Origin of the sequence: Halomonas sp. ALS9, assembly GCF_001651035.1 — a bacterium.
Lineage (GTDB): Bacteria > Pseudomonadota > Gammaproteobacteria > Pseudomonadales > Halomonadaceae > Vreelandella.
The window spans coordinates 57672-115342 of record NZ_LXRG01000098.1 but is presented as its reverse complement, the minus strand read 5'-3'; the positions used below and the strand labels follow the sequence as shown (position 1 = coordinate 115342).

Sequence of the window (57671 nt, the reverse complement as noted above, 5' to 3'; positions counted from 1 at the left end):
CTCAAACTGGTTGAAGTTGAACTCTTGCGGCACCACGCCCAACTGGTATTTGGCCTTGGCGAAGTCTTTATCCACATCAATGCCAAATATGGTGACCTTGCCCGCCGTCTTTTGCACCAGTGAGCACACCACCCCCAAGGTGGTGGATTTACCGGCACCATTGGGGCCTAACAAAGCAAAAAAATCGCCCTGTTGGACGTCGAGATCAATACCTTTGAGCGCCTGAAAGCCGTTGCCATACACTTTGGTAAGGCCACGGATCGACAATGCCGGTTCGGCCATGAAAATGTCCTGTCAGCAAAATAAGAAGAGAAGTTGAAACATTAGGGCGCAAACGACTTTTTTCAAGGTGAGCAAGGCCACCGTGTGTCAGACACGCAGATAGTGATGCTCAGCAATCAGCCGGCACGTCTTTGAAATAAAGGGGAGACTAAACTTTTAGGAGCTTGGAGCAGGGAAATTGCAGAACTAACTGATCTTGTTTACATGGAGCGGGAAAGGAGATTCGACCGGGCTGGCGTTCCAGCTCCCGACCATTGCATAGCCATCTAATCTTGCTTACTTGGAGCGGGAAAGGAGATTCGAACTCCCGACCCTCGCCTTGGCAAGGCGATGCTCTACCACTGAGCTATTCCCGCAACGTAAACAACCTACTAGCGCTACTAAATGGCGTCCCATAGGGGGTTCGAACCCCTGTTACCGCCGTGAAAGGGCGGTGTCCTAGGCCACTAGACGAATGGGACTGGTTGGAGCAGGATAATAACTTAATCCGACACCTAAAACTGGAGCGGGAAAGGAGATTCGAACTCCCGACCCTCGCCTTGGCAAGGCGATGCTCTACCACTGAGCTATTCCCGCTTGTAGAACTCTTGCTTTGATCTTACCTAAACTATCGGAAGTGGCGTCCCATAGGGGGTTCGAACCCCTGTTACCGCCGTGAAAGGGCGGTGTCCTAGACCACTAGACGAATGGGACACTGTAAGTACTTCAAGCACTTGGAGCGGGAAAGGAGATTCGAACTCCCGACCCTCGCCTTGGCAAGGCGATGCTCTACCACTGAGCTATTCCCGCATTCCGATACCCCTGACGACCTCTTACTCTAGCTCTATAAAGAATAAGTGGCGTCCCATAGGGGGTTCGAACCCCTGTTACCGCCGTGAAAGGGCGGTGTCCTAGACCACTAGACGAATGGGACGTTGCATTGCCTCGTCGAGGTGGCGCGTATGTTACTCAGACCTTATTGAGCTGTCAAGCACCCTGCCATCGCCAAGCTAACTGACCCGCTTTCAATCACCTACCTCACAGTCCAACTTCTACGATGTCAGCATGCACACTGAGAGTGCCTAGCGCACTCATTAGGCGCCATAACGGTGCAAACAGTTATTTTTCTTATACTTAGCCCTTACCTTAAAGACCGACAAAACCCTTAAAAATCTTTTATTTAAAATAAAATCGATTTTTATGGCACACCCCTTGCTACCTCATTGTGTTCCCTTGCTGACCAATTCCCCATGAATGAGGTGTGTTATGTCCTTATCCCGCCGCAAGTTTCTCACTACAGCTGCTGTTTCCTCCACCGCGGGCCTTGTATTGGGAGCCCCCTCTATTGCCCGTGCGCAGTCCGCCGAGAGCTTTAACTGGCGTATGACCAATGCTTATCCACCTGGATCACCGTTTTATGTGGAAGGCCCTGGCAGCCCTACTGATGTGATCGCCAAAATTAACGCCATGTCAGGCGGACGGCTCAATATCCAGCACTTCTCATCCGGCGAACTGATTCCGGCTTTTGAAGGCTTCGAAGCCGTTCAAAGCGGCACAATCGAAATGAACGCCGCCAATAGCTACTTCTGGTCAGGCACTACCTTTGCTGCCCAATACTTCACTACCGTGCCGTTTGGCATGAGCTTTATGGGCCATATGGCGTGGCTTTATCACGGCGGCGGCTTGGAGCTTTGGCAAGAAGTGTATGAACCCTACGGCATGGTGGCCTTCCCGCTAAATAATACCGGCGTGCAAATGACTGGCTGGTTCCGCGAACCGATTGAAGATATTAGCCAACTCAACGGCCTGCGTATGCGCGTTCCTGGCTTGGCCGGTCAGGTTTACTCTTCGCTTGGCGTAGATGCCCGGGTATTGCCCGGTGGCGAAATCTTCCCCGCGCTGGAGCGAGGTGTTATTGATGCCGCCGAATTTGTGGGCCCCTTCCAAGATCGCCGAATGGGGCTACACAACGCCGCCAAGTTCTACCACACCACCGGTTGGCATGAGCCTGCCACCACTGGCGAACTACTGATCTCTAAATCCCACTGGGACAGCCTGCCCGAAGACCTGCAGATGATTGTGAAAAGTGCCTGCATGGCCGCCTGTTTAGAAAGCGTGACCTGGTCTGAAGCGGTTAACGGTGAAGCCATGACCGACCTGGTCGAGAACGAAGGCGTAACCGCCAGCATGCTGCCACAACCTGTGATTGATGCGCTGCGCGAAGCCACCATGGACACGCTTTCCAGCGAAGCCAACGCCGACCCGCTGGTGCGCAAAGTGCACGATAGCTATATGGCGTTTAAAGCCAATCATGACCGCTGGGCAGGTGCCAGTGAACGCGCTTGGTTAAACGACATTATCGGAGTCTGATATGCGCACCGTGGCATGTTTTGTCCACGGCGTTGAGGCGGTGGTTCGGCTATTTGGCTGGATCGCCGCCTGGACTTGCGTGGTATTAGTCGGATTAGTCGCTAGCGACGTATTGATGCGCTATGCGTTTAGCATTGGCGCGGTATGGCTGCAGGAGTTGCAATGGCACTTAATCTCGCCTATCGCGTTGTTTGGTATGTCGTATCTGTTATTGGCGGGCGAGCAGGTACGTGTGGACGTTTTCTATGAGCGATTCCCCGCGGGCCTGCAGCGAGTGATTGAGGTAATCGGCGGGCTCTTACTGCTGGTCATGGGGCTATATATCGCCTGGCTGACGCTGCCCTGGATCGCCCAGTCGTTCGCTCGTGGTGAGGCGTCACCCAACCCCGGCGGCCTGCCGCTGCGCTGGCTGCTCAAATCGCTGATTCCGTTTGGTTTCGTCCTTCTTGCGCTGCAAGGGTTGGCCCACGCGCTGCGTCAGGCGTTCGCCCTACCCTCACGAGGTGAATAACGCATGTCTCCCAATGAATGGCTAGCGATCGGTATGATCGTGGCTTTTTTCGTGTTTCTGCTGATTGGTATCCCTGTGGGTATCAGCATCGCGGCTACCGCTTTTTTCTTTGGCTATATTGGCTTCGGCCCGATGCTGTTTAACCTGCTGCCATCGCGTATTTACGGCGTAGTGACCAACTACACCTTTATGGCCATACCGCTGTTTGTTTTTATGGGGGTAATGCTGGAGAAGTCGAAGCTGGCCGAAGAGCTGATTGATGTGATCGGCCACTTGTTTGGCGGCATTTCAGGCGGCATGGGTGTGGCGATTATTTTAGTTGGCGTGCTGTTAGGCGCCGCTACGGGCATTGTTGGCGCTACGATCGTCACCCTGGGCCTGCTCACCCTACCCACGCTACTCCGCCGCGGCTACCCCAAAACCTTGGCCACCGGCATGATCTGCGCCTCCGGCACCTTGGGACAAATTATCCCACCCAGCCTGGTGCTAATCCTACTCGCTGAAATTCTGGGTGAATCGGTCGGCACGATGTTCGCTGCGGCCATGGTGCCGGGGCTGACGCTAGCGGCGGTGTATATTATTGCCATTCTGATTATCGCCAAACTCTACCCCCACCTGATGCCACCCATTCCAGCTGAAGAGCGCGCGGATATGGGACGGCGCCAGCTGGTTCACAAAGTCATTACTGTAGTGGGCCCACCAGTGGGCTTGGTGTTTGCGGTGTTGGGCTCGATTATTGGTGGTATTGCGGCGCCTACCGAGGCGGCCTCCATGGGCGCACTGGGGGCGTTAGTCATTGTGGCTTGCTCCGGGCGATTAACCTTTGCACTACTCAAAGAGGTTGCCAAAGCCACGCTGGTGATCTCGGCGATGGTGTTTTTTATTTTGATCAGCGCCCAAGTGTTTGGCCTGGCATTTCGTGGCTTGGGTGGAGAGCACTTGGTGGCCCGCATGTTCGACTGGGTGCCCGGTGGTGAGCTAGGCGCGCTGTTGTTTATGCTGCTACTAATGTTTGTCTTGGGCTTCTTTTTGGAGTGGATCGAGATCAGCTATATTGCCCTACCACTGTTTCTGCCGTTCTTCGTGCAGATGGGCGTTGATATGGTGTGGCTGGGGATTTTAGTCGGGCTGGTGCTGCAAACCTCGTTTCTCACCCCTCCCTTTGGCTGGTCGCTGTTTTTCCTCAAGGGCGTGGCACCGAAAGAAGTCTCGACGCTGGATATTTACAAAGGCGCACTGCCGTTTATCGGCTTACAGTTTCTGGCCGTGGCGCTGGTGTTTATCTTTCCCAGTATTGCCACTTGGCTGCCGAACGCCATTGGCTGGTAATCACAATTAAAAAAGGTTTCTGGATATGCTTCACACTCAACGTAGTTACGGTGGCAGCTGTGTCGCCCCTCATCACCTGGCCGCCAGCGCCGGTCGCGATGTGCTTAAACAGGGCGGTAACGCGGTGGAAGCCATGGTTGCCGCTGCCGCGGCCATTGCGGTGGTTTATCCGCATATGAACGCCCTGGGTGGCGACGGTTTCTGGTTAATTCATGAGCCGGGTAAAACGCCGGTCGCTATCGATGCATGCGGCCCAGCGGCGGGCTTAGCCAGCGCGGATTTCTACGCCGGTGAAACGCAGATCCCCGAGCGCGGCCCTAAAGCTGCTCTGACCATGGCCGGTACCATTGGCGGCTGGCATGAAGCGCTGAACGTGGCATCAGCATGGGGTAAGCAGTTGCCTCTCACCACGCTGCTGGCCGACGCGATTCATCATGCCGAAGCGGGTATTTCAGTCACGCAAAGCCAGGAAGCACTCACCGCCAAACACGTTGAGCGCCTGTCTCAAAGCCCTGGTTTTAGTGATTCCCTGCTGCTTAACGGCCAGGTGCCTCGAGAAGGTGAGCGGCTGCGCCAGCCACGTTTAGCGGCTACCCTCAAGCGCTTGGCGGAAGCCGGATTAGACGATTTCTATCGCGGCGAACTGGCCGCTAGCATGGCGAAAGACTTGGAAGCAGTCGGCAGCCCACTGCGTTTAGTTGACTTTCATGATTACCGCGCCCAGCGAGTTACGCCGCTGGAAGTAACGCTACAAGATGCCACGCTGTATAACCTGCCCGCTCCAACCCAAGGCATGGCCTCATTAATGATTCTGGGCATCTATGAGCGTTTAAAAGCCGCCGAGCCGAACGGTTTTGATCACCTTCATGGGCTAATCGAAGCCACCAAGCGCGCCTTTATCCTGCGCGATCAAAACGTCACTGACCCCAGACGCGTGCCTACCCCGCTTCAAGAATTGCTCAGCGAAGAAAGTATCAGTGCTGAGGCGGCAAAAGTTGACCCGCAGCACGCCCTGCCCTGGCCTCACGAACCCGCCCCTGGCGACACGATTTGGATGGGCACCGTGGACAGCGAAGGCCGTTCGGTGAGCTTTATACAGAGCATCTACTGGGAATTCGGCAGCGGCGTGGTGCTATCGGAAAGCGGCGTGCTGTGGCAAAACCGCGGCATCAGCTTCTCGCTTAATCCCAATGACCTGCGCGGCTTAGCCCCAGGCCGTAAACCCTTCCACACTTTGAATCCGGCGCTGGCCAAATTTAATGATGGTCGCACCATGGTCTACGGCACCATGGGTGGTGAAGGCCAGCCGCAAACCCAGGCGGCGATTTTTTCGCGCTACGCACTGCACGGCATGCCGTTGCAACAAGCAATCACTGCGCCGCGTTGGCTGCTGGGACGCACCTGGGGAGAAACCAGCACCAACTTGAAACTCGAAGCACGCTTTGACGACGCGCTGGTCGCCGCATTGGCGTCAGCGGGCCACGACGTGGAAGTACTTCCTGAGGCGTTCAGCGACACTATGGGCCATGCGGGCGGCATCGTGCACCACCCGGATGGCTTAATAGAGAGCGCCCACGACCCGCGCAGCAACGGTGGAGCGGCAAGCATTTAATAAGACCGCAACTGTTTGCACTGCGTGAAAATTGGGCTTTCCCATATGCTGAACTTGGACAGATAGCTAGCTGTCTCTTAAACAAGTGATAAGCTAGTCTGTCCAATAAGCCTCTGAATGATTGAAACCAGAGGGAAAGGAGAACCCCATGGCGAAAATAGAAAAATCCCCCGACGAATGGCAACAGCAGCTAACCCCAGAGCAGTACCGCGTGGCGCGCGAGAAAGGGACAGAGCGGCCTTTCACCGGCGACTATCAGGTGCGCGATGCGCAGGGTATCTACCACTGTGTCTGCTGCCATGCGCCGCTGTTTGAAAACGAGCATAAGTTTGACGCTGGCTGCGGTTGGCCAAGCTTCGACCGGCCGCTGGGCACCCGCTGTGTGGAGGAGCATACTGATACCACGCACGGTATGCAGCGCACCGAAGTCGTTTGCTCTCACTGCGATGCCCACTTGGGCCATGTCTTCCCCGATGGGCCACCGGAGACCACCGGCTTACGCTACTGCATTAACTCTGTGTCACTGGAATTTCATCCTGACGAGTAATCGCCGCTAAATCCTCGCAAGGAAACCCGGCAAGGCGGGCGTCATCTGCTAGAATGATCGCCCGCTTTTTTTGTGCCGTTATTTTTGTACTTGCAGGAGAGACCCATGCTCGGCTGGTTTCCAGGACATATGAACAAGGCCCGCCGCCAGATTCAGGAGGTGCTGCCTGAAATTGACGTCGTGATCGAGGTGCTCGATGCCCGTCTGCCCTACTCCAGCGCTAATCCGATGCTGGCCGTGCTAACGCGTCACAAGCCGGTACTGAAAATTCTCTCCCGCGCCGATCTTGCCGACCCCGAGCGGACAGCCGAATGGGTTGCTTACTTTGATGCCCAAGAGAATATGCGCGCCCTGGCGATCACGACCACCAACACCCGCGAGCTCAAGCAGATTCCCAAGCTGTGCCATGAGCTGGCCGGTGCCGTGCGCGCCGACCGCGATGTGCGCGTGATGGTGATGGGCATTCCCAACGTAGGAAAATCCACGCTAATTAATGGTTTGGCTGGGCGAAAAATTGCCAAAACCGGTAACGAGCCAGCGGTGACCAAGCGCCAGCAAAAGGTGCGCATTGATGGGCGTGTCGCGCTTACCGACACCCCTGGTGTACTGTGGCCCAAAATTGAAGACCAGGCCAGCGCCTACCGCCTCGCCGCCACCGGAGCCATTCGCGATACCGCCATCGAATATACCGATGTGGCGATTGTGACCAGCGCGGAGCTAGCCAAACGCTACCCCGAAGCGCTCACCGAGCGTTATAAGCTCAAAGAGCTGCCGCCTTACGCGGCGCCGGACATCCCCCACGACATTGATGCCGATGGCCCCAAAAAGCCCGATTTTCTTGCCATTGCTGGCTTTGATGGCAATGCCATTTTAAAAGATATTGCCGCACGCCGTGGCGGCCTGCGCCCCGGCGGCGCGGTGGATATGCATCGCGGCGCGGAAGTACTGCTTCACGAACTACGCGATGGCAAACTGGGCAGGCTAACATTGGAAACCCCCGCTGACATTCCCCCGCCGCCCGTGCAAAACGACGAAGACAATCAGGTACTTCCCGACGCATAATGGCCTAATAGCCCTATCGCCGATGATGGCCTGTGGGCACTGGTTTTTAAACTCTGGTTTTTAAACGCATGCTTTTGGACACTTTTGGGCCCCTCGCCACTTTTGGATAGACACCTCATGGATACCCCGCAGTCGCACGAATCACAACCGCTGAAGAAATCTCATAAGCTGCACAATGTCTGCTACGACATTCGCGGCCCGGTACTCGACCATGCCAAGCGCCTGGAAGAGGAAGGTCAGCGCATTCTCAAGCTGAACATCGGCAACCCCGCGCCGTTTGGCTTTGAGGCACCGGAAGAGATTCTCCAGGATGTGATGCGCAACCTGCCCACGGCTCAAGGCTACTGCGACTCCAAGGGCCTCTACTCTGCCCGCAAGGCGATTATGCAGGAGTGCCAGCGCAAGCAGATTCCAGGGGTGGGGGTTGAGGATATCTTCATCGGCAACGGCGTTTCTGAGCTGATTGTGATGGCCATGCAGGCGCTGCTCAACGACGGCGATGAAGTACTGATCCCCGCGCCGGACTACCCGCTCTGGACCGCCGCCGCTCACCTCTCCGGCGGTCACGCAGTGCACTACCTCTGCGACGAGCAGGCCGACTGGACGCCCGACATGGCGGACATCCGTGCCAAGATCACCAGCCATACCCGCGCCATTGTGCTGATCAACCCCAATAATCCCACCGGCGCGGTGTATCCGCCTGCCGTGGTGAAAGAGGTGTTGGCGATCGCCAAGCAGCACAACCTGGTGGTGTTCTCAGACGAGATCTACGACAAGATTCTATATGACGGCGTTGAGCACACCGCCACCGGCGCGCTGGCGGACGATGACCAGTTAGTGATTACCATGAATGGCCTCTCCAAGAGCTACCGCTGCGCCGGCTTCCGCTCGGGCTGGATGATCATTTCCGGCACGCTGGCCAAGCTAAACGCTCAGGACTATATCCAGGGGCTGAATATGCTGGCCTCTATGCGGCTGTGCGCCAACGTACCCGCCCAGCACGCGATTCAAACAGCGCTGGGGGGCTATCAATCGATCAATGATTTGATCCTGCCCGGTGGGCGGCTGCTGGCCCAGCGCGATATCACGGTGGAGAAACTGAACGCGATCCCCGGGGTTTCCTGCGTGAAGCCCAAAGGCGCCCTCTACGCGTTTCCGCGCCTCGACCCTAAAGTGTTCAATATCAAAGATGATCAGCAAATGGTGCTGGATCTGCTGCTGCAGGAAAAAATACTGCTGGTGCAGGGTACGGCCTTTAACTGGCCAGAGCCGGATCATGTGCGCATTGTGACGCTGCCCTGGGCCGACCAGCTTGGCGATGCACTTGACCGCTTTGCCAATTTCCTGTCTCGCTATCGGCAGTAGCACTTACATTAAACCAGCTCATTGACACCGCCATGCCTTGAAACTGCCATGAACAGCACGTATCTAAGCCATTAATCTAGCAATGCTTCGATGAACCTTAGGGGAGAACCTGCACCATGATGCGAATTCTGCTGTTTTTAGGCACCAATATAGCGGTTTTGTTGGTCGCCAGTATTACTCTGCGCCTGCTGGGCGTAGAGGGCTATCTGCGCGGCCATGGCATCAACTTCACCAGCCTGCTGATTTTCTGCTTTATCTTCGGCATGGCGGGCTCGATTATCTCGCTGTTCATTTCCAAATGGATGGCCAAGCGCAGCACCGGCACGGTGATTATTGAGACGCCCTCCAACTCAACAGAACAGTGGTTGCTGGACACGGTCGCCGAGCTCTCTCGGGAGGCGGGTATCAAAACGCCGGAAGTGGGTATCTTCCCGGCCCAGCAGTCCAATGCTTTTGCCACCGGTTGGAACAAGGATGATGCACTGGTGGCCGTTTCGGCGGGCCTACTCAACCGTATGCGCCCGGAAGAAGTCCGTGCGGTGCTGGCCCACGAGATTGGCCACGTAGCTAACGGCGATATGGTCACCCTGGCGCTGATTCAAGGCGTGGTGAACACTTTCGTGATGTTCTTTGCTCGCGTGGTGGCGCACTTAGTCGATAATTTCCTGAAAAGCCGCAGCGGTGGCGAAGGTGGTTTAGGCTTTATGGGCTACTTCGCCGTCGTGATTGTGGCCGAGGTTGTGTTCGGCATTCTGGCATCAGCGATCGTTGCCTGGTTCTCGCGCTACCGCGAATACCGAGCCGATGAGGCGGGTGCGCGGTTAGCAGGCACCAATGCGATGGTTAGTGCGTTGGCTCGCTTGAAAACTGAAACAGAAATGCCCGACCAAATGCCCGATACGCTACGCGCCATGGCCATCACCAAAGGCCAAACGCGCTCGCTGGTAGAGAAAATGTTTGCCAGCCACCCGCCACTGGATGAGCGCATTCGCGCGCTGAAAGAAGCCGCTTACCGGCAGTAAGTGCCACCTCATAAGCCGCCCCCTCTATCACGGGGCGGCTTGCTTGGTAGAAAGAACCTGGAACGCAGAAAAACGTTGCCGTGCTTGGCTTTATGAGAGCACACACTTTATAATCGTACGAAAATGCCGTACATAAAGGTGGCGTCATGGACACCATTAGTGTCAATAAGTTTAGAGATAATCTAAAGAGCGTTGTTGAAGAAGTCGTTAGCCGACACGAGACACTCAAGGTCACTCGCAGGGCCGGGGAAGCATTTGTGGTGATGAGTGCTGAAGACTGGGAAAGAGAGCAAGAAACGCTACATGTTCTTCAGAGCCAGGATCTGATGCAACAAATTGCCGCTTCCCTCAATACTCACAACCAAGGTCAAGGGTACACCCCTACTGATGAGCAGATGAATGAGATCACTGGTATTTGAAGGGCGTACTTGGAAAGCGTATGAAAAGATGCGCGAGACGGATAAGAAGCTGCACAAGGCGCTTTGCAGACTGCTGAAAGAGATGCTCCGATCAGAAGATCCCTCAGTTGGCATCGGCAAACCTGAGCCCCTTAATCATAACCTGACAGGCTTATGGTCAAGGCGCATATCGCAGAAAGACCGCTTGATATATCGGTTCGACGACAAGTCTATTTACATCTTCGCCATTGGAGGCCATTACGACCAATCCTAACGCTGCTCAGCACATGCTGCTCTGGAATGGAGACGAAGCCGCAATGGATCACTGATTACCCTCCCTTCACATTAAATCCTGCCCCACGCAATAAAGCCTCCAGCTCTAGCGCTTCCCCTGACAGGTGCACGGTGAGCGTGGCAAATTCACGCCGCAGCGGGTAGTTGGCGCGGCAGTCATCAAAGCCTTTGCGCATGCCGTGATGCAGTGTTTGGCGTTGTAGCGCATCGTGGTCGCGGCGTACGTCATACACCGCTCTCATGCAGAGCCGCAGGGCGTCTTCCGGGGGGAGTGCGTGCTGCAAATGTAGCGACGCTAACGCGGGCGGTGGGCAAATATCGGCAAAGGTTAGCTCGCTAGGCTGGTCGCAGTGGCGGGCCAGCGCCTGCTGAATCATCCAGGTGCCGCGCAGCTTGCCGTCCAGGCTATGCCCGGCAATATGCGGCGTTGCCAACGAGACCAGATCGCGCAGGCCTGCGTCGATATCGGGCTCCTCTTCCCACACATCCAATATGGCACTGATATCACCTTTACTCGCCAGGCGACTGCGCAGCGCCATGCCATCCACGCAGTCGCCCCGTCCGGCATTCAGTAACACGCTGCCCGGCGCCAGCTCTTCAATACGCTGGGCATTGAGTAGCTGATAAGTCACGTGCGGGCCTTCGCGGGTCAGCGGTGTATGCAGACAGAGTACGTCACAGCGCTCGATCAGGACGTCTAGAGGGTGAAACCCTCCCTGCCCCTCCTCTTCAGCCCGAGGCAGGTCACAGGCAAGCGTAGCTACGCCCATGGCGGTTAGCCGTGACTGCAGTCGACCGCCCACATTGCCTGCTCCTACAATCCCCACAGTGCGCTCGCCAAGCTTCCAGCCATCGCGCTCTGCCAGCGTTAGCAGGCTGCTTAATACATAATCGACTACCGCTTCGGCATTGCACCCGGGGGCGCTAGCGAAGGTGATATCGCGTTTAGCGAGCGCTGCCTGATCGACATGATCCGTACCGATGGTGCAACTGCCAATAAAGCGTACGGGGCTATTGATGAGCAGTTGCTCATTGACTTGGGTAATAGAGCGCACAATCAGCGCATCCGTATCCTCTAGGTGGGCAGCGTTTATCTCCCGCCCCGCCACACGGGTAAGCGTACCGAAATGACCAAAGCAGCGTTCGGCAGCGGGGATATTGGCGTCGATGACAAGTTTCATAGGCGTTTGGGTATCCGGGCTTTACAATACGCCCGCGACGGCTGATGGGCAGGCGTGTTTAAAGGCTATTTTTTAAGGACTATCTTTTAAAGGCTATCTAAGGAGAATGTTGTGATCGTACGCTGGGAAACCAACCATGACTATGTGTTGGTTCATATTCACCAGGATATGTTTGGTGACTGGATTTTCAGTCGCGCCTGGGGCCAAATCGGCACCCAGTTTGGCGGCCTAAAGCATCAGCTAGCCGATACGCTGGATCAAGCCCATATGTGGCTGGAGGACGAGGCCACCATCCAGTCTTCGCGGGGTTTTCGCAAAGTGCTGGAAGTGGCCGACCACACCCCTGAAGGCCAAGAAGCGATGCGTCAATTATCGCTACTGGACGTGATGTAAGCCGTTCGCGTTCACTCAGGCACTGTTTTCAACTAGCCCAAGAAACGCCGACCGTCACGCTCATGGGCGCCTTTGGGCGCTGCGCTGTCTGGCAGTTCGGTGAACGCTGCCAGCGCCGCCTCATCCAGCCAGCCACGCTCGCGCAACCAGTCGCTTAAGCGCTCCAGCTCAAAGCCACAGTCCAGCTCATTGCCTTCACTATCCACTATCACTGGTATCCGCACGCCGTAGCGCTCAACCAGGGCGGTGTCGTCACTAATCTCGATGTGGTGCAGCCACACTTTTTGATTAGCGAGTGCGGCCACCAGAGCTTCTAGCTGGCTGCACAGGTGGCAGCCCATCGTTGTATAGAGCGATAGCTGAATCATGTTTGAACTCTCTTAAAACGCCCTTGCTGCGCTGATATATGGCGTAAGTTATAGCCCATTATGACGCAGTAGAAACACATGGTGCAGGTTTGTGCGCCGCTGGAAATCGGGGTCGAAACTGCGCCCGGTGATATCTTCTACCGCGTAGCGCTCACTGAGTGCTTCATCTAGTTTAAAACGGCGCTGGTTATTAGAAAACACCAAGGTACCTCCGGGCGCTAAACGCGCCATGGCGAGCTCCACAAGCCGCGGGTGATCACGCTGCACGTCGAGCGTATCGCGCATTTTCTTCGAGTTAGAGAACGTCGGTGGATCCATAAAGATCAGGTCGAACTCGGCGTTGGCGGTTTCCAGCCAACGGAAGCAGTCGTCGCGCACTACCCGGTGTAGTCGTGTATCGAGCTTATTGAGCGCAAAGTTGTCTTTGGCCCACTCCAGGTAGGTGTTGGACATGTCTACGCTGACGCTGTCGCTGGCACCACCTAATGCCGCCTGTACCGTCGCCGTGGCGGTGTAACAGAATAGGTTTAAAAAGCGCTTGCCGCTGGCCATTTCGCCCAGCATGCGTCGTACCGGGCGGTGGTCAAGAAACAGCCCGGTATCGAGATAGTCACGCAGGTTGACCCATAGCCGTGCTTCGCCCTCCTGCACCTCAAAACGCTCACCGCTGGCCGCGCGTTTCTGGTACTGGGCGCTGCCGGCTTGACGCTCGCGGCGCTTGATATAGATTTTGCTGGCGTCAACGTTAAGCGCTTCAGGCATGACTTCCAAGGCATCGTACAAGCGCTTCTGCGCCTGAGACGGGTTGATTGAGCTGGGTGCCGCATACTCTTGGACGTGTACACGATCTCCGTAGCGGTCTACCGCCAGAGCGTACTCGGGCATATCGGCGTCATAGACGCGGTAGCTGGTTTCGCCGCTCTGTTTGAGCCATTTTTTCAGCCGCTTCTGATTTTTAATCAGTCTGTTGGCAAACATCTGGGCGTTGTCTGAGCCTTTCGGGGCTGAAGCTTGAGGCGTTTCTTGGCGCTCTTCCGTTGTCGGCTCAGCGCCATTTTCAGCGCTAACCTGGTGCACGTCGCTAGCCGCAGGCGAACGCTCGGCACCACCAATCTCCATCAGCAGCAGCTTGGCCTCCAAGGCACCGTTTTTAAGCGCATACTGTTTGTGTGCCCGCATGGCCAGCCGGTGGCCGAGATCCGGGTTGCCGGTAAATACCGCCAGTGTCCAGCCGGGGAACAGCGCTTTGGCTTTCTCACCCAACTGTGCGTAGAGGCGTACCAGCTCAGGCAGCTCGCCCAGGCGCTCACCGTAAGGTGGGTTGGTAATCAGTAGACCGCTTTCTGCGTTGAGCGTTTCTGGTCGGGTAAGCTGAGCAAGGCTCTGCCCATGCAGGGAAATCAGCGCTGGAATACCTGCTCGCATGGCATTGGCTTTGGCCGCATTGAGCGCCGCTGGGCTCTGGTCGAAGCCTAAGAGCTGCGCTTTGCAGCGCTTGCGGCCAATCGAAGCGCGCGCTTCTGCTTCGCGCTTCTGCTCCCGCCACGCTTCGTCAATGTGCCCTGCCCAGCCGTGAAAGCCGAAGCGCTCACGGTTAAGGTTGGGCGCCTGGTCGGCGGCCATCATCGCGGCTTCAATGAGTAGCGTGCCTGCGCCGCACAGCGGATCAATCAACGGCTCTCCCGCTTTTAAACGCTCGGGCCAGCCCGCGCGTACCAATAGCGCTGCGGCCAAGTTCTCTTTTAGCGGCGCATGGCCCACATCCCGGCGATAACCGCGGCGGTGCAGACTCTCACCAGAGAGATCCAGGCCAATGGTTAAATTCATCCGGTGCAGGTGGGCGTAGATGCGCAAATGCGGGGTTTTGGTATCAACGTTAGGGCGTTCCTGACCCGCCAGCTGTAGTGCGTCCACAACGCCATCTTTAACGGTTTGTGCACCAAAGCGGGTGTGGCGAATATGCTCGCTGCGGCCGTGGAAATCCACCGCCAGCGTGTTACCCGCTGCCAGGTGTTGCGTCCAGGCGATGCGGGCGACCACATCGCGCACCTGCTCCGCGGTGTCGATCATCGACTCGCGCACCAGGATTAAAATAACCCGGTTGGCCAATCGCGACCACAGGCATACGCGGTAGGCGATGGCTTGGCTGGCGGTGAAATAGACACCGGCCACCGTGGTTTTGCCCGGCGTGGCGCCCAGTGACACTAGTTCATCGTGGAGCAAGCCTTCAATACCTTTCGGACAAGTGGCTAGCAGACTCAAGGGGGCGTGTTGATTCGACTCGGTCATGATAATAGCGGCGCGTAAAGGCGCGGAATTCCTATATATAGCAAATGAGTTTACGTTTTATGACAAATTGGTAGTCGACAGATGACACCATCATGGTCTAACAATAAGAGAGTAGCTACTGAAAAACGCATGCGTTGCCTGTCAGGGTCGATTCAAAACTCGGCCTATGATTTGGATGAAATGATTTGAATGAGATCGCCGCTCGGCCCGTTCAGCTCGTGAGTGCTAGACAGATGAGTTGATGTGGCGTCTCGCTCTTGAAGCAAGCTCTCGGAATAGCAGTGTTTTCGGGCATACTTTGTGCTATCGCTTAGACAACATTCTATTTCTTATCAAAGGCTTTCGTGAAACAAAGACTTTCGAGAAAAGAGGTTAGCCAATGAAACGGCAAAAACGTGATCGCTTCCAGCGGGCTTATGTCCACGGTTATAAAGCAGGTGTATCAGGTCGTTCTCGTGATGACTGTCCCAGTCAAGATATCAATTTACGCGAATATTGGATGAGCGGTTGGCGTGAAGGTCGCGGCGACCAGTGGGATGGGATGACCGGCATCTCAGGCATCCATAAAAACCCCCTAGTCATGGCCTAACGTTTTATTTTTCAATGTTTAAAGAAATATTTTAAACGCGAGGTTTTCAGTGAGCCCACTTTTTCAAGTGGGCTTTTTAGTTGCCTTCAATGCCCTCGCACATTCTCCGACTAGTTTAGGCCCTTGGTAGATCAACCCTGAGTAGAGCTGGACTAAATCCGCGCCAGCGGCGATCTTGGCCTGGGCGGCAGCGGCGCTATCAATACCGCCTACGCCAATAATCGGAAGCCGGGGGAGATGCTCACGCAGCTGGCGAATAATGCGATTGGATGCCTCAAAAACCGGTTTCCCAGAGAGCCCTCCGGCCTCATCCGCATATCGATCGCCCTGCACGGCTTCACGGGAAACCGTTGTATTGGTGGCAATCACACCATCAAGGGCATTGCGCTCAATACTTCCTGCCATCAGCGCTACCTCTTCAGCGCTCATATCCGGGGCGATTTTAATCAGCAGCGGCACGTTGCGGCCCGCCAGGGCATTGAGCTCCATGGCTCGCGCTCGAATCGGCCCCAATAGCGCATCCAGTTGCTCACCAAACTGTAGGCTGCGCAGCCCAGGGGTATTCGGAGACGAGACATTAACGGCAATGTAGTCCGCGCAAGGGTGCACCGCGTCTAAACACACCAGGTAATCATCCAGTGCATGCTCTACCGAAGTCGTCAGATTCTTACCGATATTGATGCCCACTATGCCACTGTAGTGGCGCTGTTTAACCTGCTGAATCAGATGCTCTACCCCTTTGTTGTTAAACCCAAAGCGGTTGATGATCGCCTCGTGCTGCGCCAAGCGAAACAGCCGGGGCTTAGGGTTGCCCGGCTGGGGTTTAGGCGTGACGGTACCCACTTCGACAAAACCAAAGCCCAGCGCGCCCAGAGCATCCAGATGATCGGCGTTCTTATCCAAACCGGCAGCTAGCCCCACCCGATTGGCAAACAGCAACCCCATCAGCTCGACAGGATCATTGACCGGCTGGCCAAATAGCCGCGAGACACCTCCCACGCGATGGAGTGTATCTAGCGCCCCCAGCGCCATACCGTGGGACGTTTCTGGATCAACGCAGAAGAACAGCGAGCGAGCGAGGTTGTACATTATGGGCGTCTCTCCAGGGCAACTTAACGGATGGCTTAGCGAGCGGCGCACAGTATAGCGCAAAGCCCCCGCTATTCGCAGAAAGGCGATGTGCAGAAAAGCTAATCACAAAAAAAAACACCGCGCCCCGAGAAACTCGGGGCGCGGTGTTGGTGACACTACTGCTAGAAAAGCGCTTACGCTTCGCTATCGCTCTCGGCAAGATCTACCAGCTCACGTACCGCAACGGCGAAGAGCGCAAAGCCAACTTCACTGCCGCCACGTACCTCTTCGATAAGACGACACCAGCGGCGGTGCAGGTCAGCGTGCTGATCCAGCCACTGCGCCACCCGCTCAGGGGTATCGCGACTTCCCGCGTCGAGCTTCAGTACGCTGGTGGTCAGCGCAAGCTGCTGACGCTCGATGTCGTCGCGGAAGGTTTCTCGCGCTTGGGCCTGCCAAGCGTCGCGTACTTCCAGCTGGGTTACCTGCTGAATCATCCACGGTAGCTCCAGGCGACTGCCAATTTCATACAACACTTCAGCCACCCGCTGCGGTTTTTCATTGGTCAGGCGCGCCGCCTGGATAATGCCTAGCCCAGCGTAGAGGCTTGATGACGCCGCCACGGTAGATGCCAAAGCCTCGGGCACACCTGCTTCCAACAGCTCGTCACGGCGGTTATTCCAAGCGCTAAGCTCTTCACCGCTGAGCAGCTCACCAATACCTTCCTGCAACTGCGCTAGGCGGGGCGCAAAGTACTCGATAGTATCGTGGGTCGAGAGCCCCAAGTGCTGGCGCACAAACCAGCGCGTGGCACGGCGGATCAAGCGCATCAGATCGAGCATCATCGAGTACTGAATGCGGTTGGGTACCTGATTATCGAGGGCTTCAATTTGCGCCCACAGGCCAGGCAAGTTGAAGCTATCACGGGCCACAATGTAGGCTCGCGCTATATCCGCACGTCCTGCGCCGGTGGAGTCCATCAGGCGACGGACAAAGACGATACCCATGTGATCAACCAGATCGTTGGCAACCTGGGTGGCGACGATTTCACGCTTAAGACGGTGCTCGTACATCTCGTCTTTAAAGCGCTCAACCAGCACTGATGGGAACAGCCGCTCTAAATGACGATGAATGTAATGATCATCCGGCACTTCAGAGGTGATCAAGTCGCCCTTCAAGGTGCTCTTGGCGTAGGAGATCAGCACCGAAAGCTCGGGCAGGCGCATCCCCTGGCCGTTACTGGTGCGCTCTTTTAGCACCTCATCAGTGGGCAGGAACTCCAGCTCGCGATCAATTTGTCCTGCAGCTTCCAGTTCGCTGATAAAACGGCGGTAAGGGCCCATCGAATAATCGGAGAGAATCGCCGAAAGATCGAGTGCCTGACTCTGGCGGTAGTTATCCAGGATCACCAGATCACCCACCTCATCAGTCATGTCCGCCAGCAGTTCATTGCGCTGCTTGTCGGTCATATCGCCACGTTTGACCACTTCATCGATCAGGATTTTGATATTGACCTCGTGGTCGGAGCAGTTCACCCCACCCGCGTTATCAATAAAGTCGGTATAAACGCGCACGCCCTTGGCAGCGGCTTCCATACGCCCGCGCTGGGTCAAACCGAGGTTACCGCCTTCACCCACCACACGACAGTTTAAGTCATTACCGTTAATGCGCAGCGTGTCGTTAGCTTTATCGCCTACATCAGCGTCAGTTTCATCAGAGCCCTTCACGTAGGTACCGATACCGCCGTTCCAGATCAAATCCACCTTGGATTTGAGCATGGCGCGGATCAGCTCATTGGGCGACAGGCGCTCTTCCTCAATACCAAATACCTGCTGCATCTCCGGCGTGATGTTTATCGATTTGGCGCTACGGTTAAAGATGCCACCACCGGCGGAGATCAGTTCCTGACTGTAGTCTTCCCAACTGGAACGCGGCAGTTCGAACAGCCGTTTGCGCTCTGCAAACGACGCCTCGGCGTCCGGGTTGGGGTCAACAAAGATATGCAGATGGTTGAAAGCACCCACCAGTTGAATCTTGTCGGAGAGCAGCATGCCGTTACCAAACACATCCCCGGCCATATCGCCGATCCCCACCACACTAAACAGGTCGCGCTGGGTGTCGAGATCAAGATTTTTGAAGTGGCGCTTAACCGACTCCCAGGCACCGCGAGCGGTGATACCCATTTTCTTGTGGTCGTAGCCGTTGGCACCGCCAGAGGCAAAGGCATCCCCTAGCCAGTGGCCATACTCGATGGAAATTTCGTTGGCGATATCCGAGAAAGTGGCGGTGCCTTTGTCGGCAGCTACTACCAGATAAGCGTCGTCCTCATCGTGGCGGACAACGTTTTCCGGCGGCACAACATCGCCCCCCACCAGATTGTCAGTAACATCCAGCAGCGCACGGATAAAGATTTGGTAACAGGCAATGCCCTCTTTCTGAACGACATCGCGGCTGGCATTTTCCGGCATGCGTTTGCACACAAAACCGCCTTTCGCGCCAACCGGCACGATAACGGCGTTCTTGACCTGCTGCGCTTTTACCAGCCCCAGCACTTCGGTGCGGTAATCTTCAAAGCGATCCGACCAGCGCAGACCGCCGCGGGCCACTTTGCCACCACGCAGGTGAACACCTTCCACCCGCGGCGAGCAGACAAAAATTTCAAACATCGGTCGCGGCTTGGGCATACCGGTGACTTTGGAAGGCTCAAGCTTATAGGCGATATAGTCTTTAAAGCGCCCACCTTCGGCAAGCTGGTAGTAGTTGGTACGCAGGGTGGCGAGGATCAGCTCCATAAAGCGGCGCAGCAGCTGATCGTCGTTAAGGCTGGCCACTCCTTCCAAGCGCTCATTCAAGCTCGCAATGCACTCGTCGGTAGCATGGCTCTGCTGCTCAGGATCAAAACGCAGCCTGAATAGCTCAACCAGCTCACGGGTGATGGCCGGATAGTTGGCTAGCGTGGCCGCAATATAATCCTGAGACATACCGAAGCGGATCTGTTTTAGATACCGAGCGTAGCCACGCAGCATCGCCACTTCGCGCCAATCCAGCCCCGCGCCGATAATCAGGCGGTTAAAGGCATCGTTGTCGGCTTCGCCAGTCCAGATGCGCTTAAAGGCTTCAGTAAAGACATCGCGCATATCGCCCAGACTGACATCCGCACCGCTATGCTCTAGCTCAAAGTCGTGAATCCAGTAGCGCTGTTCAGGCGCGTTAATATCGTAGGGGCGCTCGCCGATCACGCGCAGGCCGAGATTTTCCATCATCGGCAGCACGTCAGATAGCGGAATTTGCGTGCCACGGTGGAACAGCTTCAGGTTAACGCCGCCGCCTTGCTCTTCCAGCGGACGGTAGAGCGACAGCGATAAATCGTCGCCGTTGTCCAACGTTAGCAGGTGCTGAACATCAAACACCGCAGTACGCGCGGAAAAATCTTCCCGATAGCTGGCTGAAAAGGCCTCACGGAACTGATCCATCAGCAGATTAGCGCGCTCTTCACCGAAACCTTCGATCATCGCGTTCTGCAGCTCGTCGCGCCAACTGCGCGCCAGTCGTGACACTTTGCTCTCCAACCGTTTAAGGTCGTAGTCGCTGGGGGCGTCGCCGTTAAAGCGCAGAATTAACTGAATACGCGCCAACACCGATTCGGATAAATAGGTGTTGAAGTCACCAAAGTGGGCATCTAACTCATCGCACAGCACGTTTTGAATCCGCTGACGCAGATCTGTGGAGAACACGTCGCGGGGTACAAAGACCAGACAGGAGTAGAACTTGCCGCTGATATCAGCGCGGATAAACAGCCGCACTTGGCGGCGCTCGCGAATATTGAGAATACCCAGCGCCGTACTCGCCAGTGACTCGGTATCGATCTGGAACAGGTCATCGCGGGGATAAACTTCCAATACCTGGAGTAGCTGCTTACCATTATGGCCCTGGGGATTAAACCCAGCGATATCCATGACGGCTTTCAGCTTGCGTCGCAGCAGCGGAATATTGCGCGGCGACTCGTTATACACCGTAGAGGTGAACAAGCCGAAGAAGCGCCGCTCGCCGATTACATTGCCGTCGTCGTCATAACGGTCAACGGTGATGTAATCGGGATATGTCGGCCGATGCACTCGAGAGTGATGGGCGCTTTTGGCAAACGACAGTAGCTGAGGCACCAGCACATAATCATTGTGCTCATCAACACCCTCTTCGGTGCGAATGCGCTCGCAGTAGCGCGGCTGATCCAGGCGGAATACGCCCAGCACGCTATCCGCGTCACGCTGTAGCTCGCTGCCTTCCAGCAGGTACTCGTCGTAGCCCAGGAAAGTGAAGTTATCTTTGAGCATCCACTCTAAAAAGGCAATCGCCTCTTCGTGGTCGTCAGGGTCGATCTGAGGTGGGCAGTTTTTCTCAAGCTCTTGAATCGACGCAGTAATTTGCGAGCACATGGCATCGAAGTCGCCAACAGCAGTGCGAACATCGCGAAGCACGTCATTGAGATTGCTTTCGATCTTCTCAAGCAATGCCACGTCAGTGTGCCGGTCTACCTCAATCACAATGAGAGACTCGCGCGCTTCAGGCGCGTTTTCTGCCCGGGGCGAGGCCAGCGCTTGTAACTGGTGGCGCTCATCACGGGCAACTGCCAGCACGGCGTTTTGTATCGCATGCACCGTCAAGCCACGGCGGTTGAGCTCAATGCGAACCGAATCGACCAAAAATGGCATATCTTCATGCAGAACGGCGACAAAGGTATGCGTCGACTGCCAGCCATGCTCTTCAAAATCAGGGTTAAATACCCGTACCTTGGGGCTTTGTGGATCGTGGTGCTGCAAAAACTGCCAGATCGACAGCGTTGCGCCATACAGATCGTCCAGGCGACGATCCACTAGGTCTTCCACCGGCACGGTGGCATAAAAGTGCCGAGCAAAGGCGCTCACAGTGGCTGCTCGAGCGGGGTCTAACCGCGCGTGTAGCCGCTCCTGGAGCTGCTTCAAAAGATCTTGCCGACTCTCTTCAATCGCAACGTAGTGCATCCATCACCTCGACTGCCTAGGCCATTAAACGGCCAAAAAACGAAGGACAATAGGCCTTTAGGCCAACATACCGGCTAGCTTACGCTACCTATCGTCGCCTCCCTAATCATCTGACGTGTTGTTCATGACGCATACCGTTTACGCATTAGGTCGGATACTTATTAATCCATGCGCCGCTTTAACAGCACCCCACACTCACAGTGGTCGGTAAACGGAAACTGGTCAAACAGCGCAAAGCGCTCTATCTGATGGGTGTGGGTCAGTATCGCCATGTTTTCAGCTAACGTGGCTGGGTTGCATGAAATATAGACGATCTGGGCGTACTCGCTAAGTTGTTCGCAGCTCTGCGCGTCTAAACCAGCACGCGGTGGATCGACCAGCACGGTGGAAAAATCGTACTCTTCCAGCGCCATTTCCGCCACGCGACGTCCGGCTTTTTCTCCCTTCAACGCCAGCGAAAATTCTTCGGCTGACATGCGACCAATCTGTGCGTTGGTTACCCCATTGGCTTCCAGGTTGACGTTAGCACTGGCCACCGACGTGCGGGAAATTTCTGTGGCCAGCACGCGGCGGAAGTTATCCGCCAGGGCAATGGTAAAATTGCCGTTCCCGCAGTAAAGCTCGACCAGGTCTTTCTTTACATCCTTCTCTTGCTGGTCACTCGTAACCTCTCGCGCCCAGCTAAGCATTTTTTGGCAAATATGCGCATTGGGCTGGGTGAAGCTGTTTTCTACCTGCTGGTAGAGCAGCGTTCGGCCATCCACCTCCAGTCGTTCCCAGACATGATCTTGGGTCAACACAAGACGCTGCTTGCGGGAGCGGCCAATAATCATGATGCCTAATTCAACCTCCAGCGCGCGGGCCTCATGCTCCCACTCCTCCCCTAACGGGCGGTGGTAAATCAGCGTGACCAGCGCCTCACCTGAAAGGGTGGTTAAAAACTCGACTTGAAACAGCTTTCGGCGCAGTTCATTAGATTTAAGGCAAGCTTCACGTAGCTGCGGCATTAGCTGATTGATTCGTTCACTGGCGACTGCGTACTGATCTAACCGAATCACCCGCTTGTTCTTCGGATTCTCAGGATCTACTTCAAACATAGCGTAGAAAAGGTCGCCCTCTTCGTGCCATATGCGAAACTCGCAGCGCTGACGATAGTAGTCCGGCGGCGATTCAAACACCTCAAGCGCCGGTGGCTGAAAAGCGGCAAAAGTACTTTCCAGGTAGTCGCGTTTGGCGGCTAGCTGCTCAGCGTAGCGTTCAGGTTCTACAACGGGGATAGCCAAAGCTGCTCCTTTGAATAATTCGATCAGCATTAAGAGTGGTGAATAGTCTTCAGTAGCCCACGTTAAGTAATTGGGAGGCCTTAAACCCATAGCGAGCTAAACCTGCAGTCAGGTCAGCAGCGGGCGCTGTCGTAAAGCAGCGACCATCCTGTTGCTCGCTGTAGAGCTGATCAATCACTTGCGCAACCCGGCGGGCAATCGCGTCGCCGGAATCGACCCAATGAAGCGGCACGGGGGCAAGCTGTGACAGCCAAGGCATTAGCAGCGGAAAATGCGTGCAGCCCAGTACGACGGTATCTAGCTCTGGGGCATCCAGCGTCTGATGACCAGAAGATAAAAAATGCGCAGACGATGGAGGTGCAGCGGCGTTCCATAAAGGCACCAGCGCCGCCTGTATTCGGTCAGTATCGGGCGTAATACCTGCTAGATATGCTTCCGCTTCGACGACCAAGGCATCGGCGGCCACGCGAGTAATGACACAATCGCTGGCAAAGCTATCAATTAAGTGCTGGGTATAGGGCCGCCCTACCGTGGCCTTGGTGGCAAGCAGTCCAATATGGCGTGTCTGGCTAATCGCTGCGGCAGGTTTGATAGCGGGCACGGTGCCCACTACAGGAATTGCTAACTGCTCACGCAAATTTTCCAACGCCAGGGTACTCGCGGTATTGCAGGCGACGACCAAAACACTCGGCTGACATGCTTCCACCGCGGCACGACACACCGCCACAATGCGGTCAGTCAGGGCTGCGTCTTCGCGCAGTCCATAGGGCAACCAAGCGTTGTCGCAGGCATAGCACAGGGCAGCATCAGGGTAGTGTTGGCGCAGCGACTGCGCCACCGACAGGCCGCCGACACCGGAATCAAAAATTAACACGGGGCCTTTCATGGCTCTGCTTTTCATGACGCTGCCTGAAAAAAAACGGAGCAGCTATTTTAGCATGCTCCGTCATTATATCGATGATCGTTAGGGCCAGTTGTTCGTTAGTGCTATACCGCGGGCACGTCGGCCCCACGCAGTTCAGCGTAAAGTTCAGGATATGCTTCCTGTAGGCGTTCTAGCTCTTTCTCTGCACCTTCAGGGAGCGCCTGACGAAGTTCTTCCATATCTTCCTGGCTAAAATGCTCGTCAATCAGCGGAAACAGTCCCTCGCGTTCGTGACGCAGATAGGCACGATGCGCTTCCAAATAATTTTTCAAGTCGTCGGCAAAACGATCCATCGGCATGATGTTATCCATTAACACCATGTCAATATCGTTGGAGAGGCGCTGCAAACGCGGCTTTAACTCACGGTAGTCATTGGCCATCTGCTCGGTAAGGGCAATGTGCTCTGGAGCTTGGGTTTGCAATCGCTCTACGCAAACGCGCTCTAGGGGGGCTGCAAATCCATCCATATAGGACAAAATGTAGTCGACCACCTCGCGCATAAGCTGGAAGTTGGGCCTTTCCCCCTGGGCAAGGGTCTTATGCTTGAGCTGCAGCACATGGAGTAATCTCGCCATATTGGCATGATCTAGACGCAGTTGGTTTAACATCGAACCGTCTCCTTTTATTGTGTCATGCCTACCGTCGAAGCCTTGGTGATTGACGGTATGCGATCATAAGCGCGTGGTAACAAGCATGTTTTGTCGCTAACACATATCGTAACCTGAACGTGTCGTAACTGTAGGGGGTTATCATAAACAATGCCCCTCTAGCGCTATCCTAGCAAGTGTATCTTTCTGATAGATTACGCCAAAGGTAGTTCGCCAAGACGCAGTTTACCACTCACACTTGTTGGTGATTTGTTGCTCAACGTACTGATTTATAACGGAAGCTTACATGGATCTTTTTGATAGCGCCCAGGCAACACCTGCCGACGACGCCCCGTTAGCCTTTCGTATGCGCCCACGTCAGTTAAATGATTACGTGGGTCAGCAGGCGCTGGTGGGGCCAGATAAACCCCTGCGCCGCATGGCGGAATCCGGCGTCGTGCGCTCAATGATTCTATGGGGGCCACCAGGCGTTGGCAAAACCACGCTGGCAGAACTATTGGCCAGGGCTTCCCAAGCGCATCTGGAGCAGCTCAGCGCGGTAATGGCTGGGGTGAAAGAGATTCGCGCCGTGGTGGAGCGCGCCCAGCAAATGTCATCCACGGTTATTCTCTTTCTAGATGAGATTCATCGCCTCAACAAGAGCCAGCAGGACGCCCTACTGCCTCATGTCGAGTCGGGCCTGCTGACGCTGATTGGTGCCACCACCGAAAACCCCTCCTTCGAAGTCAATTCGGCGCTACTTTCCCGCGCGCGGGTTTACGTGCTGAAATCCCTCACTCAGGAGGAACTGATCACGGTGATGCGCCAAGCCCTCAACGACGTTGAGCGGGGGCTGGGCAAGCGAGATATCCAAGTTGATGAGGAGGTGTTTGCCGCCTTGGCCAACGCCAGCGCAGGCGACGCCCGGCGAGCGTTGGGGCTTTTGGAGACCGCCTGCGATTTCGCTACTCAGGAATCGGGCCGCGAAGTGCTGCATAAAGAGGTACTCGCCGATGTCATCGGCCATCAGGCCAGCGCCTTCGATAAACAGGGCGATGCCTATTATGACCTGCTTTCGGCGATTCATAAGTCGATACGCTCTTCGCGCCCCAATGCCGCACTGCTATATATGGCGCGCTTTATGCAGGGCGGCGGCGACCCCCTGGACGTGGTGCGCAGGCTAACCGCCATTGCCTCAGAAGATGTCGGCAACGCCGACCCCCGCGCGCTACCGCTGGTGATTGCGGCCTGGGATGCTTACTTACGCTTGGGGGATTACGAAGGCCTGCGGGCGATTGCCCATGCGGCGATTCATTTGGCAGTGGCGCCCAAAAGCAACCGCATCGACCGCGCCTGGAGTGAAGCTAAACAGTACGTGCGTCAACAACCCCAGGTGGAAGTACCCACCTACCTGCGCAACGCGCCGACCAAGTTGATGGAACAGCTAGGCCACGGTGAGGGCTACCGCTATGCCCACAATGAGCCAAACGGCTACCCGGCGGGCAGCGCCCACGACTGCTGGCCTGAAGAGCTGCCTAAAGCCGACTTTTTTAAGCCGAGCGCCATCGGCCAGGAGAAGCGCTTTGGGGAAATCATGGCGTGGCGGGAAAACCTTGACCAGGAAGCAGATCAGGCGCCCTAAGGCGCCTGATGGTTAAACCAGCAGCAGTCTGCTAAATCGGGGCACTTCACCCCCTCACAACGCGCTACTCACTACTCACCCCTAAAGCTCTTCACGAATAACATCGGTGCCTTCGGGAATCTCAAAATCAAACATGTCCGGGGCGATATCGCCATTGAGAGTAATGTTGCTAAATGTAATCGAAGTGCGCTGACCGGTGCTGTCCATCATCCACAGCTCGGTTAACGTTTCACCTTCAAACACCATGCTCAACTCTTCAAACAGCGTATCGGCAGAGATGGGCACCAGGGTAAAGACATCTTCTCCCCCGTCCTGCTCGTAGAACACCTCATAGCTCTCGGTTAAATCGTTTGAACTTCCCGACAGCAATAACGCGGGGGTGTGGGTTACTCGATCATCCATCTCTTGAACGGTGACCTGTTCAAGATCCGGGTCGTACATATACACATCTTCACCGTCGGACACTACGGTTTGAGAGTACGGCGCCTCCACTTCCCAACGCAGCATGCCAGGGCGCGATAACCACATCTCACCGCGCGCGCTTTGCATTCTTTCGCCGCTGCCATCAAGAATCTGCTGTTCAAAGGCCGCTTGATAGCGCTCAAGCGGATCCAGCCGCTCGGTCAAACGTTCGGCAGCATCATCCGCCCAAGCGGGAGCACCAAATGTTAACCCCAACGCGCTGGCCGCAAATGCCAGTTGTGGCGCACCTATTGATGACGGACGTTTTGTTTGCGTATCGCGCATATGATCTCCCTAGGCAACCGTTGCCAAATAACCGTTGCTAAATAACGAAGCTTTTTAAAAATAACTGAGGCCGGTGTAACCGCTCATGCCTCACTCGGAAACGTAACAATCAGACGTGAAAAACGCCGTGGGGTTTCACCTACGACGTTACTTTCACGCTTATTGCATAATTGCGCCTGATAGCAAACGGTTAGTGGCCCACCGGCGGCGGCGCCAGAACTTCCCGCGCCCCGTTGGAACCCATGGACGTCACCACGCCAGCGCCCTCCATGGCCTCAACCAAGCGAGCGGCCCGGTTGTAACCAATTTTAAAGCGCCGCTGCACCGCAGAAATCGAGGCTTTGCGCGTTTCGGTGACAAACTGCACAGCTTCATCGTAGAGCGCGTCTTGTTCCGCATCGTCACCATCGCTTCCTTCGGCCTCAAGGCCGGTTAAAGCATCGGCGGATACACCACCAGAAAGAATCTCTTCGATATATTCAGGCGCGCCGCGGCGCTTCCAGTCATCGACCACCCGGTGTACTTCGTCATCATCCACAAAGGCACCGTGGATGCGGTTAGGTGGCCCAGAACCTGCGGGCAGATAGAGCATGTCACCATGGCCCAGCAGGCTTTCAGCACCACCCTGGTCAAGAATAGTGCGCGAATCGATCCGCGATGAGACCTGAAATGCCATCCGCGAAGGAATGTTGGCTTTAATCAAGCCCGTTACCACGTCCACCGAGGGGCGCTGGGTCGCCAAAATCAAATGAATACCCGCGGCACGCGCCTTTTGCGCTAGGCGGGCAATCAGCTCTTCGACCTTTTTGCCGACGATCATAAACATATCGGCAAACTCGTCGATGACCACGACGATATAGGGCAGTTTTTCCAACACTGGATGAGGTTGATGCACTTCCCAGGGCTGCGGTTCCCAGAGCGGGTCGGCCACTTGAGCACCGGCGCGCTCCGCTTCATCCAAACGGCCATTGAAGCCCGCGATGTTGCGCACTCCCATGGCTGCCATCAGCTTGTAGCGACGCTCCATTTCGGCAACACACCAGCGCAGGCTGTTGGCCGCCTCTTTCATATCGGTAACCACGGGTGCCAGCAGGTGGGGAATGCCGTCATACACTGACAGCTCGAGCATTTTCGGGTCGACCATGATGAGCTTTAGCTCACTCGGCTTGGCTTTGAGCAGCATCGAGATCAACATGGCGTTAACGCCCACCGATTTACCCGACCCGGTAGTACCAGCTACTAACAAGTGCGGCATCTTACCCAGGTTGGCGACTACAGGGCTGCCGCCAATATCCTGACCAAGCGCCATGGTCAGCGGTGACGTCTCCTGCTGGTAACGGTCGGAGTCGATAACTTCGCGCAGGCGGATCATGGCGCGGTTGGGGTTAGGAATTTCAATCCCCACCGTGGGGCGCCCTGGAATAACCTCGACCACGCGCACACTTTTCACCATCAGTGAGCGCGCCAAGTCTTTTGAAAGGTTACTGATTTTAGACACTTTGACGCCCGCGGCGGGCTTGATCTCAAAGCGCGTGATCACCGGGCCAGGCCAGGTATCCACTACTTCTGCCTTTACGCCATACTCGCGCAGCCGTACTTCAAGTAATTCGGCCATATCAGCCAACTGTTCATCAGTATAATTAGGCTGATACGGCTCTGCTGGCGTCAGCAGCTGTAGGCTCGGCACATCGCCTTCGGGTTCATCCAGCGTTTCAAAGGCGGGCCGCTGACTCTGCAAATGCTCCACAGTCCACAGTGCAGGGCCTTCATCCGCTTGCGGCATGCTCTCATCAGGCGAGAAAGTGGGTTCCTGACGCGCCGCTGGGGCTGGCGTGGGCGGCGCGCTGTCTATTTCCTCAGCGTCCAATTCTTCGTCATCCCAGACAGGCTCTGGAACAACCTCAGCGACACGTTCAGGTTTACGTGCGGGTTCGGGCTCAGGTTCAGGCACGGATTCAGATGGTTCAGGTTCGCTGATACGAGGTGGCGGCTCAGCGTTCAGTGACGGCTCGCTGCGGCGTTCAACGGGCGCTGCCTGAACACGCTCTTTATCAGCGGGTGCTTCGTCGTTGACGAAGAAGTTACTTGCAGCAGGCGCTGATGGCTCTTCTTGACGAGTCGCACGCAGCGGGAAGGAGGCGTCGGCTTCCTTGGGCTCATCAACTGGCTGGGGCGCTGTTGCCAGCGTCTCAGGCCGCACAAAGGCGTTTTCTCGCGGCGCTGAAAGCGGCTCTCTCTCTGTTGCTTCCACCGCTTTATCCGCTGGAGATACTGTCCGCACTGTCTCAGGCGCTGTGACCGGGGGCTCCGCAGTAGATGTAGATGGGGTAGGCGCCGGGGCTTTAGCAGGCACGTGCTTATTGCTTGAAAACGCCGCAGCTTCCCAGGGAATCGAGGTATCCGTGGTCTCGCTGCTCTCTGAAGTACTGCTAGAAAGCGGTATGGAGAAGCCCGGCTCTCGCCGCTCGCGACCACCAGAGCTCTTGCCTACCGGCTCCGCCGCGGGCTTCATCTCTGCGGGCACCGTTTCAGGCTTAACTGGAGGTGCTATTTGGGACTCAACTTCAGGTGCTACTTGGGGCTTAACTTCAGGCGCTACTTGGGGCTTAACTTCAGGCTTCGGCGCTGGCTTGGTGGCTTTCGCAGCTGCGCGCTGCGCAGCGCGCATACGCCGCGCTTGCCGACGTGCCGACAACCATCCGCCCAAGCGACATATCCGCTTGCCGAGCTCATCGGCCACCTGCAGCCATGACATACCGCTAAACAGCGGAAAGCCGCTTAAAATTAACGCCGCGGCGATTAGTCCCACGCCACCACTGCCTACTAGCGGTCGAAGTGCGCCCACCAAGCCTTCGCCCAAAATACCGCCAGAGGCGTAGGGCAACATGCTTTCAGGGTGATAAAAGTGCAGCGCACCCAGCATGGTGGTACCAAAAATAAGCAGCACCAGGCCACCCGCGTGCACGGCAATCGCCACCGGGTCGAGCTCAAAACGGACTTGGCGCGAGCGAATCAGCCACCACGCGGCAAAGCCAAACATGCCCGGCCACCACAGCGCACTGGCGCCAAGCAGTGAATAAAGGACATCGGCTAGCCAGGCGCCAACTTGCCCCATCCAGTTACGAACATCGGTTTCCGGGCCCTGATACGACCAGCCTGGATCAGACGGCTGGTAGCTAAATAGCGCTAATAATAAAAACACACACAGCGCAAGCAGTATCACTACTACGCCTTCGCGTACGGAGCCTTGTAAGCGCAGGCCAAAACGACGAGCCTTATCCTTTGCAGCGTTAACACGCGCAGAAGAAGCCGATGATGGTGTTTGACGCGCGCTACGCTGCGTTCGCTTGTTGACTGCTTTATTCACTTTCAAGCGACTCTCCCTTTACACCTCAATGGCGTCTTTAATCCACTTGCGAGTTTGCATGATACCGAGCATCCTTCCGCCGTCACAGAGCACGCTGCAACAGGAGCAAGTAATGCTACCTTGGCTTTCCTCGCCACATCCTACATTTCCAGCTACCCATAGCGCACTAGCCAGGCCCAATGGCCTGCTAGCCGCCGGCGGTGAACTCTCCCCCGCCTGGCTGGTAGAAGCCTATCGGCAGGGCATATTCCCCTGGTTCAGCGAGGACGACCCCATTCTGTGGTGGAGCCCAGACCCGCGCATGATACTCCTACCGGAGCAATTTAAGCAGCGTCGTAGCCTAACCAAACGATTACGCCATGGTGGCTTCCATGTCAGCCTGGATCAACACTTCGACCAGGTGATTCAAGCCTGCGCCGCCCCACGCGGCGAAGAGACCGGCACCTGGATCACCGACGACATGTGCGACGCCTACAGCCTGCTGCATGCCATGGGCATTGCCCATAGTATTGAAGTCCATCAAAACGGCCAATTAGTGGGCGGGCTATATGGCATCGCCATGGGCCCAGTGTTTTTCGGCGAGTCGATGTTCTCCCATGCCCCAGATGCCTCGAAGGTGGCGCTGGCCCACCTTGCCAGGGCCATGCGCGAGCACGGTGGCAAACTCATCGACTGCCAAATGCATACGCCCCACCTGGCGAGCCTGGGCGCTATTACAGTCGCCCGCGAGGCATTCATCAACTATCTTAAAAACTGGTTGCCCGATAAGGCGTTTACGCTCACTTCATCAACCACTGAGACACCCACTGTTCCCGCATCGCTGTGGCTGCATGCGATTGCCAACGAGGATAGTGCATAGTGATGAACTCATTCTGTTTCAACCCTTTTTTGCAACAAGGAGGCAAGCCGTGAGCAGTAATACTCCGCGTCGACCGGTGCGGGATTTGCGCTTCTTCCTTACCGTGCCACATGCCTGTAGCTATTTACCCGGCAGAGAGGCGACGACACTATTTCTCGACCCTCAGGAGTCGCCAGTCCCAGGTGTCTATGACTCGCTGGCGCTGTTAGGGTTTCGTCGCAGCGGGCGCCATTTATACCGCCCTCACTGTGAGGGGTGCAACGCCTGCCGCTCGGTGCGCATTCCGGTTGAACAGTTTGCGGCCAACCGCACACAACGCAAAATTTGGCGCCGCAACGCCGATATTAGCGTGCGCGTCATGCCCGCTCATTTTGCCTCAAGCCACTACTCGCTTTACGCTAACTATATTCGCCAGCGCCATGCCGACGGCGATATGTATCCGCCCAGCCGCGAGCAGTATCGCACCTTCCTCACCCTTGATGAGCCCTATGCCCATCTGATGGAGATGTACCTTGACGACGAATTGGTCGGGGTAGCTGCTTTTGACCAGTTAGAGCACGGTCTCTCGGCAATTTACACCTTCTTTGCCGTGAGCGAAGCCCTGGACAAGCGCTCGCTAGGCACCTTTGCTATTCTCCAGCTCATTGAACTCAGCCGAGAAAAAGCCCTGCCACACCTTTATTTAGGGTATTGGATCGAAGAGTGCCGTAAGATGCGTTACAAGCAGGCTTTTGCGCCGTTGGAAATACTCGACGGGCGCCATTGGCGGCCATTAATTCGCTAAACACGCCAGCTTTTTTGCCTTGACGGCGGGCTTACGGCACAATATAGCGCTGTTTCTTGAGCGCCTACCTAGCGGCACTCAAATTCTGACCGATTATTACATTACTAACTCATCAGTGAGGACATGCCTATATGGCACGCGAAGATCATATTGAAATGGAAGGCGTTATCGTCGATACCCTTCCGAACACCATGTTTCGGGTTGAGCTGGAAAACGGTCACGTTGTTACCGCTCACATCTCTGGCAAAATGCGTAAAAACTATATCCGCATTCTGACCGGTGACAAGGTAAAAGTAGAGCTGACACCGTACGATCTGTCCAAAGGCCGTATCGTCTACCGTTCGCGCTAAGCCCTCAGCTTGTTGATGACGGCTGACTAAGAACGACAACGCCCCGTCAAAGACAGGGCGCTGCGTTTTTATGGGTACAACATAAATGATGGGCTTTAATGCGGCTTAGCGCCCTTTTCAGGGCGCATCTGCCATTTCAGTCTCAGTGGAAAGGTGCAACTCGCCCTCTTCCAGGCTGACATGAACAATACCGCCCTGATCAGCCAATTCGCCAAACAGAATCATCTCGGCCAGTGGCTTCTTCAGCTTCTCTTGAATGAGGCGCGCCATCGGGCGTGCGCCCATGTCCGGATCGTAGCCTTTATCGGCTAGCCAATCCCGCGCCATATCGTCCACATCCATCTGAACACGCTTCTCATCCAGTTGTGCCTGCAGCTCAATCAAGAATTTGTCGACGACATTGCGTACCACCGACACCGGCAACGCATGGAACTGAATGATGCCATCCAGGCGGTTGCGGAACTCCGGCGAGAAGGTGCGACGGATCACTTCCATGGCATCGGTAGAATGGTCTTGATGCTGGAAGCCAATTGAGCGGCGCGACGCCTGCTCCGCACCGGCGTTAGAGGTCATGATCAGGATAACGTGACGGAAGTCCGCTTCGCGGCCATTGTTATCCGTTAAACGTCCGTGATCCATGACCTGCAGCAGCAAGTTAAAGACTTCCGGGTGCGCTTTCTCAATCTCATCCAACAGCAGCACGCAGTGCGGTTGTTTGGTCACCGCTTCAGTCAGCAGACCACCCTGGTCGTAACCGACGTAGCCCGGAGGCGCACCAATCAAGCGCGATACGGTGTGACGCTCCATGTACTCGGACATATCAAAGCGCACCAGCTCAATGCCCATAATATGCGCAAGCTGCTTGGCTACTTCGGTTTTACCCACCCCCGTGGGACCAGCAAACAGGAAGCTACCGACGGGCTTATCGGGGGATTTAAGCCCTGCCCGCGACAGCTTAATGGCCGCTGAAAGGCTATCAATTGCTTCGTCTTGACCGAACACCAGCATTTTCAGGTCGCGATCCAGCTTCTCAAGCAGCTTGCGGTCGGAGCTTGAAACACTCTTCGGCGGAATACGCGCAATGGAGGCCACCACGGCTTCCACTTGCTCGACGTCGATGATTTTAGCGCGCACTTCCGGCGGCAACAGACGCTGGTGTGCACCTGCTTCGTCGATTACATCAATCGCTTTATCGGGCAGGAAGCGGTCGTTAATATAGCGATCCGCCAAGCGTGCGGCACTCTCAAGCGCACCATCGGTATACTTCAGTTCGTGGTGCTCTTCAAAGCGAGAACGCAGCCCTTTGAGGATTTTGATGGTGTCGTCGACCGACGGCGCCATGACATCCACTTTCTGGAAGCGCCGCGCCAGGGCACGATCTTTCTCGAAGATACCGCGGAATTCTTGGAACGTGGTCGAACCAATGCAGCGCAGCTCGCCCGAAGAGAGCAACGGTTTGAGCAGGTTTGACGCATCCATCACACCGCCGGAGGCGGCACCTGCGCCAATGACGGTATGAATTTCATCAATAAACAGCACCGCGTTTGGTTGTTTACGCAGCTCAGTTAACAGGCTTTTGAGGCGCTTTTCAAAATCACCACGGTACTTAGTGCCGGCCAGTAGCGCGCCCATATCCAGCGAATAGACCACCGCATCGGCAATAACGTCGGGAACATCTTCTTCAACGATACGCTTGGCCAGGCCTTCGGCCACCGCGGTTTTACCCACGCCCGCTTCACCGACCAACAGCGGGTTATTCTTGCGCCGCCGAGCCAGAATTTGCACCACGCGCTCAAGTTCGTGGTCACGACCAATCAGCGGATCAATTTTGCCCAGCCGCGCCTGTTCGTTCAAGTTGGTAGCGTAGCCAGTAAGCGGATGCGCAGCGCCTTCATTACCACCTTCTTCCGCGTCTTCACTCTCGGATGAAGAGGGAGCAGGAGACGGCCCGTGACCCGCCACTTTGGAGATACCGTGGGCGATGTAGTTAACCGCATCGACCCGCGCAACGCTCTGCTGTTTAAGGAAGTAAACCGCCTGGCTTTCTTGCTCGGAGAAGATTGCCACCAGCACATTCGCGCCGGATACTTCACTCTTGCCAGATGACTGAACGTGGAAGACCGCCCGCTGTAAAACACGCTGGAAACCTAGCGTGGGCTGGGTCTCGCGATCACCCTGGCCTTCTGGAATCAGTGGCGTAGTCGAGTTAATAAAATCCTGCAGATCGGACCGCAGCTTATCGAGGTTAGCCCCGCAGGCCTTCAGTACGTCTACCGCTGAGGCATTATCTAGCAACGCTAGCAGCAGGTGCTCAACGGTCATAAACTCATGGCGCTTTGAACGCGCCACGGTGAAGGCCGTGTTCAGGGTCATTTCAAGTTCTTTGCTCAGCATGGCAGTCCCCTTTTCGCTACTACCTAGGGCGTATCGCCACCTAGGGCTTGCGTCGGATCAGTTTAATCGACCGGCACTCTCAACATCGGGTACAAATGGCACGGTTGCAAGCCTCACCACCAATTATTTCTCAACGCTTTTAATTGGCAGCCTCAATATCACTTATCAACGGGTGCTCACACTCCCGGGCAAATTCGTTTACCTGGTAGCTTTTGGTTTCCGCGATATCCCGCGTAAACACGCCACAGGTGCCCTTTCCTTGGGTATGTACAGCCAGCATAACCTGAACGGCCGTCTCGCTGTCCATATTGAAAAAATCTTGCAGCACTTCAATAACAAACTCCATCGGCGTGTAGTCGTCATTGTGAAGCACCACCTTATAAAGCGGAGGTTGCGCCAGCGCCGGTTCTGCTGACTGAACCGCTATATCACCATCTTCATCGGGCATATTTGGCCGTGTCATCCCCGCATGTAGGGGTAGCACGGTCAAGCATGGACTATCTAGGTTAGGCATAAGCAGCACGGTTGGTTGTCTCGCCACTGACCGATGGAAGCGTCTAAAAAATAGTGTTGTCTACTTTTAAGACGCTGCCGATCAGCAAGGGTTCATGGAAAATACAAAATTAACATATTAATTAAGACAAAAAACCCTCGCCCACTACAGTGGGCGAGGGATATCACAGCATTCTCATGCGCTTCGCCCAGTGGCTGCGCAGACTGCTTATGAAGTGCCTGTTTTTAAAGCCCTAGCCGTTGGCTACCATAGCAAGCGCTTCGTTGAGCGTTTTGCTCGGGCGCATGACTTGGCTAGCCAATTCGCCATTAGGGTGGTAATAGCCCTTAAGATCGACGGGTTGCCCTTGAACGCTATTAAGCTCATCAATGATGGTCGCTTCATTAGCTTTCAGCGTTTCCACCAGGCGAGCAAAACGCGTTTTTAGTTCAGCGTCTTGATCTTGAGCCGCCAACGCTTCTGCCCAGTATAGCGCTAGGTAGAAATGGCTGCCTCGGTTGTCCAACTCACCCACTTTGCGTGAAGGCGACTTGTTGCTTTCGAGAAACTTGCCGTTTGCCTCATCCAGCGCTTTCGCCAGCAGCTTAGCACGGTCGTTACCAAAGCGTTTAGCCAGGTGCTCCAAAGAGGCTACCAGCGCTAGGAACTCGCCAAGGCTGTCCCAGCGCAGGTGATTCTCTTCCAGCAGTTGCTGAACGTGCTTGGGCGCAGAACCACCAGCACCGGTTTCAAACAGACCGCCGCCATCCATCAGGGGAACGATAGAGAGCATCTTGGCACTGGTGCCCAGCTCAAGAATCGGGAACAAATCCGTCAGATAGTCGCGCAGGATGTTGCCCGTCACCGAAATCGTATCGAGACCGCGAATCACACGCTCTAGCGTGTAACGCATTGCCCGAACCTGGGACATGATATGGATTTCGAGCCCATCAGTGTCGTGATCTTTGAGATACGTTTTGACCTTTTTGATCAACTCGTTCTCATGGGGGCGGTAAGGGTCGAGCCAGAATACCGTCGGCATACCCGAATCACGGCAACGCTCTACCGCCAACTTCACCCAGTCGCGAATCGGCGCATCTTTAACTTGGCACATCCGCCAGATATCGCCCTGCTCCACGTTTTGGGTTAACAGCACTTCACCCGTATCCAGATCGATGATATCGGCAACACCGTCTTCCGAAATCTCAAAGGTCTTATCGTGGGAGCCATACTCTTCGGCTTTTTGCGCCATCAAGCCAACGTTGGGTACGGTGCCCATCGTCGCCGGATCAAAAGCACCGTGCCATTTACAGAAATTGATCATTTCCTGATAAATTCGCGCGAACGTGGACTCAGGCATAACGGCCTTGACGTCCTTAAGACGACCGTCGCCGCCGTACATCTTGCCCCCGGCACGAATCATCGCCGGCATCGAAGCATCCACAATCACATCGCTGGGCGAGTGGAAGTTGGTGATACCACGCGCTGAATCGACCATCGCCAACTCTGGGCGCTTTTCATGGCAGGCATGCAGATCACTGATAATTTCATCACGCTGTGATTCTGACAACGTCTCTATCTTTTCGTAAAGATTGGCGATGCCATTATTGACGTCGACACCGAGCTCTTTGAACAATTCACCGTGTTTCTCAAAGGCATCTTTGTAAAAAATCTTGATACAGTGGCCAAACACAATCGGGTGCGAGACCTTCATCATTGTCGCTTTGACGTGCAACGAGAACATGACGCCAGATTCACGCGCATCCTCTATTTCCCGCTCGTAGAATTCGAGCAATGCTTTTTTGCTCATAAACATACTGTCGATGATCTCGCCTTCGAGTAGCGGGATATTCGATTTGAGCACCTTGGTCTCGCCACTCTTGGTGGTCAGTTCCATCTTCACATTGCGTGCACGATCCAGCGTTATCGACTTCTCACCGTCGTAGAAATCGCCTTTATGCATATGGGAAACGTGGCTACGCGAGGCCTGGCTCCACTCACCCATTGAGTGAGGGTATTTGCGCGCGTACTCTTTGACGGCCTTCGGCGCACGACGGTCAGAGTTCCCTTCACGCAATACGGGGTTAACCGCACTGCCTTTGACTTTGTCGTAGCGCGCTTTGATATCTTTCTCTTCGTCGTTGCTTGGCTCGTCAGGGTATTCCGGCAGCGGGTAGCCCTGCTCTTGCAGTTCCTTGATCACTGCCCGAAGCTGCGGCATGGAAGCGCTGATATTCGGCAACTTGATGATATTGGCTTCCGGAACCTTGGCCAGTGCACCCAATTCAGCCAAGTGATCCTCAATGCGCTGATCTTCAGTCAAGTAATCGGGGAATAAAGACAGAACGCGAGCCGCCAGGGAAATATCCCGGGTTTCAACTTCGATACCAGCAGCGTCTGTGAAGGCATCAATAATCGGTAGCAAAGAGTATGTTGCGAGCGCAGGCGCCTCGTCGGTGAGCGTGTAAATGATCTTCGGCGTTTTAGACATTTTGCGTTAACCTCTTTTTTCTATCGCTGTGATTATAAAGACCCTGAGCAACGCGACTTATACAACGAGAGACCATGCCGCGAAGCAGGCGGGGCCGTTTTATTGGGCTTTTCCTGACTTTCTAGTTGTGTGGCTTTCTCAATTATCAATCGTTGGTGGTTGAGACGGTTTTTGAAACAGTCGCTAAAACAGCCGTTGAGCTGGTGGTTGAACGAGCTGTTGAGCTGGTTGTTGAAACAGATGTTAAAAGTATACCAGCGCTGCATTTTAATCACATGTGAGATTGTCGACAAATCAAGGCCAACCCCCTAAAGAGATTATGAGCACTTTATATCTACTGCATAAACCCTACCGCATGCTCTCTCAATTTACCGATAAACAGGCGCGTGCCACCTTAGCGGATGTCATTGCTGTGCCTGGGGTCTATGCCGCAGGACGCCTTGATTACGACTCTGAAGGCCTGCTGCTGCTCAGCGATGACGGTGAGTTGATTCACCGCATTTCTCACCCGTCTCATAAGCAGCCAAAAATATACTGGGCCCAGGTGGAAGGCGATATTAATGACGCAGCGCTTAAAGCGCTGAGTCAGGGAGTTACCCTGAAAGATGGCCCAACACAGCCAGCCAAGGCGCGTCGAATAGATCCCCCGACGATTGCACCACGCCAACCGGCCATCGACCCCACACGCCACCCGTCGACTAGCTGGCTGGAGCTCACCATCAGCGAAGGCCGTAACCGCCAAGTACGCCGAATGACTGCCCATGTCGGCTTTCCTACTTTGCGCTTAATTCGTGTGGCAGTTGGCCCCTGGCGGCTGGATGGCTTAGCCCCAGGCGAATGGCGCAAAGAAACCTTGCACGCGCCACGCGCCGCCAATACGCCCCCGGGCCAGCGAAAAACTCAGCGAACAGCTCAGCAAAAAGATCAACGAGCACGCCCCACTTCAAAACGTAGGAAACCCTCATGAGCCATATTCGCAGCACCGCAGCCTGCGTAATCCAGCAGGGTGAACGCTTTTTAATAGTAGAAGAGCAGCGCGGCGGCCCGCAGAGCGTGTTTAACCAGCCCGCGGGGCATATCGAACCCGGCGAAGGGCCCATCGCGGCGATTTTGCGCGAGGTTCAGGAAGAGACCGCCTGGCGGGTATCGCTCACCGGTTATCTGGGCCTATATGTATTTCATAGCGACGCAGGGCAGACATTTCATAGCCACGGCTTTGTTGCCGAGCCGCTCAATAAGCTCGACCTCGCCCTTGACCCCGATATTTTCGCCACCCACTGGCTCACACTTGAGCAAATACGCGCCTTGGATCACCAGTCACGTCTACGCAGCCCGCTAGTGCTCAAACGTATTGAGGATGCGCTCAGCGGAACGAGTTATCCGCTGGCGGTGATTCGCGAGTGAAGCACTCGAAGCCGTCACCCCCCATCGTGTATAATCCTCGCTCAATTGCACAACGCTTATTAGCAAACCACCTTTTGCACACTATTTCCTACTGAGGATGCTGATGTCATCCAATACCCAGCCAACCAGCAATGGCTCAAACACTGTAGAGCCCTCCACTAACGGCAAAGTGATCGTCGGCATGTCCGGTGGCGTCGACTCGTCCGTTTCTGCCCTTCTCCTTATGCAGCAAGGTTATGAGGTGGAAGGTTTGTTTATGAAAAACTGGGATGAAGACGACGGCACTGAATACTGCACCGCTAAAGAAGACCTCGCCGACGCCGAGGCGGTCTGCGAAAAGCTCGGCATTAAACTACACACCGCTAATTTTGCCGCGGAGTACTGGGACAACGTCTTTGAGCATTTTTTAGCCGAATACAAAGCGGGCCGTACACCCAACCCAGATATTCTATGTAACCGGGAAATCAAATTTAAGGTGTTCCTTGAGTACGCCGAAATGCTCGGTGCCGACAAAATTGCGACCGGTCACTATGTTCGTCAAGGGCATGTCCGCCAAGGCATGAGTGAAAGTCGCCCGCGGCTGCTTAAAGGGCTGGATGGCAACAAAGACCAAAGCTACTTTCTGCATGCGGTGCCGGAAGCCGCCATTGCACGCACCCTGTTCCCCGTGGGCGAGCTGGAAAAACCCGCAGTGCGCGCACTGGCCGAGCAGCACGGGCTGATTACCGCGAAGAAAAAAGACTCCACCGGTATCTGTTTTATCGGCGAGCGTCGCTTTCGCGACTTCCTGCAGCAGTATCTGCCCGCTCAGCCCGGCAGCATTGAAACGCCGGATGGCGACGTGATTGGCCAGCATATGGGGCTGATGTACTACACCCTGGGCCAGCGCCAGGGTCTAGGCATTGGCGGGCTGGCCAACTATTCAGAAGAGCCCTGGTACGTGGCGGCGAAAGACCTTGATCGCAACGTGCTGGTCGCGGTGCAGGGCAAGCATGATCAGTTGCTCTACTCCGATACATTGGCCACAGAGGCGATGGATTGGGTGGCGGGCGAGCCGCCCGTTCAGCAGGGCCGTTTTACCGCCAAAACGCGCTATCGGCAAAGCGACTGCGGCTGCGAAATGCGCGTGCTACCCGACGGCGGCGTAGAAGTCACCTTCGACGACCCGCAGTGGGCGGTTACCCCAGGCCAATCGCTGGTACTTTATGATGGCGACATTTGCTTAGGTGGCGGTGTTATTCGCGCAACCTGGAAGAAAGCCGCGGAGGCCGCTGCATGAATCCCACCACCCCGATTCATCGAGCCCCCGACTCCCCGGCCGCCCGCCAAGCGCTCGCGTTGGCGGGCGTGTTTCAAGCCGCCAGTCTGGTTGACGAACTCGCTCGCACTGGGCAAGTCGACCCACGCGCCTGGGAAACGCTGATTGAAGCCACCGTGGATACCAACCCGGAGAGCTTTGAAGCTATTTATGGCGGGCACCCCAATAACCTCCGCCGCGGTCTGGATACGTTAGAAGCCCTGGTGGGACGTAAGCAGGCGAATCCGGTGGTGCTGCGTTACGGCTTTTCGCTGCTAATGCTGATGAACAAACTGCGCACCAATAACGACATGATGGACTCGCTGGGCCAAAAGCTAACCCGCATTCAGGGTCAGGCCGAACACTTCGGCTCCACCCATGAAAACGTGGTCGCCAGCCTAGGGGAAGCGTACCAGGAGACTATCTCCACGTTTAAAACCCGTATTGTAGTGCAGGGCGACCCTTCGCTACTGCAGAGCCGCATGATGCCCGAGCGCGTGCGCGCCTGCTTAATGGCCGGCATTCGCTTTGGCCTGTTATGGCACCAGCAAGGCGGGCGGCGTTGGAAGCTGGTATTCCAGCGCAAAGCGCTACGCCGGGCGCTGGACAGCCTCAGTTAAGCCACTATTTAATCGATTAACATGCTCTCGACTAATTTTCTTTCGAACTTCCTGGAAACGATGCCATGCAACTCTCCGCTTTAACCGCCCTCTCTCCCGTTGACGGCCGCTACGCCACTAAAGCCGCCGCCCTGCGCGAACACTTCAGTGAATTTGGCTTGATCCGCGCTCGTGTGATTGTGGAAGTTCGCTGGCTACAGCGCCTGGCTGAGCACGCACAAATTATCGAAGTGCCGAGACTGTCCGCTGAAGCGACCGCGTTTCTAGAGCAGTTGATTCGTGAATTTTCGATCAGCGATGCCGAGCGCATAAAAGAGATCGAGCGCACCACCAACCACGACGTCAAAGCGGTGGAGTATTTCCTCAAAGAGAAAATTGCCGATCAAGCCGAGCTGCATGCGGTCACCGAGTTCACTCACTTCGCCTGCACCAGCGAAGATATCAACAACCTCTCTTACGGCGTGATGCTAAGCGATGGCCTAAACGCCATGCTGCCCACCATGCACGAGGTCGCCGACGAAATAGCCAAACTGGCGATTGCCCATGCCGCCCAGCCGATGCTATCGCGTACTCATGGCCAAACGGCGACACCTACCACGCTGGGCAAAGAGATGGCCAATGTGGCCTACCGCCTAAAGCGCCAGCTCAAGCAGATTGAAGCGGTAGAAGTGCTGGGCAAAATCAACGGCGCAGTGGGCAATTACAACGCCCATCTGACCACCTACCCAGATATTGACTGGGAAGCTAACGCGCGCACCTTTGTAGAAGGCTTAGGGCTAACGTTCAACCCTTACACCACCCAGATCGAGCCCCACGACTATATCGCCGAACTGTTTGACGCCATTTGCCGCTTCAATACGATCCTGATCGACTTCGATCGCGACGTATGGGGCTATATCTCCTTGGGTTACTTCAAGCAGCGCACAGTTGAGGGCGAAATTGGCTCCTCGACCATGCCACACAAAGTTAACCCGATCGACTTTGAAAACTCCGAGGGTAACCTGGGCCTGGCGAATGCAGTTCTTAGCCATCTCGCCCAAAAGCTGCCCATCTCGCGCTGGCAGCGTGACCTCACTGACTCCACTGTGCTGCGTAATCTGGGCGTAGGCTTGGCGTATGGTCTGATTGCTTACCATGCCAGCCTAAAAGGCATCAGCAAGCTGGAAGCCAATCCCGAGCGTTTAGACGCTGACCTGGATAACAGCTGGGAAGTGCTCGCCGAGCCCATCCAAACGGTGATGCGCCGCTACGGCATCGAAAAGCCCTACGAAAAACTTAAACAGTTGACCCGTGGCAAACGTATTGACCAAGCGGGCTTTGCGGCGTTTATTGATACGTTAGAGCTGCCTGGCGAAGTCAAAACCGAGTTGAAGGCGCTCTCGCCAGCCAACTATATTGGTAATGCCCAGGCCCAGGCCGAAGCATTGACGCAACAATTAAACTGTTTATAACGACATGTTTATAGCGACATCTTTATAACGCGCCATATAACGCTAACTTACTAACGCCAGGGAATGCCATGAACCATCACGATAAGCCGTTAACCCTGCTAGGCGACCTTACCGCCGCAGACTTTCTGGCCAATTATTGGCAGCAAAAGCCGCTGCTGATTCGTGGCGCAATACCCGACTTCATCAGCCCCATTGAAGCCGATGAGCTGGCGGGTCTTGCCTGCGAGCCTGGCGTAGAAGCGCGCCTGGTCGAAGAAGAAGGCCCGGATGGCCCCTGGCAGGTCTCCCACGGCCCCTTCGATGAAGCCACCTTCGAACGGCTGCCAGAAAATAACTGGAGCCTACTGGTGCAAGCGGTTGACCACTATGTGCCCGCGGTGGCAGCACTGATGGATGAGTTTGACTTCCTTCCCCGCTGGCGGCTCGATGACGTAATGATCAGCTACGCGCCTCCTGGCGGCAATGTGGGCGCGCACATCGATCAATACGACGTTTTCCTACTCCAAGCCAGCGGTCACCGTCGCTGGCAGTTGGGCGGCAAATTAACGGAAGATGCGCCAATCATTCAGGGTATCGATCTACGTATACTGAAGGAATTTACCGTAGAGTCAGACTCAGATTGGGTGCTTGACCCCGGCGATATGCTTTATCTTCCCCCTGGCTGGGCGCATCACGGCGTCAGCCAGAGCGACGACTGCATGACCATTTCGGTGGGCTTTCGTGCGCCCTCCGCCGATGAGGCGATCACCTCATATGCGGACTACCTCGGCGAACAGCTCCCTGCCTCTCAGCGTTACAGCGATGCGGGCATGGCGCCTGCCCAGCAGCCTGGTGAACTGGACGACGCTGCGGTAGAGCGGATGCGTCAGCTGATTATGTCGACGCTGGATAACCCGACCCAAGTCGCCCAGTGGTTTGGCCGGGTGATGACGCAACCAAAATATGTCGACCAAGTGGTACCGCTTGAAGCACCGATGACCGAAGTGGCGCTTGTTGCTCAGCTACAAGACGGCGAACCGCTTTACCATATGCCTGGCTCACGCTTTGCTTGGCGCAGCGACGTCAGCGGCACCACGCTATTTGTCGATGGCGACGGCCACGCTTGCTCGGCTGAGTTGGCTAAACGCCTTGCCGACACTACCCCGCTTTATGCTGAAGACCTCGAACTTGACGGTGCTGCTGCGCTCATCACACAGTTGGTCAATACCGGGAGCCTGGGCTTTATGGGCGATGAAGGTGACGACGAGGAGTATTGATGGCGATTACCCACATAAGCACGGGTGACTGGGAAACGCTTGGCCAGGCGGCCAGCGAGATCCGCCGTAGAGTGTTTATTGACGAACAAAACGTGCCCCAGGATGAGGAGTGGGATGGCCTGGATCCTGAGTGTCAGCACTTTTTGGCACTTCTCGACGGGCAACCGGTTGGCACCGCACGGCTGCTGCCCGATGCCCATATTGGTCGTGTTGCGGTGCTGGCTGATGCCCGTGGCACCGGCATTGGCGTACTGCTGATGCAGGCCGCGATTGAGGCGGCTCGCCATGCAGGTCACGCCCAGGTGGCACTTAGCGCTCAGGTGCATGCCCTGACGTTTTATGAGCGGTTAGGCTTCGTCGCCCACGGCAAAGAGTTTCTCGATGCGGGCATCCCCCATCGAGAAATGACGCTTTCGCTTGCGGAATAGATCCTCTTGTTTGATCTCTAGCACTGCTTCGGCAGTGCTTTTTTATGCTCACTTGACGCCCTCCTGACGAAAAACCACTACACAAACCTACCGCTTTATTATCCCGCTGTAGTCGGGTTACAACCCACTGTGCCCCCAAGTGTCAATTGTTGAATGAGCGATCCTAGTAGATAGTTGTTGCATTGCAGCGTTATGGCGAATGCTTTAAGCCCGCAATGCTGTATCAGATGCCTCTAGCACTGATGTCTCTAAGCTAGCACCCCAGACGATTGGCTTAGAGACGATCGACCTAGAGACGATTGACTTAGTGACAGTAACGCGAAATTCAATGATGCTAAATACAACTTCGCAGGTGCAGCATAAGTAAGTGCTAATTTGCGAAACATCATCAAGACCAAAGAGGGTAAGCTCATGACAGGACTGCTCGACGATATCAAAGCCATGGCCCAGCTACGCGAAGCACAAGGCGGCAAATGGGAAGCCATCAAACCTGAGTACGCTGCCCGTATGCGCGCTCAAAACCGTTTCCACACCGGCCTGGACATTGCTCGCTACACCGCCAAAGTCATGCGCGAAGATATGGCCGCTTACGATGCTGATACCGCCCAGTACACCCAGTCACTGGGCTGCTGGCACGGCTTTATCGGTCAGCAGAAGCTTATCTCGATCAAAAAGCACTTTGGCACCACCAAACGTAGCTACCTCTACCTGTCAGGCTGGATGGTGGCCGCGCTGCGCTCCGAGTTCGGCCCGCTGCCCGACCAGTCAATGCACGAAAAAACGTCCGTCGCGGATCTGATCGAAGAGCTCTACACCTTCCTAAAACAAGCCGATGCATGGGAACTCAATCACCTGTTCCGCGCCCTGGATGAAGCCAAAGAGGCGGGCGACAGCGGCAAACAGAAGGAACTGATCAGCAAAATCGATAACTATGAAACCCATATCGTCCCCATCATTGCCGATATCGATGCGGGCTTTGGTAACGCAGAAGCCACCTACCTGCTGGCCAAGAAGTTTATTCAAGCGGGCGCCTGCTGTATCCAGCTGGAAAACCAAGTCTCTGATGAAAAGCAGTGCGGTCACCAGGACGGTAAAGTTACCGTGCCCCATGAAGACTTTTTAGCCAAAATCAACGCCGTACGTTACGCCTTTTTAGAACTTGGTATTGAAGATGGCGTAATCGTAGCGCGCACCGACTCTCTCGGCGCTGGTTTGACGCAAAAAATTGCCGTCACCAATGAACCAGGCGATCTAGGCGATCAGTACAACAGCTTCCTGGACGGCGATGTGATTGAGAACGCTGCCGATATCAACAACGGCGACGTTGTCATCAAGCAGAACGGCAAGCTGATGAAACCCAAGCGCCTCGCCTCTGGCCTCTACCAGTTCAAACCCGGCACTGGCGAAGACCGCGTGATTCTCGACTGTATCACCAGCCTGCAAAACGGTGCCGACTTGCTGTGGATTGAAACCGAGAAGCCCCACGTTGGCCAGATCGCCAGCATGGTTAACCGGATTCGTGAAGTAGTGCCGGATGCCAAGCTCGTCTACAACAACTCACCGTCGTTCAACTGGACGCTGAACTTCCGCCAGCAGGTGTTCGATGCCTGGCAGGAAGAGGGAAAAAATGTGTCAGCTTACCAGCGCGACAAGTTGATGAGCGCCGAGTACGACAACACCGAACTAGGTCAGTTAGCTGACGAGTGGACGCGTAACTTCCAGCGCGACTCATCACGCGAAGCGGGCATCTTCCACCACTTGATCACTCTGCCGACTTACCATACCGCCGCCCTGTCTACCGACAATCTGGCGAAAGGCTACTTCGGCGACGAAGGCATGCTGGCTTACGTAAAAGGCGTACAGCGCCAGGAAATCCGCCAGGGAATCGCCACGGTTCGTCACCAGGATATGGCGGGTTCCAATATTGGTGATGACCACAAAGAGTTCTTCCACGGCGATGCTGCGCTCAAAGCCGGTGGCAAAGACAACACCATGAATCAGTTTGGCTAATGAGCAGGTTTTAACCCCTTAACTCACCATGCAAACCCTACAACAGGAGGCCTTCAGGCCTCCTGTTTTTGTTTGTCTAGTGGTATTTGCACACTGTTTTCTTAATACACTGTTAAACTCTCGATTAAGCTATTTTTGGGCTACAGCTTGCTCAGCTTTGATCTTTTTAAACGATCGCTGGTCAAAGCCATTAGCATCGGCTATCTTTAACGAACACTGTTCTATAACTGCAATCGCTCCTCAAACCGTCCTCTGAATGACAGCTATGTGGGCGACAGTTATCAACATAGACACCCTGGAGGTTTTAATGAAACGTCTTCTTTTACCCGTTGCCGCACTAAGCATTCTCACCCTAGCTGGCTGCGCCAACACATCCGGCTACTCTGGCGATGTCTATAGCGGTAACCAGGCTAAAACGAGCCAAAGCGTCACTTATGGCACCATCGTGGCGGTTCGTCCGGTACAGATTCAGGCTGAAAGCCGTGCAGGCGGCCTTTTAGGCAGTGGTGGTGGCGCGATCATTGGTGGCCTTCTGGGCAACCAAGTCGGTGGTGGCTCTGGTCGTCAATTGGCAACGGTTGCTGGTGCGCTCGGTGGTGCGGTGGCAGGTACGGCCGCTGAAGATGCGACTAACCGCGTCAACGCGCTGGAGATGGAAATTCGTCGTGACGACGGCTCTGATATCGTTGTCGTTCAGCGCGCAGACCGCCAATTCCAAGCCGGTCAGCGTGTTCGCCTGATCGGTAGTGGTGGTAGCGTAAGCGTTGCGCCTTATTGATTTAAGCAGCGTTAATGAATAGCGCTTGATCACATCAAAAAAGCCCGGCCATCTAATGTGATGGCCGGGCTTTTTTAATGGCTATTTTTGACCGTTTTGTAACTATCGGCGAAGTCAGTGAACTTTGCTGCCCGCCCAGTTCACCAGCGCCATGACTGCCCAGCCAATAAGCCCCAGCAGAATAACCACCAGCAGCATATCAACCGGCTTCACTAACGTTGTCGCGCCCAACACTGCCAACGTAATCACCCATAGATAACGGTTATCGCCATGCGTTTTCAAAAAACCAGGCAACACCTTATCTAACCCCTGGCTGAAGCCGCTGTTCCAGCGCTGATTCGCAAAGTAGGCAATCAGGCAGAAAGCGATAAGCCAAATAATCAAGATCGTCATTGCATGCTCCAAAAGTGATTGGGTAAAGGAAAAAGTGATGGTCGTAGGGTATCCCTGGACACCCTGGTGCGCAATACCGCCGAAAGTGGTGAGTAGGAAAAAGCGCCGCTACCCCCTGACAAGCCAGCCCACACGCGTTACCATATTGGAACATGCACTCACCGAAAGGTTATTCCATGCAAATTGCGCAAAACTCGGTTGTCGCGTTTCACTACACCCTGACCAACGATGCAGGTGAAGTGCTAGACAGTTCCGAAGGCCGCGAGCCGCTTACCTACCTCCACGGCGCCGGCAATATCATTCCAGGCCTTGAGAAAGAGCTGGAAGGCCGTGCAGCAGGCGATAAGCTGAACGTTGCCGTATCCCCTGAAGAAGGTTACGGCGAGCTGCAAGAGCAGCTGATGCAAGAAGTACCGCGCGATGCGTTCCAAGGCGTTGAAAGCATTGAGCCGGGCATGCAGTTCCAAGCCCAGACCCAAGGCGGCCCGCTCATGGTTACCGTCAAGAAAGTCGAAGGCGATACGGTGGTTGTCGATGGCAACCACCCGCTGGCAGGCCAGCAGCTCAACTTTGATGTTGAGATCGCTGAAGTACGTGAAGCCAGCGCTGAAGAAGTTGAGCACGGCCACGTGCACGGCGAAGGCGGCGTTGAGCACTAAGACGCTCGCGTAACCGTTGCAAAAAGGGTGACCCAATCGGGTCGCCCTTTTTTATGCCTGACAAAAAACCTTTCTACTCATCGGGTATCAGCACAAGCTGCCCGTGGCGCACGCTTCGCGACGACGTTACTTCGGCGGCAAATTGTTTGAGCGCACGCCCCTGACCTTTGAGCAGCGCCACTTCCAGGCAGCTATCATGGTTGATATGCACATGCAGGGTCGACAGCGTCAGGTCATGATGGTCATGGGAGTGGCGCGTTAAACGCTTGGAGAGCTCGCGGGCGGCATGATCATAAACATACACCAGCGCGCCCATACAGGGCGAATCCGGTGCAGCCTCTTCCCTTACCTGCTTTAAACCACTGCGGGTCAGGTCGCGAATCGCCTCTGAGCGGTTTTGGTAGCCGCGCTCTCGCATCAACGTATCGACTTCTGCCACCAGCTCCTCATCAAGCGTTATCGTTACACGCTGCATTCACGCCCCCTCAATTGATTCACTTTGCAAGTGTCGCCCATGCCGTTAGTATGATGTTATTGAAAAAAGATCATACCAATGACATCAAGGATAAAGCGATGCCTGGATTCCCTCGGCCTATCTTACTGGGTATTGCACTTAGTTGTTTAGCCCTCGGTTGTTTAGTGGCCACGAGCGCCGTGCAGGCAAAAGAGCAGTTAGTGCTCGCCATTGGCGGTGAGCCCGAGCAGGGCTTTGACCCGCTACTGGGCTGGGGACAATACGGCAATCCGCTGTTCCAGTCGACGCTGCTCTCCCGGGGCAGAGACCTTACGCCACAGCCTGAATTGGCTACCCAGTGGTCACTTTCTGAAGATCGTCTAACATGGACACTCACCCTGCGCGGCGATGCCCGTTTTGCCGACGGCACGCCGCTGACCGCTGCAGACGTGGCCTATACCTTCAACGCAGCGGCCAAGGCAGGTGGGCGTGCCGACCTAAGTGCTCTGGATCATGCGCAAGCCGTGGGTGAGTATACCGTCACGCTTCATCTCCGCGCCCCTCGTATCACCTTTGTTGATCAGCTAATGACGCTGGGGATTGTGCCGAGCGCCGAACGTGACAACGGCTATAGCGAGCAGTATGGCCGCCAGCCCCTGGGTTCCGGCCCCTATCAACTGGTCGAGTGGCAGGAAGGCGAGCAGTTGATTGTTGAACGTAATCCTTACTTCTACGGCCCGACGCCCGCCTTTGAACGGCTGGTATTTCGGTTTACCGGTGAAGACGCCACGCTAAGTGCCGCCCATGCTGGCCAGGTTGATATCGCCTCCGTGCCGCCAGCGCTGGCGGCCAATGTACCGGCGCAGATGCAGCGGGTCATCATGGAAAGCGTCGATAACCGCGGCATTCTGTTCCCCATGCAGCCTGCCAATGGGGAGCACGCTGAATCAGGGGCACCGATTGGCAACGACGTCACCGCCGACCTTGCCATTCGCCAAGCCATCAACCTTGCGGTCGACCGTGAAACCTTGGTGGAGGTAGCGCTGCACGGTTTTGGGCGCCCTGCGTTTGGCCCAGCTGACGACCTACCCTGGAGTGATCCAAAAGAGAATGTGGTAGCACCCGACTTGACTCATGCGGCAGAAATACTTGAAAGCGCTGGCTGGGAGCTTCGTGACGATGGCCTACGCTACAAAGGAGACTTACCCGCCCGCTTTAGGCTTACCTACCCCGCCAGCGATACCACCCGGCAGTTGCTCGCGGAAGTCAGCGCCGAAATGGTGCGCCCACTGGGTATTGAGATGCAGCCCACCGGCCGCCACTGGGACGAAATCCAGCGTGAAGCGCTGCACCAGGACGCGATTATGTTCGGCTATGGCAGCCACAGTCCCCAGGAAATTTACTACCTTTTCCATAGCCAGCATGCGGGCTATGGCTTCTATAACAGCGGCTTTTACGCCAACCCGGAAGTTAATGCCCACCTTGACGCCGCCCAGGCGGCTGACAGCCCCGAGCAAGCCAACCAGTACTGGCAAGCCGCCCAGTGGGATGGCACGACCGGCTATGGCCTGCGCGGCGACAGTAGCTGGGCCTGGCTGGTCAATCTTGAGCACGTCTACTTTGCCGATAGCTGCTTGGACGTTGGCGAGCTGGGCGTAGCGCCCCACGGCCACGGCTGGCCGATCACCGCTAACCTGCTTGAGTGGCGTTGGACGTGCGAGGAATAGTGCTTCTCGCCATGCGGCTGTCACGCCTAAGCCTGGTGCTGCTGTGCGTGGCACTGGTCGCGTTTGGGCTGATGATGGTCTCGCCCATTGACCCAGTCGATGCCTACCTAGGCCCTCAGATGGCCCAGGTTAGCCCCGAGCAGCGCGAATTAATCGCCCAGCGCTGGGGATTTGATGAGCCTCCTGCCGTGCAGTTTGGCCACTGGCTGCGCCAGTTAGTGAGCGGCGATTTAGGCTGGAGCCATGTGTACAACCAACCGGTTAGCGAGGTGATCGGCCAGCGTTTTCAGCGCTCGATTGCGCTGTTAAGCGGCGCTTGGCTACTTTCGGCGCTACTGGGATTTAGCCTTGGCGTTGTAGCCGGCGCCAAAGAGGGCTCCAGGCTGGATAAAGTTATTAGCACCTATGCCTACCTGACCGCCTCCACCCCCGCTTTCTGGCTAGCGATACTTGCTGTGCTGCTCTTTTCAGTAACGCTAGGCTGGACACCCACCTGCTGCGCAGGCCCAACGGGCACCTTAAGCCAAAATGTCACTCTCGCTACACGCCTTCACCATCTCGTGCTGCCGATCGCCACCCTGGCACTGCTGGGCATCGCCAATATCACACTGCACACCCGCGCTCGCATGCTTGAGCTAATGCGCTCAGACGTTGCTATCCACGCCTTCGCCCAGGGTGCCAGCCGCCTTGATGTGGCCTGGCGCCACGGTCTTCGCCATGCCAGCTTACCGGCGATTACCCTGGCGTTTGCCTCGCTGGGCGAGCTGTTTGGCGGCTCCATATTGATCGAGCAGGTATTTGCCTACCCAGGACTAGGCCAAGCCACAGTGGCGGCCGGCCTGCGTAGTGATGTTCCACTGCTGCTGGGCATTGCCCTCTTTACCGCACTGTTTGTCAGCGTCGGCAATATGATCGCCGATACGCTCTATGGTGTCATAGACCCCCGCATTAAGCAGGGGAACCTATGAGACTCACCCTAACAAACCGGAATACTCAACCGCGCCTGCGTGCCGCCTTCAGCCTGGGCGTCGCCGTTCTGTTGGTCGCGGGGCTGATCGCTAGCCAGTGGCTATTAGGTGATGCAGCCCAGCAGATGCAGTTTGACGCTCGGCTGGCCCCGCCGAGCGTTGACCACTGGCTGGGTACCGATGCACTAGGCCGGGAACTGTGGGCGCGCACGTTGGCAGGGCTGGCGTTAAGCTTTTGGGTGGGCTGCTTGGCGGCGCTACTAAGCACGCTGATTGCATTGAGCCTGGCAACGCTGGCCACGCTGTCAGCGCGTCTGGATGCGTTGGTAAGCCTGCTGATTGATACGTTGCTCAGCGTGCCCCACCTGATTTTATTGATGCTAATCGCCTTTGCCCTGGGCGGCGGCACCCAAGCAGTGATTATTGCCGTGGCTGTCACCCACTGGCCGAGTTTGGCCCGGGTGCTGCGCGCCGAGCTGTTGCAACTGCGTCAAGCGCCTTATGTGCGCATTTCTCGTGCGCTGGGTAAATCGCGCTGGTTTGTGCTCCATGGCCACCTGCTCCCCCATTTGCTTCCTCACTGTTTGGTCGGCGCGCTACTGTTATTTCCCCATGCGATTCTCCACGAAGCCGCCTTGACCTTTTTGGGCTTTGGCCTAAGCCCCAGCCAGCCCGCTATTGGCGTGCTGCTGGCCGACGCCATGCGTTACCTAAGCGGTGGCTACTGGTGGCTGGGGGTATTTCCCGGCTTGGGGCTGTTACTGATGGTGCTGGGTTTCGAGCGCCTTTCCAGCCGCTTGCGCAGTGCGCTTTAGCACTTTTCAGAAAACCGCTAGCTGTAAAAACTATGGATAGGAGGCCTACCGTGTTAACGATTGATCAATTATCGCTACAGCTGCCTTTGTATGCCTCCTGGTGGAAGCGCGACTGGGCCACCTGCCTGGATGCATTTTCACTAACGCTTTCCCCTGGAGAGGTACATGCAGTGGTGGGCGCCTCCGGTGCCGGCAAAAGTCTGTTGGCCTATTCGATTATGGGTTTACTACCGACACCCGCGCGTTTGAATGGGCAGCTTTACTACCAAGGAAAACCACTCGATGACATTCGCCAACGCCAGCTTCGCGGCCGAGAGCTGGCGCTGATTCCCCAATCGCTAAGCGCCTTAGACCCGCTGGTGCGTACGCAACGCCAGGTGGCCTGGGCGGCCCAGCGCGCAGGCCAATCATCAGCCCACGCTTGGCGCTCTTCCCAACAAGCCCTCGACCACTATCAGCTAGACGCCCGTGCACAGCAGGCCTATGCCCATGAGCTTTCCGGCGGGATGGCACGCCGTGTGTTGACGGCCATGGCCCATGTCAGCCAAGCCAAGCTGGTGATTGCAGACGAACCCAGCGTGGGTCTTGACCCACACCAGCGCCAGCGTGTGTTAGCAGCTCTGCGCGGGCTGGCCGACCAAGGCAAAACGGTGATGTTAATCACTCACGACCTGCGCCACGCCCTACCGATTGCTGACCGCGTCACCATTATGCGTAACGGCAAGCGGGTTGAAACCGCGCCTGCCAATGCTTTTCAAGGCACCGGCGACTCGCTAACCCATGATTATTCAAAGGCATTGTGGCAGGCGCTACCGGATAATCACTTTTCGACCAGCGAGACAAGCCGGACGCCACAGCTGCAACAGGAGGCAAACGTTGCTTAAAGCGCACCAACTTCGTTTTCAGTTTGCTAACAGCGCGCCATTGCTGCGGGCTCTTTCACTGACGCTGAACGCGGGTCAATGGCTAGGGCTAAGCGGCGACTCTGGGGCAGGTAAATCAACGCTGGGCAAACTGCTAGCGGGCTATTTAGCGCCTCAAACGGGCGCTGTCACGCTGGATGGCGCGGCGCTACCGAAAAGCGGCGTGCAGCCCGTGCAGTGGCTGCCACAATCGCCGGAGCTGGCGGTCAACCCACGCTGGCGGGTAGGCAAAATACTGCGGGAAGCCTGGACACCTTCCGACGCCCAGTGCCAAGCGTTTGGCGTGCAGCCAAGCTGGCTATCGCGCTTTCCACAATCACTATCGGGGGGAGAGTTACAGCGGGTATGCGTGTTGCGGGCACTCGCCCCGGAGGTGCGCTTTCTGGTCGCTGATGAGATCTCCACCATGCTCGACCCGATTACCCAGCTTGAGCTTTGGCAGGCGTTAAAACGAGAGGCGGAACAGCGCCAGCTTGGCGTGCTGGTGATTAGTCACGACAGCGCCCTGCTGGAACGGCTTTGCCCACAGCGCTTGCACTTAAGCGATGGTCAATTGACGAGCATCTAGCTAATAGTTTGGCGACGTTCAAAACGCCATAGGCCTAAAGCAATCATCAGCGTGATACTTAGCAGCAGCCACGAGCCTATGGTGACGCCCAACCAACCGGCCCATTGCCAGAAAGGTTCAAGCCAGAAGCCGCCCAAACTGGCCCCCACATAGTAAAATACTAAGTAAAGCGCCGAGGCGCTGCCCCGGGCGCCCTGGGCATAACGGCCTACCCAGCTGGAGGCCAACGAATGGGCCAGGAAAAAGCCAAAGGCATTGACGGTTAAGCCGATGATAATCAGCACCAGCGAGTCCGCTAACGTAATCGCCGTGCCCAGCATTAACGTCACTACCCCCACCATCATGCATGCTGCGGGAGAAAACCGCCCAGCCAGCCGCCCAGAAATCATCGAACCGAAGGTACCGCCGAGATAGGTCAAAAAAATCAGCCCCAGACCGCTGGCGGCTAATTGATACGGCGCTGCCGCCAACCGAAAGGTGATATAGCTGTATTGATTAATAAAAATCAGGAAGTTGATACCCCCTAAGCAGTAAGCGGCGAGCAGCACCGGGTTGCGTAAATGAGTGACTAAATCGCTTACTGCTTTGCGCAGCTCGAAGCGCTGGGGAATAAAGGCACGGCTGTTGGGCAACAGGCGCCAAAATAGCACACAGCCGACAAGCGTCATAAGGCCTACTGCTAGGAATGCCGCGGTGGGGCCGCCTATTTCAGCGGCGCTACCGCCGACAATACGTCCGCTAATGCCACCGAGGGAATTGGCGCCAATATAGAGCCCTACGGCGCTTAACAGCGCAGGCTTGTCAAACTCATCGCCCATCCAAGCGATCGCCACTGCTGGCAGACCGCCCAGCACAAAGCCCTGCACCAGGCGTAGCAGCAGCAAGCTTTCAAAGGTGGGGGCAAAGGCCAAGGCAATCGAACAGCCGCCTGCTAACAGCAGTGTGATACGCATGATACCTTCGCGGCCAATAGCATCCGAAAGGGGACCGAAGACCAACAGCGCAATAGCTAAGGAGAGAGTCGACGCTGACATCAGCAGACTGACGCCTAAGGTAGAGACCTGATAGGTCTCCTTTAACCCTGGCAGCAGCGGCTGCGGTGCGTATAAATTGATAAAAACAAGAAATGAGCCAAGGCAAAGCGCCAAGGTGGCGCGCCACCAGGCGCGCGTTTTGGCTTCAATCATGCCATTCCTAGAGTAAGAAACGTCCGGCTACTGGAAAACGTTGCCACCCAGCTGGGCCAGATGCGTTGGCTCCAGCGCGCGACGTGACTGCCAGTAGTAGCGCTGCCAGTAACTATTATCCAGGCTGGAAATAATCACCCCTTTTGAGGTCGAGGCGTGGAGAAAATAACCATCGCCCACATAGATCCCCACATGGTTATAGCGACCCGGCGGGCGGAAGAACACCAGATCGCCCGCCTGCAGCTCTTGGCGGTCGATCGAGCGTCCCTCGTGTACTTGGCCACGGGTGGAGCGCGGAAGCTCTAAATTAAAGGTGTCACGGTAAACATTGCGAACCAGGGCCGAACAGTCGATGCCTCTCTCTGAGGTGCCACCAATTCGGTAAGGCGTTCCTGCCCAGCGCTGATGTTGAGCCAACAGCGCCTCGCGAATCACTGTTGGCGGCGGTACTTGCAAACTGCGCAGATGCGCATCGATAGGATCAACCGGAGACATTTGCGGGTTCGCCCCCATTCCCGGTAACGTCATCGAGAAGTAATTCTCGGGGGCCTGCATATTGCTCTGTCGCGCAGAACCTGCACAGCCAGCAACCAATGTAACTATAAAACAAACACTTACAACACGGACAGCGGTCACAGCGGGGCGTGGGAACGCAACCATGCGATTAACCTCGTGACATTAATAAGAGGATGGTATGAAAAAACTCATTTTTCTATGCACGACTATAAGCTAGTTATCATATGTTTGGCGAGCATCAATGTAACGTGCGCTGATCGCCGGGCAGAGTATCAATATGCAGTGGCGCAAAATGGCGTGGTTTATTGCCCGGAAAATCCAAACTTACCCATGGGCCAGCCAATACCGGCGCACCGCATACCCAAGCCACCAGCGCCTGACGGAAACCGGCTAAAAAGCTTTCCCGCTCCGGAGTTTCGCCCATAAAAAAAGAAAAGCCAGCGTACATTCCCATAGCATACTCCTGCCACCCGGCATAATGATCCGCCGCCAATTGGTAAGCACGATCCAATACCTTGGCAAAGGCCGCGCTATCCAGCCAGCCAAGCTGCCGGGCGGCAATGGCCAGATCGACCAGTTGGGCAATATCCCAGGCCGCCATATCCACCTCATTACAGCCGTCTTCGTTGTCACGCACACGGCGTAAGCGAAGCAGATGGTGGCGCTCATCTTCAGCACAGTCGCCGGATTCAAGAATGGCGATCTCAGCGCTTAAGCGCTCAGTGTTGAGCGTATAGGGCGCATAGTTAATCTGATATTCCTGGCGATCCCCCGATTCGAGCATGTAACTCAAAAAATCCTGCATATCGCCAGCATTGCTCAAGTGGTAGTGGCTCTCCACCCACTCGCGAATCTCGGCGCACTCGCGGGCGCTCTCGGGCTGGGGCTCACTCCACACCGCACTATTTAACGGTCCCACCAATGACATGGCAGTAAAGTGGCTCAACGTAGGGCGACTGCCCGGCTCGCACCAGGCATCGTGACGCCAATCCAGCCAGTGAAACAGGCTGCCCGGATCTTCAATATGCCAAATAATTTCATTCACCAGCGAGGCGTGTTCAGGTTCGGGCAGACAGCTCTCCCAAGCGAACCAAGCGTCTAACAGCCGCTTGGCATTGGGGTAAAAACGGCACAGGCAGCTTCGCAATGCGCTGGCATGCGCCATTAACGGCGCGCGATCGAATAAACCGCTGTCGAGGGACATATGCAGATAAAAGGCGAATTTTTCGGCCATATGGATAGTCGCCGCATGGCGACTGACCCCTTTAACCGCATTGCGCTGTTTAAGCTCTTCCGGGGTCGGCTGACCAAACCAGCTTTGCGAAGGGGGCAAAACACCGTGCACAGCGTCAGCTGCCAGCTGATTAAGGTGGTGCGCCTGGGCGGGCAGCCAGTAGCGCGCCATTGCATGAGCGCCTTCATCGGCATGTAGGCCAAGTGACTCCTGCAAATACAGCGCCGCGTCGGCACGCTGCTCTTCCGGTAGCGCCGCGGAGGGGTCTATCTGGCGCAGCATGGCATCCGGCTCACGCACGCTGGCCAGCGCCAACAGCCAGTGATGGGGGGTGTTGCGCCATTGACGAATGCGCGTTTGAGACGCTTTGAGCGCGGGCTCGTCTAACAGCTCCCGCGGCGAGCGCTTCCAAGGGCTATGGCCGCTGTGCAGCAGTAACCGATGCCGCTCGCTGGGTGTTTTCCCCCGCCGATCAATACCGTCAAAAAGACTCTGCCCGCGCCCGTAGGCGTTAAGGACGGCGTACCAATCGTGGTAGCGGCGACTGATCAAATCGGCGGCATGCCCCGCTAAGTCATCAGCCTCTTCCTGGCTAAGCAAGCCAGAGCAGGCGCCGGCCCAGGCGAGTTCAACAATCCGCAGCCAATCCCAGGCCGCCCACTCCAGGGGCTCGCCTTGGGTGACGAATTTATTCAGCACCGGCGCATAGGGCGACTCTTCTACCACACTACGCTGCCACTCCATGCGCTGGGCATTGTCCATACTTAATAGCTCACGGGCTTCGATATCCCAGCGCTGGCGCTCGCCTTGAGCGCCTAGCCATAGCATCACGCCAATAAGCGCGTCACGGTCATGGACATCCCACACATGAGCAAGCCACTCGGTAGCCTCGGGCCAATCGGTTTGACTAGCGGGATAGACAATAATCGGCCGAAAAAGCGCGCATAGTCGCCAGCTCTGCGCTTCAGGCTGTTGGGGCCATAGCGGGGCGGGAGCCGGCAGCTTAGCCAGGGCATTTTCGAGAGCCTCCCAGGTAATACCCTCGCCATCGGTTTCAAGCTTGGCCAGCGCCTGACAGGCGTCGATAAAACGGTCGTTGGCCCCCACTTCCCAACCCCGTGCGCCTAACGCACGGCGTAGATCCGCTAGCCAGGCGCGTAGATCGCTGTAATCGCTGGTGATGCGACGGGTTAGATGATGCGCCCAATGGCGGGCTTGATCAGCCTCTAACCAGCCCGCCGCCCCCGCCAGCGCGGCCCACTCTAGAGCACCTAGCAAACGGTCGGCACTGCCTGCGGGCGCACCCAGGCCATGGAACAACTGCTCGGCCAGCTCGCCCCGGCTGGTAATGCCCAGTTCCAGCAGCCGCTGTTCCGCCGCG

General features: G+C 55.9%; 50 protein-coding genes and 6 tRNA genes (2 of these 56 cut by a window edge). 31 read left to right on the top strand and 25 right to left on the bottom strand.

Translation table 11 applies throughout. The features are described 5' to 3' along the window. The 7 genes from A6R74_RS07715 to A6R74_RS07685 all read right to left on the bottom strand — a co-directional run. Nucleotides 1-282: the start of an ABC transporter ATP-binding protein gene (locus A6R74_RS07715; protein ID WP_064233953.1), read on the bottom strand. The gene continues 687 nt to the left of window position 1, outside the view; 282 of the gene's 969 nt are visible here — the first part of the coding sequence; its start codon is at nt 280-282; its stop codon lies off the left edge, out of view. A gap of 281 nt (nt 283-563) precedes the next feature. Continuing rightward, nucleotides 564-638, bottom strand: a tRNA-Gly gene (locus tag A6R74_RS07710). 29 nt (nt 639-667) lie between these two features. Next, nucleotides 668-743 (bottom strand) — tRNA-Glu (locus A6R74_RS07705). A 40-nt stretch (nt 744-783) separates the two neighbouring features. After that, a tRNA-Gly gene (locus A6R74_RS07700) sits at nt 784-858 on the bottom strand. 41 nt (nt 859-899) lie between these two features. After that, nucleotides 900-975, bottom strand: a tRNA-Glu gene (locus A6R74_RS07695). Nucleotides 976-996: 21 nt separating this feature from the next. Next, nucleotides 997-1071 (bottom strand) — tRNA-Gly (locus A6R74_RS07690). 48 nt (nt 1072-1119) lie between these two features. After that, a tRNA-Glu gene (locus tag A6R74_RS07685) sits at nt 1120-1195 on the bottom strand. 332 nt (nt 1196-1527) lie between these two features. Between A6R74_RS07685 and A6R74_RS07680 the strand changes: the two genes are divergently transcribed. The 10 genes from A6R74_RS07680 to A6R74_RS07635 all read left to right on the top strand — a co-directional run bounded on the left by A6R74_RS07680 (nt 1528) and on the right by A6R74_RS07635 (nt 10751). After that, nucleotides 1528-2631, top strand: a complete 1104-nt coding sequence (locus A6R74_RS07680; RefSeq protein ID WP_064233952.1) for a TRAP transporter substrate-binding protein — start codon at nt 1528-1530, stop codon at nt 2629-2631. Between the two features lies 1 nt (nt 2632). Beyond that, a complete protein-coding gene (locus tag A6R74_RS07675; RefSeq protein ID WP_064233951.1) occupies nt 2633-3142 on the top strand; it encodes a TRAP transporter small permease subunit in 510 nt (169 codons plus the stop codon). A gap of 3 nt (nt 3143-3145) precedes the next feature. Then, entirely contained in the window at nt 3146-4471 is a 1326-nt protein-coding gene (locus A6R74_RS07670) for a TRAP transporter large permease (protein ID WP_064233950.1), read from the top strand. Nucleotides 4472-4496: 25 nt separating this feature from the next. Then, nucleotides 4497-6083, top strand: coding sequence for a gamma-glutamyltransferase family protein (locus A6R74_RS07665; RefSeq protein WP_064233949.1), 1587 nt, complete (start codon nt 4497-4499; stop codon nt 6081-6083). A 148-nt stretch (nt 6084-6231) separates the two neighbouring features. After that, complete coding sequence (gene msrB / locus A6R74_RS07660) at nt 6232-6630, top strand: peptide-methionine (R)-S-oxide reductase MsrB (RefSeq protein WP_064233948.1); 399 nt, start codon at nt 6232-6234, stop codon at nt 6628-6630. A 105-nt stretch (nt 6631-6735) separates the two neighbouring features. Continuing rightward, the gene (gene ylqF, locus A6R74_RS07655; RefSeq protein ID WP_064233947.1) at nt 6736-7692 is read left to right on the top strand and encodes a ribosome biogenesis GTPase YlqF; all 957 of its coding nucleotides are present in this window, start codon (nt 6736-6738) and stop codon (nt 7690-7692) included. 117 nt (nt 7693-7809) lie between these two features. After that, the gene (locus A6R74_RS07650; protein ID WP_064233946.1) at nt 7810-9057 is read left to right on the top strand and encodes a pyridoxal phosphate-dependent aminotransferase; all 1248 of its coding nucleotides are present in this window, start codon (nt 7810-7812) and stop codon (nt 9055-9057) included. Between the two features lie 116 nt (nt 9058-9173). Continuing rightward, nucleotides 9174-10079, top strand: coding sequence for a protease HtpX (gene htpX, locus A6R74_RS07645; protein ID WP_064233945.1), 906 nt, complete (start codon nt 9174-9176; stop codon nt 10077-10079). 146 nt (nt 10080-10225) lie between these two features. Further along, nucleotides 10226-10498 carry a type II toxin-antitoxin system Phd/YefM family antitoxin gene (locus A6R74_RS07640; protein ID WP_064233944.1) on the top strand — a complete coding sequence of 91 codons (273 nt, stop codon included), beginning with the start codon at nt 10226-10228 and terminating at the stop codon, nt 10496-10498. After that, entirely contained in the window at nt 10479-10751 is a 273-nt protein-coding gene (locus tag A6R74_RS07635) for a Txe/YoeB family addiction module toxin (protein ID WP_064233943.1), read from the top strand. Before A6R74_RS07640 ends, A6R74_RS07635 begins: the two co-directional genes overlap by 20 nt. Before the next feature lie 55 nt (nt 10752-10806). On the opposite strand, the gene pdxB is transcribed toward A6R74_RS07635, so the two are convergent. Beyond that, a complete protein-coding gene (gene pdxB, locus A6R74_RS07630; protein WP_064233942.1) occupies nt 10807-11952 on the bottom strand; it encodes a 4-phosphoerythronate dehydrogenase PdxB in 1146 nt (381 codons plus the stop codon). A gap of 111 nt (nt 11953-12063) precedes the next feature. Between pdxB and A6R74_RS07625 the strand changes: the two genes are divergently transcribed. After that, nucleotides 12064-12345, top strand: coding sequence for a hypothetical protein (locus tag A6R74_RS07625; protein ID WP_064233941.1), 282 nt, complete (start codon nt 12064-12066; stop codon nt 12343-12345). Nucleotides 12346-12377: 32 nt separating this feature from the next. Here A6R74_RS07625 and A6R74_RS07620 read toward each other — a convergent pair whose 3' ends face one another. Then, nucleotides 12378-12713, bottom strand: coding sequence for a glutaredoxin family protein (locus tag A6R74_RS07620; RefSeq protein ID WP_064233940.1), 336 nt, complete (start codon nt 12711-12713; stop codon nt 12378-12380). 48 nt (nt 12714-12761) lie between these two features. Then, nucleotides 12762-15002, bottom strand: coding sequence for a bifunctional 23S rRNA (guanine(2069)-N(7))-methyltransferase RlmK/23S rRNA (guanine(2445)-N(2))-methyltransferase RlmL (gene rlmKL / locus A6R74_RS07615; RefSeq protein ID WP_064233939.1), 2241 nt, complete (start codon nt 15000-15002; stop codon nt 12762-12764). 379 nt (nt 15003-15381) lie between these two features. Here rlmKL and rmf point away from each other — a divergent pair, with 379 nt between their 5' ends. Then, on the top strand, nt 15382-15591 hold the full coding sequence (gene rmf / locus A6R74_RS07610) for a ribosome modulation factor (RefSeq protein WP_007111057.1): 210 nt from the start codon (nt 15382-15384) through the stop codon (nt 15589-15591). 63 nt (nt 15592-15654) lie between these two features. Here rmf and A6R74_RS07605 read toward each other — a convergent pair whose 3' ends face one another. The 5 genes from A6R74_RS07605 to A6R74_RS07585 form a co-directional block, all read right to left on the bottom strand. After that, complete coding sequence (locus tag A6R74_RS07605; protein ID WP_064233938.1) at nt 15655-16680, bottom strand: quinone-dependent dihydroorotate dehydrogenase; 1026 nt, start codon at nt 16678-16680, stop codon at nt 15655-15657. A 176-nt stretch (nt 16681-16856) separates the two neighbouring features. Further along, nucleotides 16857-21680, bottom strand: a complete 4824-nt coding sequence (locus tag A6R74_RS07600) for an NAD-glutamate dehydrogenase (protein WP_064233937.1) — start codon at nt 21678-21680, stop codon at nt 16857-16859. Between the two features lie 161 nt (nt 21681-21841). Continuing rightward, the gene (gene trmA / locus A6R74_RS07595; RefSeq protein ID WP_064233936.1) at nt 21842-22963 is read right to left on the bottom strand and encodes a tRNA (uridine(54)-C5)-methyltransferase TrmA; all 1122 of its coding nucleotides are present in this window, start codon (nt 22961-22963) and stop codon (nt 21842-21844) included. 49 nt (nt 22964-23012) lie between these two features. Then, a complete protein-coding gene (locus A6R74_RS07590; RefSeq protein WP_064233963.1) occupies nt 23013-23849 on the bottom strand; it encodes a glutamate racemase in 837 nt (278 codons plus the stop codon). Nucleotides 23850-23950: 101 nt separating this feature from the next. After that, nucleotides 23951-24496: a hemerythrin domain-containing protein gene (locus A6R74_RS07585; protein WP_064233935.1), complete on the bottom strand. Its 546-nt coding sequence runs from the start codon at nt 24494-24496 to the stop codon at nt 23951-23953. A 286-nt stretch (nt 24497-24782) separates the two neighbouring features. On the opposite strand from A6R74_RS07585, the gene A6R74_RS07580 reads away from it, so the two are divergent. Then, on the top strand, nt 24783-26117 hold the full coding sequence (locus A6R74_RS07580) for a replication-associated recombination protein A (protein ID WP_064233934.1): 1335 nt from the start codon (nt 24783-24785) through the stop codon (nt 26115-26117). Between the two features lie 81 nt (nt 26118-26198). On the opposite strand, the gene lolA is transcribed toward A6R74_RS07580, so the two are convergent. After that, a complete protein-coding gene (gene lolA / locus A6R74_RS07575; protein ID WP_064233933.1) occupies nt 26199-26864 on the bottom strand; it encodes an outer membrane lipoprotein chaperone LolA in 666 nt (221 codons plus the stop codon). A 190-nt stretch (nt 26865-27054) separates the two neighbouring features. After that, nucleotides 27055-30237, bottom strand: a complete 3183-nt coding sequence (locus A6R74_RS07570; protein ID WP_064233932.1) for a DNA translocase FtsK — start codon at nt 30235-30237, stop codon at nt 27055-27057. 106 nt (nt 30238-30343) lie between these two features. Here A6R74_RS07570 and aat point away from each other — a divergent pair, with 106 nt between their 5' ends. From aat to infA, 3 genes are all read left to right on the top strand, one after another. Next, nucleotides 30344-31090 (top strand): leucyl/phenylalanyl-tRNA--protein transferase, encoded by a 747-nt coding sequence (gene aat / locus A6R74_RS07565; RefSeq protein WP_064233931.1) that lies wholly within the window; start codon nt 30344-30346, stop codon nt 31088-31090. 49 nt (nt 31091-31139) lie between these two features. Then, entirely contained in the window at nt 31140-31874 is a 735-nt protein-coding gene (locus A6R74_RS07560; protein WP_064233930.1) for an arginyltransferase, read from the top strand. Between the two features lie 131 nt (nt 31875-32005). After that, nucleotides 32006-32224, top strand: coding sequence for a translation initiation factor IF-1 (infA, locus tag A6R74_RS07555; protein ID WP_007111068.1), 219 nt, complete (start codon nt 32006-32008; stop codon nt 32222-32224). A gap of 117 nt (nt 32225-32341) precedes the next feature. On the opposite strand, the gene clpA is transcribed toward infA, so the two are convergent. The 3 genes from clpA to A6R74_RS07540 all read right to left on the bottom strand — a co-directional run bounded on the left by clpA (nt 32342) and on the right by A6R74_RS07540 (nt 37602). Beyond that, the gene (gene clpA, locus A6R74_RS07550) at nt 32342-34618 is read right to left on the bottom strand and encodes an ATP-dependent Clp protease ATP-binding subunit ClpA (RefSeq protein ID WP_064233929.1); all 2277 of its coding nucleotides are present in this window, start codon (nt 34616-34618) and stop codon (nt 32342-32344) included. A gap of 139 nt (nt 34619-34757) precedes the next feature. Further along, on the bottom strand, nt 34758-35066 hold the full coding sequence (clpS, locus tag A6R74_RS07545; protein WP_064233928.1) for an ATP-dependent Clp protease adapter ClpS: 309 nt from the start codon (nt 35064-35066) through the stop codon (nt 34758-34760). Between the two features lie 298 nt (nt 35067-35364). Further along, a complete protein-coding gene (locus A6R74_RS07540) occupies nt 35365-37602 on the bottom strand; it encodes an NADP-dependent isocitrate dehydrogenase (RefSeq protein WP_064233927.1) in 2238 nt (745 codons plus the stop codon). 319 nt (nt 37603-37921) lie between these two features. Between A6R74_RS07540 and A6R74_RS07535 the strand changes: the two genes are divergently transcribed. The 9 genes from A6R74_RS07535 (at nt 37922) to A6R74_RS07495 (ending at nt 46846) form a co-directional block, all read left to right on the top strand. Then, nucleotides 37922-38569 (top strand): pseudouridine synthase, encoded by a 648-nt coding sequence (locus A6R74_RS07535; RefSeq protein ID WP_064233926.1) that lies wholly within the window; start codon nt 37922-37924, stop codon nt 38567-38569. Beyond that, the gene (locus tag A6R74_RS07530) at nt 38566-39006 is read left to right on the top strand and encodes an NUDIX domain-containing protein (RefSeq protein ID WP_064233925.1); all 441 of its coding nucleotides are present in this window, start codon (nt 38566-38568) and stop codon (nt 39004-39006) included. Before A6R74_RS07535 ends, A6R74_RS07530 begins: the two co-directional genes overlap by 4 nt. 103 nt (nt 39007-39109) lie before the next feature. Then, nucleotides 39110-40285 carry a tRNA 2-thiouridine(34) synthase MnmA gene (mnmA, locus tag A6R74_RS07525; RefSeq protein ID WP_082906619.1) on the top strand — a complete coding sequence of 392 codons (1176 nt, stop codon included), beginning with the start codon at nt 39110-39112 and terminating at the stop codon, nt 40283-40285. Then, nucleotides 40282-40923 (top strand): high frequency lysogenization protein HflD, encoded by a 642-nt coding sequence (gene hflD / locus A6R74_RS07520; RefSeq protein ID WP_064233923.1) that lies wholly within the window; start codon nt 40282-40284, stop codon nt 40921-40923. The genes mnmA and hflD overlap by 4 nt, the downstream gene beginning before the upstream one ends. Before the next feature lie 65 nt (nt 40924-40988). After that, nucleotides 40989-42374, top strand: a complete 1386-nt coding sequence (gene purB / locus A6R74_RS07515) for an adenylosuccinate lyase (protein ID WP_064233922.1) — start codon at nt 40989-40991, stop codon at nt 42372-42374. Nucleotides 42375-42442: 68 nt separating this feature from the next. After that, nucleotides 42443-43630: a cupin domain-containing protein gene (locus tag A6R74_RS07510; RefSeq protein WP_064233921.1), complete on the top strand. Its 1188-nt coding sequence runs from the start codon at nt 42443-42445 to the stop codon at nt 43628-43630. Continuing rightward, the gene (locus tag A6R74_RS07505) at nt 43630-44058 is read left to right on the top strand and encodes a GNAT family N-acetyltransferase (protein ID WP_064233920.1); all 429 of its coding nucleotides are present in this window, start codon (nt 43630-43632) and stop codon (nt 44056-44058) included. Before A6R74_RS07510 ends, A6R74_RS07505 begins: the two co-directional genes overlap by 1 nt. Nucleotides 44059-44469: 411 nt before the next feature. Next, complete coding sequence (locus tag A6R74_RS07500) at nt 44470-46068, top strand: isocitrate lyase (protein ID WP_064233919.1); 1599 nt, start codon at nt 44470-44472, stop codon at nt 46066-46068. A 307-nt stretch (nt 46069-46375) separates the two neighbouring features. Further along, nucleotides 46376-46846 carry a glycine zipper 2TM domain-containing protein gene (locus A6R74_RS07495; protein ID WP_064233918.1) on the top strand — a complete coding sequence of 157 codons (471 nt, stop codon included), beginning with the start codon at nt 46376-46378 and terminating at the stop codon, nt 46844-46846. A gap of 114 nt (nt 46847-46960) precedes the next feature. Here the strand turns inward: A6R74_RS07495 and A6R74_RS07490 are convergent, their stop codons facing one another. Then, nucleotides 46961-47239, bottom strand: coding sequence for a hypothetical protein (locus A6R74_RS07490; protein WP_064233917.1), 279 nt, complete (start codon nt 47237-47239; stop codon nt 46961-46963). Nucleotides 47240-47415: 176 nt separating this feature from the next. Between A6R74_RS07490 and A6R74_RS07485 the strand changes: the two genes are divergently transcribed. After that, nucleotides 47416-47898 (top strand): FKBP-type peptidyl-prolyl cis-trans isomerase, encoded by a 483-nt coding sequence (locus tag A6R74_RS07485; RefSeq protein ID WP_007111084.1) that lies wholly within the window; start codon nt 47416-47418, stop codon nt 47896-47898. A gap of 73 nt (nt 47899-47971) precedes the next feature. Here the strand turns inward: A6R74_RS07485 and nikR are convergent, their stop codons facing one another. Continuing rightward, nucleotides 47972-48373 carry a nickel-responsive transcriptional regulator NikR gene (gene nikR, locus A6R74_RS07480; protein WP_064233916.1) on the bottom strand — a complete coding sequence of 134 codons (402 nt, stop codon included), beginning with the start codon at nt 48371-48373 and terminating at the stop codon, nt 47972-47974. A 98-nt stretch (nt 48374-48471) separates the two neighbouring features. Here nikR and A6R74_RS07475 point away from each other — a divergent pair, with 98 nt between their 5' ends. Genes A6R74_RS07475 through A6R74_RS07455 form a run of 5 tightly spaced genes read left to right on the top strand, consistent with a single transcriptional unit; the run spans nt 48472 to nt 53353 of the window. Then, complete coding sequence (locus A6R74_RS07475; RefSeq protein ID WP_064233962.1) at nt 48472-50079, top strand: ABC transporter substrate-binding protein; 1608 nt, start codon at nt 48472-48474, stop codon at nt 50077-50079. A gap of 11 nt (nt 50080-50090) precedes the next feature. Further along, nucleotides 50091-51047, top strand: coding sequence for an ABC transporter permease (locus tag A6R74_RS07470; protein WP_240488189.1), 957 nt, complete (start codon nt 50091-50093; stop codon nt 51045-51047). Next, complete coding sequence (locus A6R74_RS07465) at nt 51044-51862, top strand: ABC transporter permease (protein WP_064233914.1); 819 nt, start codon at nt 51044-51046, stop codon at nt 51860-51862. The genes A6R74_RS07470 and A6R74_RS07465 overlap by 4 nt, the downstream gene beginning before the upstream one ends. 50 nt (nt 51863-51912) lie before the next feature. Continuing rightward, nucleotides 51913-52746: an ATP-binding cassette domain-containing protein gene (locus tag A6R74_RS07460; protein ID WP_064233913.1), complete on the top strand. Its 834-nt coding sequence runs from the start codon at nt 51913-51915 to the stop codon at nt 52744-52746. After that, complete coding sequence (locus A6R74_RS07455) at nt 52739-53353, top strand: ABC transporter ATP-binding protein (RefSeq protein ID WP_064233911.1); 615 nt, start codon at nt 52739-52741, stop codon at nt 53351-53353. The genes A6R74_RS07460 and A6R74_RS07455 overlap by 8 nt, the downstream gene beginning before the upstream one ends. Here A6R74_RS07455 and A6R74_RS07450 read toward each other — a convergent pair. The 3 genes from A6R74_RS07450 to A6R74_RS07440 form a co-directional block, all read right to left on the bottom strand. After that, nucleotides 53350-54540, bottom strand: coding sequence for an MFS transporter (locus A6R74_RS07450; RefSeq protein WP_064233909.1), 1191 nt, complete (start codon nt 54538-54540; stop codon nt 53350-53352). The two genes, A6R74_RS07455 and A6R74_RS07450, sit on opposite strands and share 4 nt — an antisense overlap. A gap of 27 nt (nt 54541-54567) precedes the next feature. Beyond that, nucleotides 54568-55095, bottom strand: coding sequence for a C40 family peptidase (locus tag A6R74_RS07445; RefSeq protein WP_064233907.1), 528 nt, complete (start codon nt 55093-55095; stop codon nt 54568-54570). 199 nt (nt 55096-55294) lie between these two features. Further along, nucleotides 55295-57671, bottom strand: partial view of a YbeU/YbeR family protein gene (locus A6R74_RS07440; protein WP_064233905.1) — the 3' portion only. Its footprint extends 89 nt past the window's final position; the window shows 2377 of its 2466 coding nt (coding positions 90-2466); the start codon falls outside the window, past its right edge; the stop codon is at nt 55295-55297.

What these genes read in the sequence shown, in the direction of transcription:
- nikR (WP_064233916.1), bottom strand. Translation starts at nt 48,373, where the DNA reads ATGCAGCGTGTAACGATAACGCTTGATGAGGAGCTGGTGGCAGAAGTC.
- lolA (WP_064233933.1), bottom strand. Translation starts at nt 26,864, where the DNA reads ATGCGCGATACGCAAACAAAACGTCCGTCATCAATAGGTGCGCCACAA.
- A6R74_RS07600 (WP_064233937.1), bottom strand. Translation starts at nt 21,680, where the DNA reads ATGCACTACGTTGCGATTGAAGAGAGTCGGCAAGATCTTTTGAAGCAG.
- A6R74_RS07535 (WP_064233926.1), top strand. Translation starts at nt 37,922, where the DNA reads ATGAGCACTTTATATCTACTGCATAAACCCTACCGCATGCTCTCTCAA.
- ylqF (WP_064233947.1), top strand. Translation starts at nt 6,736, where the DNA reads ATGCTCGGCTGGTTTCCAGGACATATGAACAAGGCCCGCCGCCAGATT.
- A6R74_RS07530 (WP_064233925.1), top strand. Translation starts at nt 38,566, where the DNA reads ATGAGCCATATTCGCAGCACCGCAGCCTGCGTAATCCAGCAGGGTGAA.
- A6R74_RS07590 (WP_064233963.1), bottom strand. Translation starts at nt 23,849, where the DNA reads ATGAAAGGCCCCGTGTTAATTTTTGATTCCGGTGTCGGCGGCCTGTCG.
- A6R74_RS07605 (WP_064233938.1), bottom strand. Translation starts at nt 16,680, where the DNA reads ATGTACAACCTCGCTCGCTCGCTGTTCTTCTGCGTTGATCCAGAAACG.
- infA (WP_007111068.1), top strand. Translation starts at nt 32,006, where the DNA reads ATGGCACGCGAAGATCATATTGAAATGGAAGGCGTTATCGTCGATACC.
- A6R74_RS07495 (WP_064233918.1), top strand. Translation starts at nt 46,376, where the DNA reads ATGAAACGTCTTCTTTTACCCGTTGCCGCACTAAGCATTCTCACCCTA.
- A6R74_RS07490 (WP_064233917.1), bottom strand. Translation starts at nt 47,239, where the DNA reads ATGACGATCTTGATTATTTGGCTTATCGCTTTCTGCCTGATTGCCTAC.
- clpS (WP_064233928.1), bottom strand. Translation starts at nt 35,066, where the DNA reads ATGCCCGATGAAGATGGTGATATAGCGGTTCAGTCAGCAGAACCGGCG.
- clpA (WP_064233929.1), bottom strand. Translation starts at nt 34,618, where the DNA reads ATGCTGAGCAAAGAACTTGAAATGACCCTGAACACGGCCTTCACCGTG.
- mnmA (WP_082906619.1), top strand. Translation starts at nt 39,110, where the DNA reads ATGTCATCCAATACCCAGCCAACCAGCAATGGCTCAAACACTGTAGAG.
- A6R74_RS07675 (WP_064233951.1), top strand. Translation starts at nt 2,633, where the DNA reads ATGCGCACCGTGGCATGTTTTGTCCACGGCGTTGAGGCGGTGGTTCGG.
- A6R74_RS07640 (WP_064233944.1), top strand. Translation starts at nt 10,226, where the DNA reads ATGGACACCATTAGTGTCAATAAGTTTAGAGATAATCTAAAGAGCGTT.
- A6R74_RS07650 (WP_064233946.1), top strand. Translation starts at nt 7,810, where the DNA reads ATGGATACCCCGCAGTCGCACGAATCACAACCGCTGAAGAAATCTCAT.
- A6R74_RS07585 (WP_064233935.1), bottom strand. Translation starts at nt 24,496, where the DNA reads ATGTTAAACCAACTGCGTCTAGATCATGCCAATATGGCGAGATTACTC.
- A6R74_RS07445 (WP_064233907.1), bottom strand. Translation starts at nt 55,095, where the DNA reads ATGCAGGCCCCCGAGAATTACTTCTCGATGACGTTACCGGGAATGGGG.
- A6R74_RS07620 (WP_064233940.1), bottom strand. Translation starts at nt 12,713, where the DNA reads ATGATTCAGCTATCGCTCTATACAACGATGGGCTGCCACCTGTGCAGC.
- A6R74_RS07540 (WP_064233927.1), bottom strand. Translation starts at nt 37,602, where the DNA reads ATGTCTAAAACGCCGAAGATCATTTACACGCTCACCGACGAGGCGCCT.
- msrB (WP_064233948.1), top strand. Translation starts at nt 6,232, where the DNA reads ATGGCGAAAATAGAAAAATCCCCCGACGAATGGCAACAGCAGCTAACC.
- rmf (WP_007111057.1), top strand. Translation starts at nt 15,382, where the DNA reads ATGAAACGGCAAAAACGTGATCGCTTCCAGCGGGCTTATGTCCACGGT.
- A6R74_RS07665 (WP_064233949.1), top strand. Translation starts at nt 4,497, where the DNA reads ATGCTTCACACTCAACGTAGTTACGGTGGCAGCTGTGTCGCCCCTCAT.
- A6R74_RS07670 (WP_064233950.1), top strand. Translation starts at nt 3,146, where the DNA reads ATGTCTCCCAATGAATGGCTAGCGATCGGTATGATCGTGGCTTTTTTC.
- A6R74_RS07485 (WP_007111084.1), top strand. Translation starts at nt 47,416, where the DNA reads ATGCAAATTGCGCAAAACTCGGTTGTCGCGTTTCACTACACCCTGACC.
- A6R74_RS07450 (WP_064233909.1), bottom strand. Translation starts at nt 54,540, where the DNA reads ATGATTGAAGCCAAAACGCGCGCCTGGTGGCGCGCCACCTTGGCGCTT.
- pdxB (WP_064233942.1), bottom strand. Translation starts at nt 11,952, where the DNA reads ATGAAACTTGTCATCGACGCCAATATCCCCGCTGCCGAACGCTGCTTT.
- A6R74_RS07470 (WP_240488189.1), top strand. Translation starts at nt 50,091, where the DNA reads ATGCGGCTGTCACGCCTAAGCCTGGTGCTGCTGTGCGTGGCACTGGTC.
- htpX (WP_064233945.1), top strand. Translation starts at nt 9,174, where the DNA reads ATGATGCGAATTCTGCTGTTTTTAGGCACCAATATAGCGGTTTTGTTG.
- A6R74_RS07510 (WP_064233921.1), top strand. Translation starts at nt 42,443, where the DNA reads ATGAACCATCACGATAAGCCGTTAACCCTGCTAGGCGACCTTACCGCC.
- A6R74_RS07475 (WP_064233962.1), top strand. Translation starts at nt 48,472, where the DNA reads ATGCCTGGATTCCCTCGGCCTATCTTACTGGGTATTGCACTTAGTTGT.
- aat (WP_064233931.1), top strand. Translation starts at nt 30,344, where the DNA reads ATGCTACCTTGGCTTTCCTCGCCACATCCTACATTTCCAGCTACCCAT.
- purB (WP_064233922.1), top strand. Translation starts at nt 40,989, where the DNA reads ATGCAACTCTCCGCTTTAACCGCCCTCTCTCCCGTTGACGGCCGCTAC.
- rlmKL (WP_064233939.1), bottom strand. Translation starts at nt 15,002, where the DNA reads ATGACCGAGTCGAATCAACACGCCCCCTTGAGTCTGCTAGCCACTTGT.
- A6R74_RS07580 (WP_064233934.1), top strand. Translation starts at nt 24,783, where the DNA reads ATGGATCTTTTTGATAGCGCCCAGGCAACACCTGCCGACGACGCCCCG.
- A6R74_RS07465 (WP_064233914.1), top strand. Translation starts at nt 51,044, where the DNA reads ATGAGACTCACCCTAACAAACCGGAATACTCAACCGCGCCTGCGTGCC.
- A6R74_RS07635 (WP_064233943.1), top strand. Translation starts at nt 10,479, where the DNA reads ATGAGATCACTGGTATTTGAAGGGCGTACTTGGAAAGCGTATGAAAAG.
- hflD (WP_064233923.1), top strand. Translation starts at nt 40,282, where the DNA reads ATGAATCCCACCACCCCGATTCATCGAGCCCCCGACTCCCCGGCCGCC.
- A6R74_RS07505 (WP_064233920.1), top strand. Translation starts at nt 43,630, where the DNA reads ATGGCGATTACCCACATAAGCACGGGTGACTGGGAAACGCTTGGCCAG.
- A6R74_RS07500 (WP_064233919.1), top strand. Translation starts at nt 44,470, where the DNA reads ATGACAGGACTGCTCGACGATATCAAAGCCATGGCCCAGCTACGCGAA.
- A6R74_RS07680 (WP_064233952.1), top strand. Translation starts at nt 1,528, where the DNA reads ATGTCCTTATCCCGCCGCAAGTTTCTCACTACAGCTGCTGTTTCCTCC.